The 56045-nt window shown below is 59.1% G+C and carries 56 protein-coding genes and 1 tRNA gene (2 of these 57 only partly in view); 26 read left to right on the plus strand and 31 right to left on the minus strand.

Annotation, left to right across the window (positions count from 1 at the left end; translation table 11 throughout):
- Both ruvX and WDB86_RS05515 read left to right on the plus strand, forming a co-directional pair.
- Positions 1 to 315, plus strand: partial view of a Holliday junction resolvase RuvX gene (ruvX, locus tag WDB86_RS05510; RefSeq protein ID WP_339109439.1) — the 3' portion only. It extends 162 nt beyond the left edge of the window; 315 of the gene's 477 nt are visible here — the last part of the coding sequence; the start codon falls outside the window, past its left edge; the stop codon is at positions 313 to 315.
- On the plus strand, positions 315 to 512 hold the full coding sequence (locus tag WDB86_RS05515; protein WP_406736837.1) for a DUF1289 domain-containing protein: 198 nt from the start codon (positions 315 to 317) through the stop codon (positions 510 to 512). Before ruvX ends, WDB86_RS05515 begins: the two co-directional genes overlap by 1 nt.
- Before the next feature lie 21 nt (positions 513 to 533).
- On the opposite strand, the gene WDB86_RS05520 is transcribed toward WDB86_RS05515, so the two are convergent.
- Both WDB86_RS05520 and WDB86_RS05525 read right to left on the minus strand, forming a co-directional pair.
- Positions 534 to 1625, minus strand: coding sequence for an ABC transporter ATP-binding protein (locus WDB86_RS05520; RefSeq protein WP_406720521.1), 1092 nt, complete (start codon positions 1623 to 1625; stop codon positions 534 to 536).
- 124 nt (positions 1626 to 1749) lie between these two features.
- Positions 1750 to 2532, minus strand: a complete 783-nt coding sequence (locus WDB86_RS05525) for an SDR family oxidoreductase (protein ID WP_406736838.1) — start codon at positions 2530 to 2532, stop codon at positions 1750 to 1752.
- 148 nt (positions 2533 to 2680) lie between these two features.
- On the opposite strand from WDB86_RS05525, the gene WDB86_RS05530 reads away from it, so the two are divergent.
- On the plus strand, positions 2681 to 3673 hold the full coding sequence (locus tag WDB86_RS05530) for a Hint domain-containing protein (protein WP_406736839.1): 993 nt from the start codon (positions 2681 to 2683) through the stop codon (positions 3671 to 3673).
- Positions 3674 to 3682: 9 nt separating this feature from the next.
- Here WDB86_RS05530 and WDB86_RS05535 read toward each other — a convergent pair whose 3' ends face one another.
- Together WDB86_RS05535 and WDB86_RS05540 are read right to left on the minus strand one after the other, a co-directional pair.
- Entirely contained in the window at positions 3683 to 3994 is a 312-nt protein-coding gene (locus tag WDB86_RS05535; protein WP_406736840.1) for a Rho termination factor, read from the minus strand.
- Positions 3995 to 4047: 53 nt separating this feature from the next.
- Entirely contained in the window at positions 4048 to 4650 is a 603-nt protein-coding gene (locus WDB86_RS05540; RefSeq protein WP_406736841.1) for a hypothetical protein, read from the minus strand.
- Positions 4651 to 4799: 149 nt separating this feature from the next.
- On the opposite strand from WDB86_RS05540, the gene WDB86_RS05545 reads away from it, so the two are divergent.
- From WDB86_RS05545 to WDB86_RS05555, 3 genes are all read left to right on the plus strand, one after another.
- Positions 4800 to 6395 (plus strand): peptide chain release factor 3, encoded by a 1596-nt coding sequence (locus WDB86_RS05545; protein ID WP_339109432.1) that lies wholly within the window; start codon positions 4800 to 4802, stop codon positions 6393 to 6395.
- Complete coding sequence (locus WDB86_RS05550; protein ID WP_406736842.1) at positions 6392 to 6874, plus strand: DUF6869 domain-containing protein; 483 nt, start codon at positions 6392 to 6394, stop codon at positions 6872 to 6874. Before WDB86_RS05545 ends, WDB86_RS05550 begins: the two co-directional genes overlap by 4 nt.
- Positions 6875 to 7010: 136 nt before the next feature.
- Positions 7011 to 7538 carry a VPLPA-CTERM sorting domain-containing protein gene (locus WDB86_RS05555; protein ID WP_339109430.1) on the plus strand — a complete coding sequence of 176 codons (528 nt, stop codon included), beginning with the start codon at positions 7011 to 7013 and terminating at the stop codon, positions 7536 to 7538.
- Positions 7539 to 7634: 96 nt separating this feature from the next.
- Here WDB86_RS05555 and WDB86_RS05560 read toward each other — a convergent pair whose 3' ends face one another.
- The 3 genes from WDB86_RS05560 to WDB86_RS05570 form a co-directional block, all read right to left on the minus strand.
- Positions 7635 to 8057 carry an OsmC family protein gene (locus WDB86_RS05560; protein WP_406720518.1) on the minus strand — a complete coding sequence of 141 codons (423 nt, stop codon included), beginning with the start codon at positions 8055 to 8057 and terminating at the stop codon, positions 7635 to 7637.
- A gap of 75 nt (positions 8058 to 8132) precedes the next feature.
- Complete coding sequence (locus WDB86_RS05565; protein WP_406736843.1) at positions 8133 to 9410, minus strand: glycerate kinase; 1278 nt, start codon at positions 9408 to 9410, stop codon at positions 8133 to 8135.
- Between the two features lie 51 nt (positions 9411 to 9461).
- Positions 9462 to 11054, minus strand: coding sequence for a bifunctional metallophosphatase/5'-nucleotidase (locus tag WDB86_RS05570; RefSeq protein WP_406736844.1), 1593 nt, complete (start codon positions 11052 to 11054; stop codon positions 9462 to 9464).
- A 148-nt stretch (positions 11055 to 11202) separates the two neighbouring features.
- Between WDB86_RS05570 and WDB86_RS05575 the strand changes: the two genes are divergently transcribed.
- From WDB86_RS05575 to WDB86_RS05600, 6 genes are all read left to right on the plus strand, one after another.
- Entirely contained in the window at positions 11203 to 11538 is a 336-nt protein-coding gene (locus WDB86_RS05575; protein ID WP_406736845.1) for a DUF952 domain-containing protein, read from the plus strand.
- Positions 11538 to 12596, plus strand: coding sequence for a quinone-dependent dihydroorotate dehydrogenase (locus WDB86_RS05580; RefSeq protein WP_339109425.1), 1059 nt, complete (start codon positions 11538 to 11540; stop codon positions 12594 to 12596). The genes WDB86_RS05575 and WDB86_RS05580 overlap by 1 nt, the downstream gene beginning before the upstream one ends.
- Positions 12587 to 12922 carry an arsenate reductase (glutaredoxin) gene (arsC, locus tag WDB86_RS05585; RefSeq protein WP_406736846.1) on the plus strand — a complete coding sequence of 112 codons (336 nt, stop codon included), beginning with the start codon at positions 12587 to 12589 and terminating at the stop codon, positions 12920 to 12922. Before WDB86_RS05580 ends, arsC begins: the two co-directional genes overlap by 10 nt.
- A 140-nt stretch (positions 12923 to 13062) precedes the next feature.
- Positions 13063 to 14100, plus strand: a complete 1038-nt coding sequence (locus tag WDB86_RS05590) for a YeiH family protein (RefSeq protein WP_406736847.1) — start codon at positions 13063 to 13065, stop codon at positions 14098 to 14100.
- Positions 14101 to 14121: 21 nt separating this feature from the next.
- Positions 14122 to 14991 (plus strand): LysR substrate-binding domain-containing protein, encoded by an 870-nt coding sequence (locus WDB86_RS05595; RefSeq protein WP_406736848.1) that lies wholly within the window; start codon positions 14122 to 14124, stop codon positions 14989 to 14991.
- A 127-nt stretch (positions 14992 to 15118) separates the two neighbouring features.
- A complete protein-coding gene (locus WDB86_RS05600) occupies positions 15119 to 16729 on the plus strand; it encodes a glucan biosynthesis protein D (RefSeq protein ID WP_339109421.1) in 1611 nt (536 codons plus the stop codon).
- 111 nt (positions 16730 to 16840) lie between these two features.
- Here WDB86_RS05600 and WDB86_RS05605 read toward each other — a convergent pair whose 3' ends face one another.
- From WDB86_RS05605 to WDB86_RS05615, 3 genes are all read right to left on the minus strand, one after another.
- Positions 16841 to 17278, minus strand: coding sequence for a GyrI-like domain-containing protein (locus WDB86_RS05605; protein ID WP_339109420.1), 438 nt, complete (start codon positions 17276 to 17278; stop codon positions 16841 to 16843).
- A 71-nt stretch (positions 17279 to 17349) separates the two neighbouring features.
- Complete coding sequence (locus WDB86_RS05610) at positions 17350 to 17739, minus strand: VOC family protein (protein ID WP_406736849.1); 390 nt, start codon at positions 17737 to 17739, stop codon at positions 17350 to 17352.
- Complete coding sequence (locus WDB86_RS05615) at positions 17736 to 18713, minus strand: DUF808 domain-containing protein (RefSeq protein WP_406720511.1); 978 nt, start codon at positions 18711 to 18713, stop codon at positions 17736 to 17738. Before WDB86_RS05615 ends, WDB86_RS05610 begins: the two co-directional genes overlap by 4 nt.
- A gap of 228 nt (positions 18714 to 18941) precedes the next feature.
- Between WDB86_RS05615 and cobS the strand changes: the two genes are divergently transcribed.
- Both cobS and WDB86_RS05625 read left to right on the plus strand, forming a co-directional pair.
- Positions 18942 to 19913, plus strand: a complete 972-nt coding sequence (gene cobS, locus WDB86_RS05620; RefSeq protein WP_406736850.1) for a cobaltochelatase subunit CobS — start codon at positions 18942 to 18944, stop codon at positions 19911 to 19913.
- A gap of 91 nt (positions 19914 to 20004) precedes the next feature.
- Positions 20005 to 20292: a hypothetical protein gene (locus WDB86_RS05625; protein WP_406720509.1), complete on the plus strand. Its 288-nt coding sequence runs from the start codon at positions 20005 to 20007 to the stop codon at positions 20290 to 20292.
- 129 nt (positions 20293 to 20421) lie between these two features.
- Here the strand turns inward: WDB86_RS05625 and WDB86_RS05630 are convergent, their stop codons facing one another.
- Positions 20422 to 21000, minus strand: a complete 579-nt coding sequence (locus WDB86_RS05630; protein WP_406720508.1) for an NADPH-dependent FMN reductase — start codon at positions 20998 to 21000, stop codon at positions 20422 to 20424.
- 204 nt (positions 21001 to 21204) lie between these two features.
- On the opposite strand from WDB86_RS05630, the gene cobT reads away from it, so the two are divergent.
- The 3 genes from cobT to WDB86_RS05645 all read left to right on the plus strand — a co-directional run bounded on the left by cobT (position 21205) and on the right by WDB86_RS05645 (position 27239).
- The gene (cobT, locus tag WDB86_RS05635) at positions 21205 to 23079 is read left to right on the plus strand and encodes a cobaltochelatase subunit CobT (RefSeq protein WP_339109414.1); all 1875 of its coding nucleotides are present in this window, start codon (positions 21205 to 21207) and stop codon (positions 23077 to 23079) included.
- Entirely contained in the window at positions 23079 to 24878 is a 1800-nt protein-coding gene (locus WDB86_RS05640) for an aminopeptidase P family protein (RefSeq protein ID WP_406736851.1), read from the plus strand. Before cobT ends, WDB86_RS05640 begins: the two co-directional genes overlap by 1 nt.
- Before the next feature lie 594 nt (positions 24879 to 25472).
- Positions 25473 to 27239, plus strand: a complete 1767-nt coding sequence (locus tag WDB86_RS05645) for a retron Ec67 family RNA-directed DNA polymerase/endonuclease (RefSeq protein WP_406736852.1) — start codon at positions 25473 to 25475, stop codon at positions 27237 to 27239.
- Positions 27240 to 27260: 21 nt separating this feature from the next.
- Here WDB86_RS05645 and WDB86_RS05650 read toward each other — a convergent pair whose 3' ends face one another.
- Positions 27261 to 28448 carry an HNH endonuclease gene (locus WDB86_RS05650; protein WP_406736853.1) on the minus strand — a complete coding sequence of 396 codons (1188 nt, stop codon included), beginning with the start codon at positions 28446 to 28448 and terminating at the stop codon, positions 27261 to 27263.
- Positions 28449 to 29466: 1018 nt separating this feature from the next.
- On the minus strand, positions 29467 to 30141 hold the full coding sequence (locus WDB86_RS05655; RefSeq protein WP_406736854.1) for a recombinase family protein: 675 nt from the start codon (positions 30139 to 30141) through the stop codon (positions 29467 to 29469).
- A 296-nt stretch (positions 30142 to 30437) separates the two neighbouring features.
- Between WDB86_RS05655 and WDB86_RS05660 the strand changes: the two genes are divergently transcribed.
- A complete protein-coding gene (locus WDB86_RS05660) occupies positions 30438 to 31277 on the plus strand; it encodes a hypothetical protein (protein WP_406736855.1) in 840 nt (279 codons plus the stop codon).
- A gap of 1043 nt (positions 31278 to 32320) precedes the next feature.
- Here the strand turns inward: WDB86_RS05660 and WDB86_RS05665 are convergent.
- The 6 genes from WDB86_RS05665 to WDB86_RS05690 form a co-directional block, all read right to left on the minus strand.
- Positions 32321 to 35326 (minus strand): hypothetical protein, encoded by a 3006-nt coding sequence (locus tag WDB86_RS05665; protein WP_406736856.1) that lies wholly within the window; start codon positions 35324 to 35326, stop codon positions 32321 to 32323.
- A gap of 1324 nt (positions 35327 to 36650) precedes the next feature.
- Positions 36651 to 36893, minus strand: a complete 243-nt coding sequence (locus tag WDB86_RS05670) for a hypothetical protein (RefSeq protein WP_406736857.1) — start codon at positions 36891 to 36893, stop codon at positions 36651 to 36653.
- Positions 36890 to 37354, minus strand: coding sequence for a hypothetical protein (locus WDB86_RS05675; RefSeq protein WP_406736858.1), 465 nt, complete (start codon positions 37352 to 37354; stop codon positions 36890 to 36892). The genes WDB86_RS05670 and WDB86_RS05675 overlap by 4 nt, the downstream gene beginning before the upstream one ends.
- 246 nt (positions 37355 to 37600) lie before the next feature.
- Positions 37601 to 38119, minus strand: a complete 519-nt coding sequence (locus tag WDB86_RS05680; RefSeq protein ID WP_406736859.1) for a hypothetical protein — start codon at positions 38117 to 38119, stop codon at positions 37601 to 37603.
- Positions 38120 to 38267: 148 nt separating this feature from the next.
- Entirely contained in the window at positions 38268 to 39839 is a 1572-nt protein-coding gene (locus WDB86_RS05685) for a hypothetical protein (RefSeq protein ID WP_406736860.1), read from the minus strand.
- A 186-nt stretch (positions 39840 to 40025) separates the two neighbouring features.
- Positions 40026 to 40112, minus strand: a tRNA-Leu gene (locus tag WDB86_RS05690).
- A 96-nt stretch (positions 40113 to 40208) separates the two neighbouring features.
- Here WDB86_RS05690 and lipB point away from each other — a divergent pair.
- The 3 genes from lipB (at position 40209) to WDB86_RS05705 (ending at position 43148) form a co-directional block, all read left to right on the plus strand.
- Complete coding sequence (gene lipB, locus WDB86_RS05695) at positions 40209 to 40958, plus strand: lipoyl(octanoyl) transferase LipB (protein WP_406737022.1); 750 nt, start codon at positions 40209 to 40211, stop codon at positions 40956 to 40958.
- A gap of 118 nt (positions 40959 to 41076) precedes the next feature.
- A complete protein-coding gene (locus tag WDB86_RS05700; RefSeq protein WP_406736861.1) occupies positions 41077 to 41487 on the plus strand; it encodes a c-type cytochrome in 411 nt (136 codons plus the stop codon).
- A gap of 122 nt (positions 41488 to 41609) precedes the next feature.
- Positions 41610 to 43148, plus strand: coding sequence for a cbb3-type cytochrome c oxidase subunit I (locus WDB86_RS05705; protein WP_406736862.1), 1539 nt, complete (start codon positions 41610 to 41612; stop codon positions 43146 to 43148).
- Here the strand turns inward: WDB86_RS05705 and WDB86_RS05710 are convergent.
- The 3 genes from WDB86_RS05710 to WDB86_RS05720 form a co-directional block, all read right to left on the minus strand.
- A complete protein-coding gene (locus WDB86_RS05710) occupies positions 43145 to 43558 on the minus strand; it encodes a hypothetical protein (protein ID WP_406720505.1) in 414 nt (137 codons plus the stop codon). The genes WDB86_RS05705 and WDB86_RS05710 overlap by 4 nt on opposite strands.
- A gap of 117 nt (positions 43559 to 43675) precedes the next feature.
- Positions 43676 to 43855 (minus strand): DUF3008 family protein, encoded by a 180-nt coding sequence (locus tag WDB86_RS05715; RefSeq protein WP_339109408.1) that lies wholly within the window; start codon positions 43853 to 43855, stop codon positions 43676 to 43678.
- Between the two features lie 160 nt (positions 43856 to 44015).
- Entirely contained in the window at positions 44016 to 44477 is a 462-nt protein-coding gene (locus WDB86_RS05720) for a GatB/YqeY domain-containing protein (RefSeq protein WP_339109407.1), read from the minus strand.
- A gap of 167 nt (positions 44478 to 44644) precedes the next feature.
- Here WDB86_RS05720 and carA point away from each other — a divergent pair, with 167 nt between their 5' ends.
- Complete coding sequence (gene carA, locus WDB86_RS05725; RefSeq protein WP_339109406.1) at positions 44645 to 45796, plus strand: glutamine-hydrolyzing carbamoyl-phosphate synthase small subunit; 1152 nt, start codon at positions 44645 to 44647, stop codon at positions 45794 to 45796.
- Between the two features lie 130 nt (positions 45797 to 45926).
- A complete protein-coding gene (locus WDB86_RS05730; RefSeq protein WP_406736863.1) occupies positions 45927 to 47921 on the plus strand; it encodes a glycosyltransferase family 2 protein in 1995 nt (664 codons plus the stop codon).
- On the opposite strand, the gene WDB86_RS05735 is transcribed toward WDB86_RS05730, so the two are convergent.
- On the minus strand, positions 47922 to 48560 hold the full coding sequence (locus WDB86_RS05735; protein ID WP_339109404.1) for a GntR family transcriptional regulator: 639 nt from the start codon (positions 48558 to 48560) through the stop codon (positions 47922 to 47924).
- Positions 48561 to 48683: 123 nt separating this feature from the next.
- On the opposite strand from WDB86_RS05735, the gene WDB86_RS05740 reads away from it, so the two are divergent.
- Positions 48684 to 49355 carry a pyrimidine 5'-nucleotidase gene (locus WDB86_RS05740; RefSeq protein ID WP_406736864.1) on the plus strand — a complete coding sequence of 224 codons (672 nt, stop codon included), beginning with the start codon at positions 48684 to 48686 and terminating at the stop codon, positions 49353 to 49355.
- A 63-nt stretch (positions 49356 to 49418) separates the two neighbouring features.
- A complete protein-coding gene (locus tag WDB86_RS05745; protein WP_406736865.1) occupies positions 49419 to 50624 on the plus strand; it encodes a UbiH/UbiF family hydroxylase in 1206 nt (401 codons plus the stop codon).
- On the opposite strand, the gene ureG is transcribed toward WDB86_RS05745, so the two are convergent.
- From ureG to WDB86_RS05760, 3 genes are read right to left on the minus strand one after another with little or no spacing between them, the layout of a single operon-like run.
- Positions 50625 to 51248 carry an urease accessory protein UreG gene (gene ureG, locus WDB86_RS05750; RefSeq protein WP_339109402.1) on the minus strand — a complete coding sequence of 208 codons (624 nt, stop codon included), beginning with the start codon at positions 51246 to 51248 and terminating at the stop codon, positions 50625 to 50627.
- A gap of 31 nt (positions 51249 to 51279) precedes the next feature.
- A complete protein-coding gene (locus WDB86_RS05755) occupies positions 51280 to 51915 on the minus strand; it encodes an urease accessory protein UreF (RefSeq protein ID WP_406737023.1) in 636 nt (211 codons plus the stop codon).
- A gap of 4 nt (positions 51916 to 51919) precedes the next feature.
- The gene (locus tag WDB86_RS05760; protein ID WP_406736866.1) at positions 51920 to 52471 is read right to left on the minus strand and encodes an urease accessory protein UreE; all 552 of its coding nucleotides are present in this window, start codon (positions 52469 to 52471) and stop codon (positions 51920 to 51922) included.
- 76 nt (positions 52472 to 52547) lie between these two features.
- Between WDB86_RS05760 and WDB86_RS05765 the strand changes: the two genes are divergently transcribed.
- Entirely contained in the window at positions 52548 to 52898 is a 351-nt protein-coding gene (locus WDB86_RS05765) for a hypothetical protein (protein ID WP_406736867.1), read from the plus strand.
- A gap of 19 nt (positions 52899 to 52917) precedes the next feature.
- Here WDB86_RS05765 and ureC read toward each other — a convergent pair whose 3' ends face one another.
- The 5 genes in view from ureC to WDB86_RS05790 are tightly spaced (at most 17 nt apart) and all read right to left on the minus strand, a layout consistent with a single transcriptional unit that may run on beyond the window.
- Entirely contained in the window at positions 52918 to 54624 is a 1707-nt protein-coding gene (ureC, locus tag WDB86_RS05770; RefSeq protein ID WP_406736868.1) for an urease subunit alpha, read from the minus strand.
- Positions 54625 to 54636: 12 nt separating this feature from the next.
- Positions 54637 to 54999, minus strand: a complete 363-nt coding sequence (locus WDB86_RS05775) for a lysozyme inhibitor LprI family protein (protein ID WP_406736869.1) — start codon at positions 54997 to 54999, stop codon at positions 54637 to 54639.
- Positions 54996 to 55307, minus strand: coding sequence for an antifreeze protein (locus WDB86_RS05780; protein ID WP_406736870.1), 312 nt, complete (start codon positions 55305 to 55307; stop codon positions 54996 to 54998). The genes WDB86_RS05775 and WDB86_RS05780 overlap by 4 nt, the downstream gene beginning before the upstream one ends.
- Positions 55308 to 55324: 17 nt before the next feature.
- Positions 55325 to 55630, minus strand: coding sequence for an urease subunit beta (locus WDB86_RS05785; protein ID WP_406736871.1), 306 nt, complete (start codon positions 55628 to 55630; stop codon positions 55325 to 55327).
- 4 nt (positions 55631 to 55634) lie between these two features.
- On the minus strand, positions 55635 to 56045 hold the 3' portion of the coding sequence (locus tag WDB86_RS05790; RefSeq protein WP_406736872.1) for a HupE/UreJ family protein. 150 nt of this gene lie beyond the right edge of the window; only the last 411 of its 561 coding nucleotides appear in the window; the start codon falls outside the window, past its right edge; the stop codon is at positions 55635 to 55637.

Consider the following 56045-nt stretch of genomic DNA (forward strand, 5'->3'; position numbering starts at 1 on the left):
GATGCCGAGGCTCTTTTCCGGATTGTGGCCGAACGCGAAACCTGCGCGATCATCCTCGGCCTGCCGATGAACATGGATGGTTCGGAGGGGCCGCGCGCCCAATCGACCCGCGCTTTTGCCCGCAATATCGCGCGGATGCAGGACCTCCCCATCGGCTTCTGGGACGAACGCCTGTCCACCGTCGCTGCAGAACGCGCCATGCTGGAGGCCGACCTGTCGCGCGCAAAACGCGCCGAGCGGATCGACAATGTGGCCGCGAGCTTCATTCTGCAGGGGGCGCTGGACCGTCTGGCCAATCTGACCCGCAGCACCTGATGGCCCGCATCAAAAGCCCCTGCCGCAATATCTGCACCTTCGATCCGGCCAGCCAGACCTGCCTCGACTGTCTGCGCTCACTCGACGAGATCGCGCGCTGGGGAACGATGTCGCATATGGAACGGCAGAAGATCCTCAAGGACCTGCCACGGCGGCGCAAGGCCGCGCCCCCCACCCCCGACGCCGCCGAGGCATAGACGCCTGCGGACAACCGGACCTCAGGTGACCGGAAACACAAAGCAACGGTCGCGCCGGATCATCAGCCACATCGGCGTGCCCGCTTTCGGCAGGAACACATTGGGCACCGTCGCCTTCAATACCGAACCGTCATATTCCATCCGGAATTCCACAAGGCTCTCGCGTCCCATGAAGCGGGCGCGTTCGACAAGGGCGCGTGCGGCGGTGCCATCTTGCGGCGTTGGCAAAGGCCCCTGCCCTGCACGGTCGAAATCGATTTTCAGATGCTGCGGGCGGATCACGATATCCACCTCGGAGCCATCCGCGCGTCCCGGCGCCAGAAATTCCCCGAAGGGCGTGCGGGTCAGCGCGCCTTCGACACGTGCACGGATCACATTGATATCCGAGAAGAAACTGGCTGCCGCGCGATCCACAGGCGCGTTATACAGATTATAGGGCGCGCCCCCCTGAACAATACGCCCACCGCGCATCAGCAGGATCTCGTCGGCCATCCGCATGGCCTCTTGGGGTTCGTGTGTCACCAGCAGAACGGCGGTACCTTCCTCTTTCAGAAGCGCCAGCGTCTCGTCGCGGATATCGTCGCGCAGACGCTCATCCAGCCCCGAAAAAGGCTCGTCCATCAACAGGATACGCGGGCGCGGCGCCAATGCGCGGGCCAGAGCCACGCGCTGCTGTTCGCCGCCCGACAACTGGTGGGGAAAATCGTCGATATGATGGGCCAGATGCACACGGTCCAGCAATTCCTCGACCCGCTGGCGCTTGACCCGTGACGGCCCCGAAAGACCGAAGGCGACATTCTCTGCCACAGAAAGATGCGGGAAAAGCGCGAAATCCTGAAACATGAGGCCAATCGCGCGGCGCTCTGGCGGCACGCGGAACACGGTGTCGCAGATCAGGGTGCCATCCACCAGAATCCGGCCACGATCCTGCATCTCGACGCCCGCGATCATCCGCAATGTCGTGGACTTCCCGCAGCCAGACGGGCCAAGCAGACAGGTCACCTGCCCCGCGCGGATACTGAAGGACACATCCTCCACCGCCATACGCCCCTCGAAGCTGCGAAACAGCCCCTGAACTTCTAGGCGCGGCGGGATCTGGGCGGTGGGGCTCATGGCGGTCCTGTTCTCGGCGGGGCGGATGGAAAACGACTGCGCCGTCCTTAGAGAAAAACAGGCGTTTTGCCAATCATCACCTGCGGCGAAAAGGGCGCAATACGCGCCCCTTCCGTCTTGGGGATTACACCGAGATATTCGCGGCCCCGCCATCCAGCATGATATTCTGCCCGACGATGAACCCCGCATGCTGCGAACACAGGAAGGCGCACATGGCCCCGAATTCGGTCGTTGTGCCATAGCGGCCCGCAGGAATGGTCTTGGCACGGCGGGCTTTGGCTTCCTCCATGCTGATGCCTTCCGCCTTGACCACATTGCTGTCCAAAGACACGGCGCGATCTGTCGCATGGATGCCGGGCAGCATGTTGTTGATGGTCACACCGCTGCCTGCAACCTGCCGCGACGTGCCCGCCACAAAGCCCGTCAGCCCCGAACGGGCCGCGTTCGACAGGCCAAGCTGGGCAATCGGCGCACGGACGGATTGCGAGGTGATATTGACGACACGCCCCCAGCCGCGTTCCATCATCGCGGGCAGCACCGCCTGCATCATCGCAATCGGCGCCAGCATATTGGCATCAAGCGCCTTGATGAAATCATCGCGATTCCAGTCAGACCACAGCCCCGGAGGTGGCCCGCCCGCATTATTGACAAGAATGTCGATCCCCTCGCCTGCCGCCGCCATCACCTTGGCGCGGCCCTCCTCGGTGGTGATATCTGCGGCCACCGGCGTGACGCTGACACCGTAGGTCTTGGCGATCTCCTGTGCGGCCGCGTCCAGAACATCCGCCGAGCGCGCATTGAGGATCAGATCGACCCCTGCCTCGGCCAGTGCCTCGGCGCAGCCACGCCCCAGACCTTTAGATCCGGCACAAACAATGGCCCGTTTTCCGCGAATACCCAAATCCATGCGACCCTCCTAAATTTCAATCATCCCAACAGCTATCACTCTGCTCTTGGGTCGCAAGCCTAAGATTGACACAGTCATGCCTTTCTTAAGCCATCGTCAGGAAATATAGGTTAATACCAGATATTCACGCCACGATAGTCCTGTCCTCATGAGCCTAGCAACCTTGCAAACCACGCAGACTGTCCATGTTTTCGATGCCAACCTGTTCTGGGTCACCGCCGGTGCCAATCAGGGCGACGGGTTGGATCTGGCCGCCTTCTGCGTGCCCGGCGATGTCTATCAACTTGATCGCGACGCCCGCCCGCTGCGGCTGTTGTTCGAGGTCGACGGGGACAGTCAGCGCATCGCGGAAGGGTCGGATATCGGGCAGAGCGGCCAACCGATCGAGGTGGTCTCGCGCCATGTGCTGATGGCCCCCGAAGGCGATAGCGTGGATATGCTGTTGCTGCGCAATAGTGCGGATGACACGCTGTTTGTGCTGCCGATGTCCCCGATCGCCGCGCGGGTCGATTATACCTTACTCGAAGCGCATGAAGACCCCGGATCGGCACGACTGACCGACCTGATCTGCGTGGCCTTTACCACCGGCACCATGATCACCATTGCAGGCGGTGCGCAGCGTCCTATCGAAACCCTGCAACCGGGCGACCGTATCCTGACCCGCGATAACGGCCCGCAGCCGTTGCGCCTGATCACGAAATCCACCATGCGCGCCTTCGGCAGCTTCGCGCCGGTGGTGATTTCCAGTGGCACATTGGGCAATGAGGGCGACCTTGTGGTCAGCCCGCATCACCGGCTGTTCCTGTATCGGCGCGGCCCCGCCCGCATCGGCCATACGGCAGAGTTGCTGGTGCAGGCCAAGCATCTGGTTGATGACGAACATGTCTGGCGCCGCGAGGGCGGATATGTCGATTATTACGCGCTGATTTTCGACCGTCACGAAATCATCTATGCCGAGGGCATCCCCATCGAAAGCCTGATGGTGACGGAGGCAAGCCTGTCGCAAATGCCCGAACAGCTGACCGCCGAAATCCGTGCCCGCATGCCGGATCTGGCACATAAGCCGCATTTCGGCACCGAGGCAGGCCGCGAGATGCTGGAGCGTATCGGGCGCGACACGCTGTTCAGCAAGCGCCGCTGAGAGACGGGATCAATGGCGCCGGAGCGCCTTGATCAGCTGTGGCTTTGTCATGCCGGACCGCCCGTCGATCCCAATCTCCTGCGCATGACGATAGAGCGCGTGCTTGGTCCATTCCTCGTAACGGGGGGCCTTGCCGCCCTTTTCGGAGGGATGCAGATGGGGATTGGCATGGGCATTGGAAATGCGCGCCGCCTTCTCCTTCGACATCCCCTTGCTACGCAGGGTGTCGTAAAGGTCCGCGTCTTTCAAAGCGGGATTGTTCTGGCTGGCGGTTTTCCCGGGGGTCTGCCGATGCGGGGTCCGGTGACCGGACTGGGCCATGATGATGTCCTCCGTTTGCGGCAAAACATCATGACCCGCCCTCCGGTTCCGTCTTAGCGTTCGCCGATCACCGCCAGATAGTAATCGCTCTGAACCCCGTTTTCGGTTGCGGTCATCGTGTCGGGCGAGGCCGCCAGACCGATGCCATCGTAATCATCCCCGACAAAGGTCCCCGTCGCCTGACCGTCCACCACCACGGTCTTGCCACCTCCCGTCACATTGCCCGAGACATCCGCGTCAATCTGCGCCGTTCCGGCCAGATCCGTGATGGTGCCGTTGGTGATATCCAGACGACCGCTGGCAGAAGACAGCTTGGTGGCACCATCCGCTGCCTCGGCATATCCGAACTGCTCCACATGTCCGCTCAGACTGTCATCACCGAAATCCGCCGTCAGCGTCGCTTTGCCGATGAACCCGTTTTCTTCCGCGTCATTCACCAGAACACCATAGCCGTTATAGGTCGCGCGGCCCGAGCTCGGCAGATTGTCGTAATCGGTCAGACCTTCGGTCTGCTCGAGCGTATCAAGGCGCTCAGCGGCCGCCGCTGCATTCAGCGCCATTGCCTGAGTGCCCGACGCGCCGGATCCGCCACCGCTGCCGCCACCGCAGCCGGCCACAAGGACAATCACACAAATCAATGCAAAACCACTCTTCACAGCAGAATCTCCAATAACGATCACGGGCACGTTACCGAAAATATGCAAGAGGTCAAAGACCTTTCGAACTCTGCGCTGCGAGGCGTTCCGGCAGGAAGGGACACGCTTCATAATTGCCATGTCGCACGGGCCATTGTATGAGGCGATCCATGAGCAACCGTCCCGAACTCCCGCCTGAAATCGCCCGCCGCCGGACCTTCGCGATCATTTCGCACCCCGACGCTGGCAAGACCACACTCACCGAAAAGTTCCTGCTTTTCGGCGGCGCCATCCAGATGGCCGGACAGGTCCGCGCCAAGGGCGAGGCACGCCGGACGCGCTCGGACTTCATGCAGATGGAAAAAGACCGCGGGATCTCGGTCTCGGCATCGGCAATGTCCTTCGATTACAAGACCTTCCGCTATAATCTGGTCGATACGCCCGGCCACTCGGATTTCTCGGAAGACACCTACCGGACGCTGACAGCGGTGGATGCGGCGATCATGGTGATCGACGGGGCGAAGGGGGTGGAAAGCCAGACCCAGAAGCTCTTCGAGGTCTGCCGGTTGCGCGACCTGCCCATTCTGACCTTCTGTAACAAGATGGACCGCGAATCCCGCGATGTCTTCGAGATCATCGACGAGATTCAGGAAAACCTTGCCATCGACGTCTCACCGGCTTCGTGGCCCATTGGCATCGGGCGCGATTTCCTTGGCGCCTATGACATGCTCAACGACCGGCTGGAACTGATGGACCGTGCCGACCGCAACAAGGTGGCGGAATCGATCAAGCTGGAGGGGCTTGATGACCCCAAACTTGAAGAGCATATTCCCGAAGACCTGCTGGCCAAGCTGCGCGAAGAGGTCGAGATGGCCCGCGAGCTTCTGCCCGCCTTCGACCGTCAGTCCTTCCTTGAGGGCCATATGACCCCCATCTGGTTCGGCTCGGCGATCAATAGCTTTGGGGTGAAGGAGCTGATGGACGGGATCGGCAATTACGGCCCCGAGCCGCAGCCCGCCAATGCCGCCGAACGCCAGATCGCGCCCGACGAAAAGAAAGTGCAGGGCTTTGTTTTCAAGGTGCAGGCCAATATGGACCCCAAGCACCGCGACCGCGTGGCCTTCGTGCGCCTGATTTCGGGCCATTTCGAACGCGGTATGAAGCTGATGCATGTGCGCTCGAAAAAGCCGATGGCGATCTCCAGCCCCGTGCTGTTCCTTGCCGCCGACCGGGAACTGGCGGACGAGGCATGGGGCGGCGATATCATCGGTATCCCGAACCACGGCCAGTTGCGCATTGGGGATGCGCTGACCGAAGGCGAGATGCTGCATATCACCGGCATCCCGTCCTTCGCGCCGGAACTGCTGCAGGCGGTCCGCGCGACCGACCCGATGAAGGGCAAGCACCTTGAAAAGGCGCTGATGCAATTCGCCGAGGAAGGGGCTGCGAAAGTCTTCAAACCGATGATCGGCTCGGGCTTTATCGTGGGCGTTGTGGGCGCGCTGCAATTCGAGGTTCTGGCCAGCCGAATCGAACTGGAATACGGTATTCCGGTGCGATTCGAGCCGTCGCAATTCACTTCGGCCCGCTGGGTTCTGGGCAATGGCGACGCGAAAGAAAAGCTGATCAATGCCAACAAGCAACATATGGCGACAGATAATGACGGCGATCCCGTCTTCCTGACGCGCTTGCAATGGGACATCGACCGCGTGGTGCGCGACTATCCCGAGGTTACACTCTCGGCCACCAAGGAACTGATGCAGTGACCGGCCCGACCGTCCTGCCGCCGGACCTTCTGAGCCGGTTTCAGGACGATCCGGACTGCCCCGCAGGCCCCGTGACACTCGACGATCTGGCGGCGCACTGGCTGCGCGCGCCGCTGGATGGCCCCGTGACATGGGCGCAGGCCTGCGCCTATGTCATCACCGAAGTGCCTGATTGGGCATGGGAATTCATCACCTGCGCTTTGCCTCGCCTGTCCAGCCCGATGGAGGCGGTTCTCTTGGCCGCGGGCCCCGTGGAAGATCTCGTCAACAGCTCCGGTCTGATCATGATCGACCGGATCGAGGCCTTGGCCGAGAGCTCTGCACGGTTCCGATTCGTGCTGACCGGCATCGAATTCCCCCAGACCACCGACCCCGCATTGACCCCTGTTTACGAGCGGATCGCGCAGGCACGCGCAACGGCCATGCGGCGCGGCATTACAACCGGCGGCCCCCTTCCCCCATCAGACAACCCTGCTTAAAGTAAGCATAGCTATCAAAAAAATTTACAATTAGGGCTTGTAAAGTTAACTCTTTTCACGTCATGTTGACCAAGGGTAACCGCTCGCGGCCACTCCCTTCTGACATTTCGACTCCCCTTTTTGACGGAACCCACAAATGTTTAATATCAAAAACAAAATCGCGGCAGCGGCAGTTATGCTCACCGTCGCTGCAGGTTCGGCTTCTGCGACCACGCTCACCGTGGACGGGGGCTGGACGAGCTTCGAATTCGGCGAGACCGGCTCGAGCTTTAGTGATAGCTACGACTTCACCCTGAGCAGCTCTTCCTGGCTGCTGGTGACTGACGCTTACCAACCTGGGGATGTGTTCACGGTCACCCTGAACAATCTCTTCTCCATGATCACCAGCTCTGTCGATACCGAAGGTGCGTGGGAAGGCGATTACGACACCGCATGGCTGTCGGAAGACTTCTCCTCGCTGGGCGTCCTGCTGAATGCAGGCAGCTATTCGGTGACCGGTCTGGCATCGCTCTCGCCCTACGGGACCGGTGCGGGTGCTATCGGCCTGTTCAGCCAGCTTCCGGCAGATTTCGATGTTCCGGCAGTTCCGCTTCCGGCAACCGGCCTGCTGCTGGCCGGCGCCTTCGCGGGTGCCGCAGCCCTGCGCCGTCGCAAAAAAGCCTGATAGGCCAATCGGAAACGCCCGCCAGTATCCGGCGGGCGTTTTCATTTTCTCAAGGCCTCTCTCAAGGCCTCTTGCCCTGCGAAGAGCACGTGCAGCTTAGTTGACCGTCAGATCCAACGAGATCTCGCAATCCAGAAGTTTCGAGATCGGACAATTCGCCTTTGCCGTTTCCGCCGCCTTGCGGATCGTCTCGGCCTCGCCGGATGCCGTCACCGTGCAACTGAGCGCGGAAGAGGTCACGCTAAAGCCGTCCCCGTCTTTCTCCATCGAGATTTTTGCCGTCGTATCAATGACCGCATCGGTAATACCGGCCCCCGTCAACTGCCCCGACAAAGCCATCGAGAAACAGGCCGCATGGGCCGCGCCGATCAGCTCTTCGGGATTGGTGCCGGGCTTGTCTTCGAAGCGGGTATTGAAGCCATAGGGCTGGCCATCAAGCGCCTTCGACTGGGTCGAGACGGTGCCCTTCCCCTCTTTGATGCTGCCGTCCCAATGGGCAGAGCCGCGTTTGACGATCATAGCTTTCTCCTTGCGTTATCCGGTATCGGTTTCCCGACCAACGCGGCGCTGCGCAAGCTGTTCCAAATTTTCCAACTAAAGGATCAGGATGGCGCGGAAATCATTGACATTGGTCAATGTCGGACCGGGCACCACCTGCTGCCCCAAACGCGCGAAGAAACCGTGACTGTCATGCTGCTCCAGCGCCTCGGAGGCGGACAGACCCAGACGATGCGCCAGCCCCGCAGTTTCCGGCCCGATCCATGCGCCCGCAACCTCGTCCGAGCCATCCACCCCATCCGTATCGCAAGCCAGCGCCCAGATGCGCGGTGCCCCCGCGAGGGTCTGGCAGGCGGCCAGCACATATTCCGCATTCGGCCCTCCTTTGGCCTCCGCCGCCGCCCCACGTTGCGTCACGGTGCATTCGCCCCCCGATAGCAGCAACAAAGGGCACGAGCGCGCCTCTTTGGCCGCGATCTCCAAGGCAAGGCGCGCATGCGCAGCCGCCAGCTCACGGGCCTCTCCTTCCAGCGCCTCGCCCAGAATGCGTACCTCCATCCCCTGCTGGCGTGCCAGATCGGCGGCGGCCTTTAGCGATTGTGCAGGGGCGGCAATCACCTCGGTCCGCGCCCGCGACAGACGGGGATCTTGCGGCGGCACAACCCCCGTCGTCCCGTGCAGGACCGCAAGCACCGAGGCCGGAAGCTCCAGCCCGAACCGCTGCGCAATGGACAGCGCCTCTTCGGCACGGGTGGCATCGCCCACGGTCGGGCCAGAGGCGATAAAGGCCGGATCATCGCCGGGCACATCCGAAATCAGCAAAGCCCGAAGCTGCGCCGGATAGGCCGCCGCCGCCAGTTGCCCGCCCTTGACCGCGCTCAGATGTTTGCGCAGCACATTCATCCGGTCAATGCTCGCCCCCGATGCCAGCAACATGGCATTGACCGCCTGTTTCTCGGCCAAGGTGATGTCTCCTGCAGGCGCACACAAAAGCGCCGAGCCACCACCGGAGATCAGCGCGATCACCGTGTCCTGCGCCCCCAGCCCCGCAAGCAGCTCCAGCATCCGGCGCGTGGCCGTGACCCCCGCCTGATCGGGTACGGGATGGGCGGCCTCGACGATCTCGATCCCTTTGGTCGGGCGCCCGTAGCCATAGCGGGTGATCACCAGCCCCTCACATGGCCCCCAGACCGATTCTACCGCCTCCGCCATACGGGCAGAGGCTTTTCCCGCCCCGACAACCACCACCCGCCCCTCGGGCTTCGGGCCCAAGGCGCGCGGAATACAGATCATCGGATCGGCAGCCGCCACCGCCGTTTTGAAAAGGCGAACCAGAAAGGCGGCAGGATCGGGCAGAATAGGCTCTCGGGACAAGGGGGACCTCCGGTCTGGACTGGGGGCCGCAGACAGCCCCCAAGCAAGCACTTATTTCACAACAGTTATACGGCTATCGGTGTAAGGCGTAACAGGTGTTCGCGCGGTCATATACTCGGCCAGCACATCCGCCAGATCGGGCCCGTAATCATAGGCATTCTCGGCACCGGTCTGGAACATGGCATAGCCGTCGCCGCCCGCCCGCAGATAGTTGTTGGTCACCACGCCATAGCGCGCCTGCGGATCAAGCGGGACCCATGCCCCGTTCTGCGAGACCATCACATCGGAAATCCGCGCACCAACTGCTGCGCCGGGGGTCACCCGATAGGTCAGCCCCGCAACCTGCGCAAACCGGCCCGCCCCCTCTTCCATCTGGCTGGCCCCGTTTTCCAGTGCCGCCAGAATCACCGCCCCCTGTGTCTCGAAGGTCGAGAGCGTATTCTGGAACGGCAGGACCGTCAGCACATCGCCCATCGTCACATCCCCTGCAGGCAACGAGGCCCGCAGCCCGCCCCCGTTGGTCAGGGCAATATCGACGCCCTGATCCCTGACCCGCGCCAGCATGGCATCGGCCAGCAGGTCGCCCATCGGACACTCCTCGAAACGACAGATCTCGCGCGCGCCATCGATCGCTCCGTGCGCCTGCGCCACCACCTTGTTACGGATCTCGTCAAGGGGTTTGGCAAGCTCGGCAATACGGACTTTGGCCGCCCCGTCTTCGGGCACCGAAGCATCCAGCAAAATCGGCTGCCCCTTGGCGGACAGCACAGTGCCCGCATCGTCAAAGGTCACCTCCAGATCACCCAGATATTTGCTATAGGCGAAGGCCTGCACGATCGCGGTCTTGCCGATCATCGTGGGATACGGCCCCTTGGCCCCCGCCATATTGCCCAATAGCGTATGGCTATGCCCCCCCACGATCACATCCACATCCGGCACGGCTTGCGCGATCTTCCGGTCGACCTCATAGCCCGAATGCGACAGCACGATGATCTTGTTGACGCCGCTGGCCTGCAATTTGGCCAGTTCGGCCTTCACGACCGGCACCGGATCAAGGAAGGTGATCGTCGGACCGGGGCTCGACAGTTCGGCATTGTCTTGCGGCGTCAGGCCGATAATGCCGATTTTCTCCCCTCCGACCTCCAGCACCGTCGAGCGCCTGACCACCCCCGACAGCTCCGGCGACCGCGACAGGTCGGCATTGGCCATCAGCACCGGAAAATCGAGCCTGTCGATAAAGGCGCGCAATGTCTCGGGCCCGTCATCGAATTCGTGATTGCCCACCGTCATCGCCTGATACCCCAACAGGGTCATGAACTCAGCCGCCGCCCGCCCTTTGTAATAGGTGTAAAACAGCGAGCCCTGAAACTGGTCACCGGCATCCAGCAGGATCGAATGCGCCGCCTTGGCGCGGGCCTGCCGGACCGCCGTGACCAGCCGCGCCGAGCCACCAAAACACTGCCCCTCGGCATCCTCCTCCGCAGAGCAGGTCGCGTCATATTTGTTGATCGGTTCGAAGCGCGCATGGAAATCATTGGTATGCAGCACATTCAGCGTAAACTCGGCACGCGCCATATCCGCCGCAAAAAGCCCCGCCACCAGCGCAAGCCCTGCCAAGGGGGCGTTTGAAATTCGGGTTGTCATGAAATTCCTCCGCTCAGATGCGTCCCAGTGATCCAGAATTTGACCAGTCTGTCAAAACTCTGTGTGACAGCCCCTGCCCGCAAGACGGATTCTTTCGGTTTTTCCGAAAGAGATTGATTATTTCCGCGTCATTGGGCATGTGAACGCCATGCTGATTTACAAGATCTTTCGCCCCGCCGAATGGCAGGCGCTTCAGGCGCAGGGCACCACATCGGGCGCGCCGGTCGATCTGGCCGACGGGTTTATCCATTTTTCCACGGCAGAGCAGATGCGCGAAACCGCGGCAAAGCACTTCGCCGGTGCCGGTGATCTGGTGCTGGCCAGCGTTGACGCCGATGCGTTGGGTGCGGCGCTCAGATGGGAGGTCTCGCGCGGCGGGGCGCTCTTCCCGCATCTCTACCGCGCGCTGGCCCTGAACGAGGTCCACGCCACCCATCCGCTTCCCCAAGGCCCCGAGGGCCATATCTTTCCGGAGACCCTGTGATGCCCCTGATCGAGTCCCTTGGCCTGCGCGCCCTGCATTACTTCAATCCGGAACGCGCACATGGTCTGTCGATCCGCGCTCTGGCTGCTGGTCTGGTGCCGATGAAAGGCGTCTGGACAAGCCCGCGCATCGCCACCGAAATCGCCGGTCTTGCCCTGCCCAATCCGGTCGGACTGGCGGCAGGGTTCGACAAGAATGCCGAAGCGGTCGCCCCGCTGATGCGGGCGGGGTTCGGCTTTCTGGAAGTCGGGGCCGCCACGCCGCGCGCCCAGCCCGGAAACCCCAAACCGCGCCTGTTCCGCCTGACCGAGGACCGTGCCGTCATCAACCGCTTCGGCTTCAATAACGAAGGCATGGAACCCATCGCCCACCGCCTTGCGGGACGGCCTGCCGGCATTCCGGTGGGGCTAAATCTGGGGGCCAATAAGGACAGCGTGGATCGCGCGGCGGATTTTGCCAAGGTGCTGGCCCATGCCGGACCGTGGCTTGATTTTGCCACCGTCAATGTCTCGTCGCCCAATACGGAAAAGCTGCGCGACCTACAGGGCCCCGAGGCCTTGGGCGCGCTTCTGGCGGATGTGATCCGCACCCGTAACACATTGGCCCGCCCGATCCCGATCTTCCTCAAGATCGCGCCCGATCTGACCGATGACGAAATTATCGACATCGCGCAGGTGGCCCGCCACAGCGGTATCGACGCGATCATCGCCACCAACACAACCCTGTCGCGCGACGGGCTGCACAGTGCCCATGCCGCGGAAAAAGGCGGCATGTCCGGCGCGCCGCTTTTCGAGAAATCGACGCGGGTTCTGGCCAAACTCTCCCGCGCGACCGAAGGCCAGCTGCCATTGATCGGCGTGGGCGGCATTTCCTCCGGTGCGCAGGCCTATCAGAAGATTCTCGCAGGGGCCTCGGCGGTGCAGCTCTATTCGGCGCTCGTCTATCACGGGTTGTCGCTGGCCGACCGCATCGCCCATGAACTGGACGCGCTTCTTGCGGAAAACGGCTATGCCCATATTTCCGATGCCGTTGGCAAAGGGCGCGATCAATGGCTTTGATCTTGTGGCACAATCCGCGCTGCTCGAAATCACGTGAAACATTGGCCCTGTTACAGGCGCGGGGGATCACCCCCGAGCTGCGGCTCTATCTGAACGACCCGCCCAGTCGGGCGGAACTAGAGACGCTTGTGGACAAGCTCGACCAGCCCGCCCGCGCCCTGATCCGCTGGAAAGAGGCCAAGGACAGCCTCGATGCAACAGCCAGCGCCGAGGAAATCCTCGACCATCTGGCCCGGACTCCGAAGCTGATCGAGCGACCGATCCTGATCCATGACACCGCCGCCCGTATCGGGCGCCCGCCCGAACAGGTGCTGGAGATCCTCTGACGCACCGGTTGCCCTGACAGCCCTTTCGGACCTGCGGGTGCCTATCGTTCGACCTGATCGAATGAAACGTCCAATACGTTCAGTTGGACTTACAAAGGCCCTGCCACCATCTTCGGGACACCGGATCAAAAAGGTGTCCCATGATAGCTCCCGCCCCCCGAACGCATATTCCCGCCCTTCTGCGCCGCCGCGTCTTGACCCTTCGCACGGCGCTCCCCGGCCTTGCGCTTTGTGCCGCCCTTGCGGCACTGGCCTTTGCCGCCCATCACCTTGCGGGGATTTCGGCGCTCTCGCCGCTTATTCTGGCCATCCTGCTGGGCATGGCGCTGAATACCATGCACCCTCTGCCGCCCTGTTTCGCCCCGGGGATCGCCTTCAGCCTGCGCTATGTCCTGCGGGGCGGCATCGTGCTTTTGGGCCTGCAACTGACATTCGGGCAGGTGCTCTCGGTCGGAGTGAGCGGTCTGGCCCTCATCCTCGTGACCCTGCTGGCAACCTTCGCCTTCACCCGCTGGCTGGGGCGGCGCATGGGGCTTCCGGCGGGGCTGACCGATCTGATCGCGGCAGGCAGCTCCATCTGCGGGGCCTCCGCCGTGATCGCCGCCAATACCGTGACGCGCGCCCGTGACGAGGATGTCGCCTATGCGATTGCCTGTGTGACGATCTTCGGCTCGGCCTCGATGGCGCTGATGCCGCTAGCGGCACCGCTGCTGTCGCTGGGGCCAAAAGCCTATGGCCTCTGGACGGGGGCCTCTATCCACGAAGTCGCGCAGGTGGTGGCTGCCGCGTTCCAGCAAGGAGATCAGGCGGGACATTTCGGCACCATCGCCAAACTCACCCGCGTGATGATGCTGGCCCCGATGGTGCTGCTTCTGGGCCTGTCCTCCCGCAACCGCCCGAAAAAGGGCGAAAGCCTTGGCCGCGCGCCCCTGCCGTGGTTTGTCTTCGGCTTCATCGCGATGGTCGGTCTTGCATCGACAGGGCTGGTGCCCGCCCCTATGCGCGATACCAGCACGACCCTGACCCAGATCCTGCTGAGCGTGGCTCTGGCGGCTATGGGCCTGTCCACCGACCTGCGCAAGCTTGTCGCGGCGGGCCTGCGCCCCGCTATTCTGGGGGCGGCGGCTTGGGTCTTCATCTCCGGCCTCAGCCTGCTATTGGTATGTCTGACGCAGTAACTCCGCGCAAAGGCGGCCCTGATGACCCTAGACCAGCTTCGTATCTTTCTGGCGGTGGCCGAGCGCGAACATGTCACCCGTGCCGCCGAAGCCCTGCATCTGACGCCCAGTGCGACAAGCGCCGCGATCTCGGCGCTCGAACAGCGCCACGGTGTCCGGCTGTTCGACCGGATCGGACGCCGGATCGTCCTGAGCGATGCGGGGCGCAGCTTCCGCACCGAGGCGCGCAAGCTGCTGGCGCAGGCCGAGCAGGCGGAACGGATGCTGGAAGATCTCGCCGGTCTGACCCGCGGACATCTGCGCATCGCGGCCAGTCAGACTGTCGCCAATTACTGGCTGCCTCCCGTTCTGGCGCGCTACCGGCAAAGCTATCCCGGCATCGAGTTGCAGCTGCGGATCGGCAATTCCGAAGAGGCCGCGCAAAAGGTGCATGAGCTGGAGGCCGATCTGGCGGTGATCGAGGACCGCTGCCATGATGACCTTCTGGAGGTCCACCCGCTGGCCAGCGACCATATGAAACTGGTGCGCGCGGCCGGACTGGCTAGCCTGCCATTCGATCCAGCGACACAAAGCTGGGTGCTGCGCGAACCGGGGTCGGGAACCCGCGCGATCTTCGACCACTGGCTTGCCGCACAGGGACTGGCCGCAGGCGACCTGCCCCCTGTGCTGGAACTGCCCTCCAACGAAGCCGTGCGCGCGGCGGTCGAGGCCGGTGCAGGGGCTAGCATCCTTTCCGAACTGGTGGTCGCCCATTCGCTTGAAAGCGGACGGCTGAGCGTGCTGGAAGCGACCCTGCCGCAGCGCCCCTTCTCGCTGCTGCGCCACCGCGAACGTCCCTTTACCCGTGCCGAAGCCGCCTTTCTGGCGCTTGCCAAAGCCGCAGGGGGCTAAAAATCCGCTTACTCGACATAAAAACTCGAGTTTTTCAGCATCTTCCTGCCCATTCACGGGATCTTCTGTTGCGCTTTGCCACAATCCCCGCACTTATCTGGAATTAGCACGATATCCGGAGCATTTGATGACAGATTCTCACCCCTCCCGCCGTCAGGTCCTTGCCTCCGCCCTCGGAACCGGCGCCTTCTTCCTGCTGCCGCAAATGGCGCGCGCCCAAGCCGACGAGATCGCGCATGGCATGCCTTTGGGCCAAGCGGAGCCGTTCTCGTTCGATATGCTGCGCGACATGGCCCGCACGCTGGCCAACGGCCCCTATAATGCGATGAAAGTCGCCGATCCCGAGATCATCCAGCAGATCGATTACGACGCCCACGGCGCGATCAAATTCCGCAAGGATCACGCGCTTTGGGGCAATGGCGACGACTACCCCGTGCATTTCTTCTTTCCGGGCCGGTATTTCCCCGATCCGGTGCATATCTACGCCGTGAATGGCGGGATGGCGCGCGAAGTGCCGTTCTCGAAAAACTATTTCGATATTCCCGCCGACAGCCCCGCCCAGAACCTGCATGGGACCGAAGGCTTTGCAGGGTTTTCGGTGCAGGACCGCAAACATAATGCCGACTGGATGGCCTTTCTGGGGGCGTCTTACTGGCGGACTGCGGGCTATTCGGGCCAGTTCGGGCTGTCGGTGCGCGGGCTGGCGCTGGATACGGCTGTGGCCGAAGGGCCGGAGGAATTTCCGCGCTTCACCCGCTTCTGGCTGGAAGAACCCGAAGATGGCAGCTTTGTCACCTATGCGCTTCTGGAAAGCCCGCGCGCGACCGGTGCCTATAAGATCGTTTCGCGTCTGGGCGGCGGCGTGGTGCAGGATGTCTCGGCAGATATCTTCCTGCGCGGCGATGTGAACCGGCTTGGCATCGCGCCGCTGACCTCGATGTACTGGTTTGGCAAGCATGACCGGCAGGTATCCCCCGACTGGCGCCCCGAGGTCCATGACAGCGACGGGCTGGAGATCCATACCGGCACCGGCGAAAAGATCTGGCGTCCGCTGAACAATCCGCCACGGGTGATGGCGAACAGCTTCCACTCGCCCAATGTCAAAGGCTTCGGCCTTGCGCAGCGCGAGCGTGACTTCAAGCAATATCAAGATGATGGCGTTTTCTATGAAAAACGCGCCACCGCCTGGATCGAGCCGAAAGAGGGCTGGGGCGAAGGGGCCGTGACCCTGATCGAGATCCCCACCGATGACGAAACGATGGACAATATCGTGGCCTTCTGGACCCCCTCCGACCCGTCCGCGACAGGCTCGGAATTCAGCGTGAACTATCGGCTGAGCTGGGTGAAGGATGTGCCGGTGCCGCGCCAGAAAGCGCAGTTTACCGCGATCCGTATCGGCACGGGCGGCATTCCGGGGCAGGACCGTCCGGCCAACACCGTGAAGATCGTTTGCGATCTCGACAGCACCGGCCTTCAGGGGCTGAGCCGTGCGGACGGCCTGGAGCCGGTTGTTACCGCCTCGGTGGGCACGACCTCTCTTACAAGCGCCTTCCCCGTTGTCGGGGCCGATTACTGGCGCGCGATCTTCGATCTGGATTTTTCGGCCGTGGCCACGGACAATAACGATCCGATCGATATCCGCATGTATCTGGACCATAAAGGCGATGCGATGAGCGAAACGCTGATTTTGCAGCTTTTCCCCTCGCAGCTGCGCGAGCTACTGGCCAGCCACGGCTAAGCACCGGACACCAAGGGAGGCCATTGGCCTCCCTTTTTTCGCTTTCCCATGCGCCAAAGCTGCCCGCTGGTTCTTTCCCTTGCGGGCTTGCCTCAGAGCCGAGCGCAGAGCCTAGGCGCTTAGGCCAAGATAGACGGTTATCTTCGTCGGGTCCTGCGTATCATAGAGATCGAAATCCGCCTGAAACGCGCGCGGGATGTCCTTTTGCCAGATGGATTGCCATTGCGCGATCAGGCTTTGGGGCTGCGGCCCTTGGGTGGGCAGAACCTCATATTTCTGCGCAGGCACCTGCGCGCTATGAAAGCCCTCGGGAATGGCTGTGCCCTGCGGCACGCGGTAGCCGAGGGTCACCCGATAGGGGTCGAGAAACCCTCCGCTATAGTCATGATAGACGCTGTAAAGCTCGGCAGAGGCCGCCTCTCCCAAAGCGCCCCTGACATCTTGTGACTGAAACCGCGCCCAAAGCGCGCCAATCTTCACGGGGTCTGTGTTCTGGACAATCTCCGAAAGGCCGATGACCTCGAAGGCCTCTGATGTCTGGATGGTCATATATTCCTCATTGAAATTCTTGGGCGAAATACCGCAAGGAACACATGACCGGTCAGGATTGGCAAGGAGAATTACGTCTCGTAAAGCTCTAGCGGCAGGCCATCGGGGTCTTGGAAAAAGGTGAAACGGGCGTTGGTCAGCGCATCCACGCGAATCGGCTCGACCTCCACCCCATGATGCGCAAGCCTCGCGCACCATGCATCGATATCGCCCACCGCGAAGGCCAGATGCCGCAGCCCCTGCGCCTCGGGACGGGTCGGGCGCTTGGGGGCATTCGGGAAGGTGAAGAGTTCGATCTGCACCCCTTCCGCCATCTCCAGATCCAGTTTCCAGCTGTCGCGCGCCGCGCGATAGGTTTCCGCGATCACCTTCAGCCCGAGCACCTCTGTGTAAAAGTGCTTGGAGCTTTGGTAATCCGATGCGATGATCGCCACATGATGCGGGCGCAGCGCCTGTGTCATGCCGCCTCTTTCTTGGCAAACATCCCGAGGACCGGCGAGATCACGAATGTCACGACAGGAATCAGCACGAAGCCGAACAGTACCCCGAAGATTCCGTCACAGAAGGCGGTAACCGCCCAGCCAAGCGCGGGCTTCCATGCCTCGCCCACCTTCGCCGCGACCGCTTCGGACTGATGGTGGATCCAGTCATAGGGCGCCCCGAAGCCGAGTTCGGCCAGACCATGCAGGATGATATTGCCCCCCACCCAGATCATCGCAGCGGTGCCCACGATCATCAGGATCTTCATGAAAAGCGGCATGAAATGCACGATCGCGCGGCCAAAGGCGCGTGTGGCCGCAAGCCTGGCATTTTCCGCCAGCCACAGCCCCACATCATCGGCCTTCACGATAATCGCGACACCCCCATAGACCACCGCCGTGATCCCGATACCGACAATCGCCAGCGTCAGGGCCTCGATCCATAGCGCATCCCCTTCCGGCAAGGCGGAAAGCGCGATGGTCATGATCTCTGCCGAGAGGATGAAATCGGTTTTTACCGCACCTCTGACCTTTTTCTCCTCAAGCAGGGCCGCGTTCTCTTTGGCCTTGGGGGCCGCGTCTTCTGCCGGATGGGCGGCGGCGGGGTGCAGCACATGCCACACTTTCTCGGCCCCTTCGAAACACAGATAGGCCCCGCCCAGCATCAGAAGCGGCGTAATGGCCCAAGGCGCGAAGCTGGACAGCAGCAGCGCCAATGGCAGCAGGAAGACCAGCTTGTTGCGGATCGACCCCAGCGCGATCTTGCCCACAATGGGCAATTCACGGGCAGCGGCAAAACCATGCACATATTTGGGCGTGACCGCCGCATCATCAATCACCGCCCCCGCCGCTTTGGCCCCGGCCTTGGCTGCCTGCCCTGCCACATCATCGACCGAAGCCGCCGCGATCTTGGCGATTCCCGCCACATCATCCAAAAGCGCCAGAAGGCCGCTCATACCAATCTCCGTTCACAATTTTCGCATGTTTGCGCACGCGCGTGCGGGATATGCGTCCTGCAGGCTACTTGCTCCGTCTTGCAGGCGCAACGCACCATCCCCCGATTGCGGTTCCCCAAATGGCCGCTTGCCCTTGCAGCGCCCCGCGATATGCTCCACAACTCGGTCAGACACGCCCTGCGTCCGATTTCGATGACGGCTGCGGCGACCAAGAGAAAGGTGCCCGAAATGCTCGATATGAATGCAAAACCCACCGAAGAGATCGATGTCCGCGAGGTCTTCGGCATTGACAGTGATATGAAGGTCAAGGGATTTGCCGAGCGCACCGAACGCGTGCCGGAAATCGACCCGACCTACAAGTTCGACCGCGACACCACGCTGGCGATTCTGGCGGGGTTTGCCTATAACCGCCGCGTGATGATCCAGGGCTATCACGGCACCGGCAAATCCACCCATATCGAACAGATCGCCGCGCGCCTGAACTGGCCCTGTGTGCGGGTGAACCTCGACAGCCATGTCAGCCGGATCGACCTGATCGGGAAGGACGCGATCAAGCTGGTGGATGGCAAGCAGGTCACCGTCTTCCATGAAGGCATCCTGCCGTGGTCGCTGCGCAATCCCACCGCGATCATCTTCGACGAATATGACGCAGGCCGCGCCGATGTGATGTTCGTGATCCAGCGTGTGCTGGAAGCTGAGGGCAAGCTGACCCTTCTGGACCAGAACGAGGTGATCACCCCGAACCCCTATTTCCGCCTGTTTGCGACCGCGAACACCGTGGGTCTGGGCGATACCACCGGCCTCTATCACGGCACCCAGCAGATCAACCAGGGCCAGATGGACCGCTGGTCGCTGGTGGCCACGCTGAACTATCTCAGCCATGATGCCGAAGCCGCCATCGTGCTGGCGAAGAACCCCAACTACAATAACGAGGCCGGTCGCAAGGTCATCAGCCAGATGGTGCATGTGGCCGATCTGACGCGCACGGCCTTCATGAACGGCGATCTGTCCACCGTCATGAGCCCGCGGACCGTCATCGCATGGGCGCAAAATGCACGCATCTTCAACGATGTGGGCTATGCCTTCCGCCTGACCTTCCTCAACAAATGTGACGAGCTTGAACGTCAGACCGTGGCCGAGTTCTACCAGCGCCTGTTTGACGAGGAACTGCCCGAAAGCGCGGCCTCCATCGCGATCTGATCACGCGAGCCAGTCGAATAAAGTGAAGGCCGGGACGCGTTCCCGGCCTTTTCTTTACGATTTGGAAAGCAAAAACGGCGAGGCTGTGCCTATGATGCTAAGCCCCTCTCGCCTTGCCCTTCTTTTCTGCACAACCGGCCTTCTGATGGCCTGCGAGCCAAACTATTCGGCGCGCGATGCCTTGCTGGAATGCCGCACGCTCTATGCCGAGGCAGACCGGTTGACGGATGCCAATCTGGCCTCCGAAGCCCTGATGGGCTATCGTGGGCCGCATGTGCCCTCGATGACGGCCATATTGGTGCCGCAAAAAGCCCAAAAGCCGCGCAAGGTCGAGGATTGCGATGACATCCTCATCCTTGACCGGCGCCTGCCGGAGTAAGGCCGCCGACCGAAGTAGGGCCGCCCCCATAAAAACGGGCCCCCGAAAAACCGGAGGCCCCTTCCGGCCTACACAATAAAAGCGACAGACCTGCCGCCGCAAATTATGGCTCTGGAAAGCGCGCGAAGCTTACGCCTTGAGCGCGGGCTTTGTCAGATTGCCCCAGAACTCCATATCGCCCAGCAGCTCGTCCAGCGTGGGATCGATATGTTCGGGGAAGGCTTTCGGGTCGCGCTCGGTCATATTGGCAAAGAAATCCGCGCCCGCGATATGCACCGCCCCGCGCACCGGCACCATGCCGAAATTGATGGCGATCACCCGCAGATGCTCGGCGGCGCGCATCGCCCCCGAGGGACCATAGCCCACAATCCCCAGCGGTTTGCGACGCCAGCCGGTATAAGCGTAATCGAACGCATTTTTCAGCACACCGGGGATCGAGTGGTTATATTCCGGCGTCACCACGATAAACCCGTCATAGCTTTTCAGCAGATCATTCCATTTGCCCTTGGCCCCTTCGGAGGGTTCGGCATAGGCGGGCGCCATCGCCTCTTCGAAATGCGGCAGGACATGATCGCGCAGATCGATCACATCGAATTTGAAAGCCGAACGGCTGGCGGTTTTGTCCATGAACCATTCCGTCACCACATCGGCAAAGCGGCCTTCGCGCGTGGTGCCGACGATAACGCCAATTTTAAGCGGTTCTGTCATGGGGGTCTCCTTCGCTTCTGCACAGGGCAACCGGTCTGCTGCCCGTTTGGCCTCAAGGTACAGTGCAGAAATGTGACGACAACCCCCAGTTTGGTGCAAAGCTGCACGAAGCGTCTGCACAGCCCGCCTTGGCCCGTCTGGCGGGACAGCCGAACACGCGGATCCCCTCTTGCGAAGGCACGGGCGTGGTGCTTTATCTTGGGCATGAGCAAGCCCATCGATAACCCCGCCGATCCGTTTAAAAAAGCCCTCGCCGAGGCGACCAAAACTATGGCCGACCGGCCGGAGTTGACGGTCAGCTATACGGTCGATCCGTCCGGCTCGACAGGCGATACGATGCGCCTGCCGCAGGTCTCGCGGCGGATGACGCGCGACGAGGTTCTACTGGCACGCGGCACCGCCGACCAGCTGGCGCTGCGTCTGCGCCACCATGATGCGGGCACCCACGGGCGGTATCGTCCCGCAGGCGATATGGCCGCCGCGCTTTATGAAGAAATGGAATATGCCCGTTGCGAGGCTCTGGGCGCGCGCGACATGCCGGGCACGCTGTCGAATATCGATGTGAAGATCGCCCATGAGGCCGCACGCAAGGGCTATGCCCAGATCCGCAATCAGGCCGAGGCCCCCCTGCCGGTGGCGGCGGGCTATATGATCCGCGAAATGGCCACGGGCCGCAAACTGCCCGAAGGGGCAGAGCATGTGCTCGACCTGTGGCGCCCGTTCATGGAACAGCAGGGCATCAATCTCGAGCGTCTGCAGGATGTGCTCTCCGACCAGACGGCATTCGCCAAATTCTCGCGGCAGTTGATCTCCGATCTGGGCTATGGCGACCAGCTGGGCGATGACCCCGATGACGAGATGGGCGATGACGGGGAGGATGCCGAAGAGGCCGCCCCCGAGAATGATCGCGGCGAGATGGAAGAGCAGGAGCAACAGGAGCAGGAAGAGGCCGATGCCTCTCCCGAGCGCGCGCAGGAGCAGACGCAGGACCAGCAGCAGGCCGCCACCTCGACCGAGGAACTGGCTGACCCTGCCGATGGCGACGAGGTCGAGATGCCCGACCCCGAGGCCGCGATGGAGCCGCCTCCGCCGCCTGCCGCCTCGGATGCGGACCCCAATTACACCGTCTTCCGCACGGAATTCGACGAAGAGATCATGGCCGAAGAGCTGGCCGAAGTGGCCGAGCTCGAACGCCTGCGCGCCTATCTCGACCAGCAGCTTGAGCCGCTGAAAGGCGCCGTATCGCGGCTGGCCAACAAGCTGCAGCGCCGCCTGCAGGCGCAGCAGAACCGGTCGTGGGAATTCGACCGCGAGGAAGGCATGCTGGATGCGGGCCGCTTGGCGCGGGTTGTGGCCAACCCCACCACGCCACTGTCCTTCAAGATCGAACATGACACCGAATTCCGCGATACGGTGGTGACGCTGCTTCTGGACAACTCGGGGTCGATGCGCGGGCGTCCGATCTCGATTGCGGCGATCTGTGCCGATGTTCTGGCGCGCACGCTGGAGCGCTGCAATGTGAAGGTCGAGATTCTGGGCTTTACCACCCGTGCGTGGAAAGGCGGCCAAAGCCGTGAGGAATGGCTCAATGCGGGGCGTCCGCAGCAACCGGGCCGTCTGAACGACCTGCGCCATATCATCTACAAACGCGCCGATACGCCGTGGCGGCGCGCGCGGCCCAATCTGGGTCTGATGATGAAAGAGGGCCTGCTGAAGGAAAACATCGACGGCGAGGCGCTGGAATGGGCGCACCGCCGGATCACCAAACGCTCGGAAGCGCGCAAGATCCTGATGGTGATTTCCGATGGCGCGCCTGTGGATGATTCCACTTTGTCGGTGAACCCCGCGAATTTCCTCGACAAGCACCTGCATGATGTGATCGCCATGATCGAGAAACGCCGTGCGGTGGAATTGCTGGCCATCGGGATCGGCCATGATGTGACCAAATATTACAACCGCGCTGTGAAGATCTCGGATGCCGAGGAACTGGCAGGCGCCATGACCGAACAACTGGCGGGCCTCTTTGATGCCGACCCGCGCAAACGCGCCCGTGTGCTGGGCATGCGGAGAGCCGGCTGATGTTTCAGGATTTCTCGGTCAAGACGAACCCCGAAACCGGCGCGCCCCGTCTGGCCGCCCTGCGCGAGGTTCTGGCCAAGCGCGGGCTGGCGGGCTTTATCGTGCCGCGCGCCGATATCCATCAGGGCGAATATGTGGCTGACCGCGATGCTCGGCTGGGCTGGCTGACGGGGTTTACCGGCTCGGCGGGCTTTTGTGTGGTGCTGCCGGAAGTGGCGGGGGTGTTCATCGACGGGCGCTACCGCGTGCAGGTGCGTTCCGAGGTGGATCTGGCAGCCTATACGCCGGTCAACTGGCCGCAGACGCAGGCGGGCCCCTGGATTGCCGAACATCTGACCGAGGGGCGGATCGGCTTTGACCCTTGGCTGCACACCCATAGCGAGATCGAGGCGATCCGAGCCGCGCTGGCCAAGACCGCTGTCACACTGGTGCCCTGCGACAACCCGATCGACGAAATCTGGACGGACCGCCCTGCCCCGCCGCTTGCCCCCGCCCGTCTGCATCCGCCGGAACTTGCCGGCGAGGCTTCGGCGTCGAAACGCGCCCGACTGGCGGCCGCACTGGCCGGAGATAGTGCCGCCGTGCTGACCCAGCCGGATTCCATCTGCTGGCTTCTGAATATCCGTGGCGATGACATTGCCCGCAACCCGCTGGTACAAAGCCTCGCCATTCTGCATGCCGATGGTTCGGTCGATCTTTTTGCCGAGGGCGCGAAGTTTTCGCCCGATCTTCTGACGGCTTTGGGGCCGGATGTGACCCTGTGCCCGCCCGATAGTTTTGGCGCAGGGCTCTGCGCGCTTTCGGGCTCGGTTCTGGTGGATCCGGCAAGCGCACCCTATGCGGTGGGTCCGATCCTGTCGGAAGCAAGCGCCACGCCGCATTATGCGACCGACCCCTGTGTGCTGCCCAAAGCGCGCAAGAATGCCGCCGAAGTGGCGGGCATGAAAGAGGCCCATCACCGCGATGCCTGCGCAATGGCCGAGTTTCTGGCCTGGCTGGATGCCGAGGCTCCGAAGGGCGGGCTGACCGAGATTTCGGTGGTGACCGCGCTTGAGGGCTTTCGTCGCGCGACCAATGCGCTGACCGAGATCAGCTTTGACACGATCTGCGGCGCGGGTCCTGACGGGGCGATTGTGCATTACCGCGTCACCGAAAAGACCGACCGTCCCGTGAATGCGGGCGAATTGCTTTTGGTGGATTCGGGCGGGCAATATGTGGATGGCACCACCGATATTACCCGCACCATCGCGATTGGCCCCGTGCCCGAAGAGGCCCGCGCGCCCTATACCCGCGTGCTACAGGGGATGATCGCGCTGTCGATGGCGCAATGGCCCAAGGGCGTGGCTGGCAGCCATCTGGACGCGCTGGCGCGGATGCCGCTATGGCAGGCCGGTCAGGATTACGACCATGGCACGGGGCATGGCGTGGGGGCGGCGCTTTGTGTCCATGAGGGGCCGGTGCGGATTTCGCGCGCCTCGACCCTGCCGATTGAAGAGGGCATGATCCTGTCGAACGAGCCGGGCTATTACCGTGACGGCGCCTTCGGTATCCGTATCGAGAATCTGGTGCTGGCGCTTGCGGCAGACAAAGGCCCCGAGGCCGATCCCCAGCGCGAGATGCTGCATTTCGAGACGCTGACATGGGTGCCCATCGACACCCGTCCGGTGCTGGTTGAACTGCTCAGCCAAGCCGAACGCGACTGGCTGAACCATTACCACGCGACCTGTCTGGCCGAGATCGGGCCGCATGTCTCTGCCCCCACGGCTGAGTGGATGGAACAGGCCTGCGCGCCAATCTAGCCTGACACAGCGCGGCCCAAGGGCCGCGTTTTTCATGCCGCATAGGGTTAGAAACTCTGGAAACTCGAAAGCCCGAAAAACTCCAAGACCCCAAATGCAAAAAGCCCCGCTAGGGGCTTTGCTCTCCATCCGGAGAATGGTGCGGTCGAGAAGACTCGATTCTCCGAAATTTAATTCATCTACCTGTTTTCAATAGCTTAAATAGAAGAGTCACACAGAGAAAAGTGTCGTCATGTGTGACGTTTTTTCCGTATTTGCTTTCGTAATTTGGCGATTCGAAAATTAAGCGGGGGCTGGACCGAGGCGAAAATCAGAGCGGCCTCAAATGAACACGCCAGACATTAGTCTTCGAGCGCATCCGGCAACACATGAATCAGTTATGGTTGTAGTTGAGTGAGGTTTTTCGGGTCTGATGAGACAGCTAAATATTGTATTTCTCACCAAATGCCCTTAACCAGAAAGGCGATCCGCAAGTAGATCCTTCCATCATGAATTGTGATGGCTATATAGTATGTTAGTCGGCTTTCTCTCGAGGCCATCCTTACAGAACGGTAATTACCGTTAACTTCAAAGAGTGCTTGCGGATCATTTTTTATGGGAAAAATCTATAAATACGGGCTGAAAGAACTTTCGGCGTGCGACAGCCTTTCCGACATTGCAGCACTGCTTGAAGTTAAGCCTCAATTCTTGTCGAAGATCATTTACAAGATGGACGACGAAAGCAAATATTCCAAATTCGAAATTCCAAAGAAAAATGGCGGGGTCCGCGAAATCTGCGCACCGACCAGTAGCCTGGAGTTCATGCAATCTCGTCTCAGTAGACTTCTGTATCAATGTTATTTTGATATCTATGGAGCCCCTCAGACGCCCTTCCGTGTGCTCTCACACGGCTTTCAACGAGATCGCGGGCTGTCAATATTTACGAACGCCGCGAGGCATACATCGAAAAGGTATGTGTTAAACATTGATCTGGAGAACTTCTTCCCGAGTTTAAATTTCGGCAGAGTTCGCGGCTTTTTTTTAAAAAATAGGAATTTCCAGCTAGGAGATAAAGCTGCAACTGCGGTGGCACAGCTCGCATGCTTTGAAAATTCTTTACCTCAAGGAGCGCCATCATCCCCGATTATTTCGGAGTTTCTCACACAACCATTAGATATAGCGCTTCAATCTCTAGCGAGAAAATATCGCTGCACCTACTCACGCTACGCTGACGACATCACGTTTTCTACTAATCTACGCCAATTTCCGAGCAAGCTCGCATTCCAATTTCCGGTTCCAGAGATTTGGGTGGCTTCCCCGCATCTTGAGAATAATATCTCAAGGTATGGCTTCCAGATAAATAAGAAAAAAACACGTATGCAAAGCGGTAGCCAATGGAAATCTGTAACTAATCTTACGGTTAACGAGCATGTAAACATTAAAAAGGAATACTACAAAGGCGCTCGTTATTGTGCTCATGCAATGATGACCAAAGGCGAAGCGATAGCGAAAAACAAACTAAACTTAGGCTATGATAAACTTAGCTCTGATCAAATCTGGGGGAAGCTTCGCCACATTTGCCATATCAAAGGTATGTCAGAAGCAGCATTACCACTTAGGCAATACACGAAGATTAACCCAGCCCCGCATTACCTTCGGCTTGCAGGGGATTACTTCCATTATCACCGCATCCACCTCTCCCCTAAGCCGCTTATAATATGTGAAGGGAAGACCGATTACACATACCTCAAAGAAGCCATCCATTGGCATACTAAGGATAAACGGATTGCGGAAAATTTCATTAACCTTCTAATACCACCCACACGTTCAGGAAAAATTTCCAAGGAAAACCGTTGGAAAGTAGATTTCGTGAAACATTCTGCCACTAGCGACCATTTATTGGACCTTAGCGGTGGTGGTGGAAATCTTGTGAAATTCTGCACGCGGCACCTAGAACGAGTTCCGCGCTTCCATTCACTCAACTCGCCTAAATCTAGGCCAGTTTTAGTCATTGTTGATAATGACAGTCAGAGCAGAGGTATGTGGTCTTTTGTCAGCAAAACAACAAACACGAAAACCGTTGATGGATCAGAGCCTTATTATCAGCTTTCAGAGGACCTCTACGTTATCCCTATCCCAAAACCAGCTGGGAAAACGGGTAACATTTATATTGAGCACCTCTTTCCCGACAGTTGGCTCAATTACGAACTGAACGGACGAAAGCTGAAGCTGGACCAAGCGAAAAACGAAAAACTCAAATCAACCGAATATGGCAAAGGAGAGTTTTCTGAAAAAGTTATTCGAGCCAATCGAGGAAAGGTAGATTGTTCTGCGTTCAAGCCCCTTCTAGACACCATTTGCGATATCATAGAAGGGAAATAGCCAGAGGTAGGCGCCAGCGCATCAGCTCCCGTAGTGCTGCGCGAGTGCTAAAACACTTGGTCTATCGGAAACTCGCTTAGGAAGCTGTATTTCAAGATCATTATAATTCCAGTAGGGAGTCGAAGCTAAACTCGGAGACACTTCAACGCGATAAGTCTCAGGATTAATTTTTATGAGATATAAATCGAACAGCGTGTGCAAATCGGCGCGAAGTAGCAAACCGTTCGAAATCTCATTCGTATCGTCGCCCAGGTATGGTGTGATATGCGCAGCTTCTAAAACGGCTTCTACTGGAATCCGACTTATAGCACAGGCTCCGTTATAAGCCTTAAGTAACGCCTGTCTAAATTTTCTCTGTCCCCTTCGCTCCGCAATTGCCCTTAGAACTTTACTTCGTGCGTCTACTATATCGCTCGGATTAAAGACCACATCCGTAGAATGAGTTTCGAGTTCAGCCTGCATCTCGGTCAATTCTACATCCCAAGAATTAGGTAGACACCGCAACACGACCGGCAAAAAGAGGTTCACAACGCGACTAAACTCGGCCTCAAGGTCTAAAGAAATTAGCTCATCATTTTGATAGAGTTTACAAACAGATCCGCCACCGGCATCTGTTCCAGAGGTTTTGACACTGTGTATGAACTGTTCAAATGAGGACCATTCATCATAGCCCTGCTCGCCACGAGACAAACGAGCCTTACTGTTAAAATGCCAACCGCCTTCGTCTTGCAGTTCATCAGAGAGAGCCACGGTTAAAGGGTCAACGAGACTGGGCAGCTTCTGATTGATCGACGGAACAATCGTTCTATTTCGAGCCTTCACCAACGGATCGTGATAGTCGTTTTCGTTAATGCTAATTGCAAAGCCAATTTCGAGCCCACGGTCCGAAGCAATAATATAGATTTGCGGCATTCTACCGAATGCTTCCGAACCTGCTCCGCAGATCGCGACCCACACGTCTACTGGTCTATGACCACGCGAACCATATTGCCGCGAATAGTTCATAGATTTTATTTCTACGACGTTTGGGTTCTGAAGCGAATTTTGAGCTGCATGAGCCGCGCTCATCAGCTCATCGTAAATCAACGAATATTTCGCTTTATCTTCATCTGGTATGATACCAGCATTATTTTTACTTCCAAATGCATTGGTAGGCGCGTTCTTCCAACGCTCAAACACCTGCATAGCAGAGGGGTCAGCTTCAATCATTTAAGTCTATCACTCGGTTTTGCTTGAGAACGACTGCTTTCTGGCGGAAAGCGAAGTTCATTCACATCGATTTTGGCATTAGTAGCCTCGATTAAATCAATTTCAGCACGGTCACAAAGAAGTAGCATGTATGAAAATATATCAGCGAGCTCACCGGTGAGTGCTTCGCGCTCAGCCCCAGTGATTTCGTCTTCAGTTTTCCGCTACTGAAAAATCTCTAAGAGCTCCGCCGCTTCAACAGAAATCGAGATAGCGAGATCTTTGGGAGTGTGAAATTGCGCCCAATCTCGCGCATCTCTAAAATCACGCAATCGCTCAATCAATTCTTCCAACAATCAATGCCCCCGATATACTCGCCTTCGAGCTCTACGAAAGTGAGCATATTTAAAGAACAAACTGACCACCATGGCCGAGACCTAATTTTTTAGGGCGTGTCATTAAGCTAAGTTACAGAACTGCAACTAAAAGGAAATTCGCGTTATTTGCGCACAGCCACTGTAACTTCTAGAAGGCCCTCCTCCCCCCTCTCTCCTGGGTCCCTCCCCGCAAGTTTGTTCGATGAAACGACTGAACTTACTAAAAGAGACAAGCTGGTAGGTTAGTGACGGAAGAAATACAAACACGCTGTTCAACGTGCCATGAAATGCCGCGTTTGCGCAAAGCGTGAAAAAATCTTGCTGAACCATTTGTGCTATCTCTACGAGAATTCTGTAAGAATACCACAAGGCCTCGCGCACGGAGCTTATCTCACCCGCCACAGACTTCAGCCAACGCTGCATTAGAAGGATGGATGTGAACCGAGTTGCTAAACATGACATAGTGAAGTTTACATACTTAACTGAAGCAGCTGCTGCGGCCGTTTTATACCCCCACCCCTACCCCCCTAATGGGTCCCTTAGGCTTATTTTCATTGCATAAACAACGTTTTCTGCGGGTTGTAGAATGGCGCAAAGATCTCCTTTCCGCTAACACAGCGAAACGTTCAGACTAGCCGACACCCCGCTATGTCGTATTGCCGTCAGGCGGCGAGCCGCGCCCGCAGGTTAGCCACGCTCGAAGGATGCCAGCTCTTGCCGCGTGCCGTCTTGATGCCACGGCGGTTCAGCTCTTTGGCGATGCCCGCAAGCGTCGTGATACCGTTCGCCTGCACCTCTGCCAGCGTCTCAGCGAGGTCCTGTGCGCGTGCGTCGGCGTTAGCCGATGCTGCCTGCCGGGAAGCCACGTTGCCCTTCCCTGCGCGTCTCAGGGCCTCTGCGCCGTTGGGGTTCCCAAGCTGCTGACCTCTTGCTTTAGCGGCGGCGAGAGCTGCTTTGGTGCGCTCACGGATCGCGCGGGCTTCGTCCTGTGCCACGAGAGCGAGGATACCGACCGTCAGGGGCGTGGCAGACGGGTTATCGCACGCCACGAAGTCAACGCCAGAGTCCTGTAAATTAAGGAGAAAAGCGGCGTTTCGGCTGAGGCGGTCGAGCTTGGCGATCACAAGCTTAGAGCCGGTGAGCTTTGCCAGTTTCAGCGCCGCTTGGAGCTGCGGACGATCAGCCTTTCGCCCGGACTCCACTTCCGTGAACGCCCCGACGATCTGGGCCGCGTTAGCGGCTGCAAAGTTCCCGATGGCTGCTTGCTGAGCTTCGAGGCCAAGGCCCGATTGACCTTGAGAGCGGGTGCTGACTCGGCAGTAGGTCACAATCTTCATAGCAGGGCCTCCTTTTCCAAACTAGCGTAACGTCCGTTAGGCCGGTTTGTAAAGGTGTCAGGCATGATTGTCGATTCAAAACAATGACTTGAGTCGAAAACGGACTGTTTCTTAACGCGGTGAGGCGGGATTGCCGAAGTGAGAACAAAATGAGAACATATGGTCGAGGTTGCCACGTCGAACGCGCGGGGCGACTACGAAGGACTTTTAGCGCTTTTTGGTAAAGTAAGAAATGACTCGGACAAAAAGAGAACGCACGCTATATATCGTGTATGTTGCGGAATATGGAGTTAGATATGGGGACCCATGAACAGTTCTCCCTTGAAAGCTTGATTATCTCGAAGCCGGATTTGCAGCCCGGACTGAAAGAGAGTATCGCTAAGGGAGAGAAGCCATCTCACTACCTCAACAGATACCATGCAGAGCACAAGGTGCGTTGCGCTTTCTGCGACAGTCACATGCCTCATAACAAGGGCTTCACGGTCCAGATGGAGGACGGGCGCATTGCCCTGTGCGGTAAGAACTGCGCGGAAGAGTTTTTCGGGAAAGAGGTCGCAGACAACCACGAACAAGAGCTGGAAAAGCAGATCAGGCGTGCGACCAAGCGCAAGATCATCAAGAGGACGTTGGACGGAATTCCTAACGCCTTGGGCCTCATCTCCGAAGAGCTGGTCGAGATGGAGCGACAAGCCGCAGCCGCGTCACACGCGCTCTTCGGGGAATTCCGTTACAGTGGCATACAGTCGGAGCTGACAGAGCAAGGACGGTATGAGCTGAAAGAGTTGAAACGACGCTGGGTCGAACGCGAAGACCGTTACGGGGTGACGCAGCGGGTGCCGATAGATGAATCCAAAGTCGTCTTGACCGTTGAGGGCGCGGCGATCCTGCGTGGCGGTGACGCTCTACCTCTTCTCAGGTTCCAGAGGGCGCGTAAGCAGCTTTCACAATTGCTTGCCGTCGACACCTCGAAAGAACTGAGTGACATCGTCATAGACCGGATGACAGAAGCTAGAAGCCAAGTCATTCGGGACGTCAGGGATGCCTGCCGGTTCCTAGACTTGTGTGCCCAATTCTACACGAAGGAGAACGTGAAGAAACTATCGAAACTCGCCCAAAAAGTTAAGTCGAGCGCTTAAGAGGTGGAGTTGTACAAGCGCCAAAAGGGCTTCAACTTGATAATCACCCCCGAAGGAAACAGACAGAAACAGACGTTGCCTGTGCCCGACTTCGCGAAGCGCCCCAGTGTCAATGCGCTTCTTGCCTCTCTCAAGGATGAAGCGAATGGCTAGACAGGTCCGCCTTGGTCAGAACGTTACCGTGGTTCAATACGGCCCCCGCGTCATGATGATCGAAGTGATGAAGAGTGGTGTAGTGTGCCTACAGGTCGAGCGAGGCGAACAGGGGACTATCCAGCGTCTCAGCTCTTTCCCATATGACTAAGGTTAGTTGTTCGCTCGCGACTGACGGGCGATCCATGCTGAGGCCTCTGCCTGCGTGGAGAACGGGGCGCGGTCGTGTGACCGATGCTGCTTCCCCGCGATGATCTCGACAACTTCGTATAGAGTGACGTCCCCGCGCTCAGGGTGCGATATGGTAAGAGGGACTATTTCGTATTCCATCGGGAATTCCTTTCTTTCGCTCAAGGCTACACGGAAACTGTGCAGTGGCAAGCCCGCTAACGCGGGCCATCTCCCTTGCGGAGGGAGGGGTCAGAAAACGGTAACCCCCTTACCGAAGACTTACCGAAATTATCCTTTATTTTCAATAAGGTAATGACACCCCCTAGGGTAAGGGGTTGTAACAGTAATTATAGAAAATCACAGCGTAGCGTGACCTACCCTTCCGCCCTCTCTCGCTCTAACGAGTAACGCGCATTTCTATAGCCCGGAGCGGAAAAAGCTCTTACCCACCCCCTTCCCTTACCTCCTTGGAAATAAAGGGAAATTTCGGTAACCCAGTGGTAACCCCCTTACCGCCCTTACCTCATTGAAAACAAAGGGAAAACCGACGAAGACCCCCTAACGGGGGCCTGCATCCTGTCATTTCGGGCTGTTTCAGCGGGTCTGTTATGACGAACCCCGGCGTTTCCGCAGTCTGAAAGGTTGCGAGGTTATGACGAACCCCGGCATTTCCACGTCCACCACAGACCCGAAACGCACCGGGGGCGTCATACAAAGGCCTACCGCTCGATCAGGTCCAGCCGTTCCAGTTCGTAAAGGGTGCCCTTGTTATCGTTCCCCGCCCTCTGGAAGACATAGCGCCCCTGACGCTTCTTGTCGTCGTGCCGATCCTCGCGCCACTCCCTGACCGCCCCAGCCATCGCGCCGACACGCGCTGCGAGGTTCGTCTTGGCAGCGTCGGGGTAGAAGACCTTCCCGTCATCGACCTTCATATAGCCGGAATGCGCAAGGGCAATGCCACAGTCCATGAGGGTGTCACGGATGGAAACCACACGGTAGCCCTTGAACGGTGCGTCTACCATGTTCCCGGAGTCATCCTTGGTCTTCTGGGGCGGCTTCTCATCGCCCCAGACACGGAACAGGGTGCCCGGAACGCTCTCGGCGCGAGGTGCAAGGTGCGCTTCGATCAGAGCATCCATCAGCATGTCTTCGGGGGCGTCGACCCGTCCGACTTCCTGCATCTGTTCCCGGTTGCCAAGGAAGCCCATCACCCCGGCGGCGTCGAGGATGCCCCCGATGATACGGCTATGGGCTTCAAAGCCACCCAGAGGCTTTCCGTTCCACATCGGGCATCCCTTGGCCTTCCAGTTCTGGACAAGGACCAAGAAGGCGTGAAGGTAACGGCCCGCGTTAGCGGGGATGTGTTCGTCGAGGTTATACTTGAAGCCGTCCCGGTCGCCGGGGCTTTCCATCTTGGGGTCGAGGTTGATCAAGAGCATCCGGGATGCGAGTTCGGAAGAGAGCTGAGTCCGGTTCCCGGTGAAGAGCCACGCGGCGTCCATCTTCACGTCGACCAGTTCGGACACACCCAGCCGCCGCCCAGTATACCCCGGCCACGCGGACATTGCCGCCGCCAATTCCCCGAAGTCCACCTTGCCGCTGTCCGGCAGGTTGTCAAAGAAGATAAACGGTGCCCCGCTGTCCGCTGATGCCACCAAGGTCTTCTGAACCTCGGACTTGCTGTCAGGCAGACTCTGGGGCCTGCCCATCTTGTTGAGCATGGCCATCTGCGACACGTTCGACAGCAGCTTAGTTGCCCCGGTGCGGGGCTTGTCCTTCCGGGCAAGGTGCCCCGGCGTCGGTCCATTGATGAAGGCGCGACACAAGGGCGTCAGTCCGGCAGACAGGGCGTGACAGAACGAAGGCACGTTCTCGCCGCCCGTCACGGCCTCGATTACTGCGTCCCGCGTGGTCAGGCCGTCGAAGGGGAAGTCTGCCAGCACGTCGAGCAGCTCACCCACCGCCTGCGTCACCTCCTTGTCGCTGGGGACTTCGGGCACGGGAGGCACCTCCACCCCCTCACGGGGGCGATAAAGCAAGCCGCTCGCGGCGTGGTATCCGGGCTCGGTAATCAGCGACATGTCCGAGCCGAAGACCGGGGACTCGATGATGCGATGAAGGGCGGGGTAGCCGTTCCGGTCACGGTGGAAGACATTATTCACTTCGTCCATGGGCGCGGGCTTGGACTCGTCCTCCTTGATGAAGTCGAACCGGCGTTCCAGATGATACTTGAACCTGTCCTTCCTGATCTCCTTCATTCGGGCGTTGCCGTCTTCGTCGTGCTGGACGTCAACAAGAAGGCCGTTGTGGTGGAAGATGACGGGGGCGTCGGTGGCCTTGGTCATTAGACGGTAGATGTTTTCGCAGCGATCACGGAAGGGAGTCGTGAGGACGACGCTTTCAATTCCCAACTTGCGGCGCTCTGCCCGGTCTGCTTCGCGATCATCCTCCGCGCGGTTGTCGTCCTCCTCCTTCCACATCTTGTTGAACGTCGAAAGGTCGAAGACACGGTTTGCCTTATCCGTGACAAGGGCGCGAATCTGGCCCTTCAAGGAATCCGCTTCGGTGTCCGGCAACGCCTTGCGAATGATCGCCCGAGTCTTCTTGGTGGCCTTCAAGTCCCCAGCGACAATAGCGCGGGCCTCAGTTACCAGCGGGTGTTCGTCGAGTTCGATCAGTTCTTCTTCATCCTCGCCTTCGATCAGGTAAACCGAGTCACCGAACAACAAATCTTCGTCGAACCAGCCCTGCCGCAGCATCTCTTCAAGGAATTCGAGCTTATGCCGCCCCTGACATGAGTCATGGTGACAGAAGATGGTCCAATATCCGTGCTGTGCGTCAAGAGCATTGACTGCCATCGTCGCAGTGCCCCCCTCCTGCGTATGCTCACTCTCGAACGGGCACTCGATATGGACGTGCCCCTGCGCTTCGCCACCGCTGACGCGGATACGATCCGAGCAGTAATCCTCAAGCAGGTCTGCAAGCTGGAACCGCTTACCGGCCTTGTAATGCCAGTCATTCAGGCTCTTACCAGACGGCGTCACACACTGCGGAACGGCACCCTCTTCAAAAGCACCGCCAGCGATCTCGAAGGCATTCATATCCCCAGTGATGCGCGTCTTTGTATAGGTGCTTTTCTTCATCGGCTTCACGTCTTTGAAGTCGAGAGGATCCCCGCGCACAATCGCGCAATACCAGTCATCTGCATTCTTAGGGTGACGTGCTGTAAAGAACAGACGCGACGGGTCGGTGCAGCTCGTATCGAAGTGGATCCCAAACATATTCTGAGCAAGACCTGTGATGGCGTCTTCCCAGCAGTCAAGTGCATCCGCGTGGGTCCCTGCCAGATCAACGATCTTCACCGGCTCTTTCAGCGGGAAGATGAGACGGAACTTGTCTAGAGGAGGCGTATCAAGATCGATGACAACGCCATCCTTTACCTGCTTTTTAATATGCAGGATCTCGATGCCTTGGATAAAGCTTTCTTCGTAGCGGTTCTTATCGAAGTCACGAAGGTAGCGCTGAACCTGCGTAAGGTTCAATTCATCCGGCCCGATCTTGAGCTTGCGGAGAACGTCATCATATTTGAGCTGCAGACCACGCTTACCATGGCTGTGCGATGTATAGATCAGCGCAAATAGGCCCTTCTCTTCCACCATCGCGATCACGTCATCAAGCGCAGCGCCTGCGTCGATATCAATCCCCATTGCATACATGGTCTCCATAGCTTTCGCTTTACGCGTTTTGCCGATGGATTCGCCGAGGACGATAGAGCTACCTGACTTTTCCTTACTCTCTCGTCACTCTCCTGACCCTCAAGAATCCCAACATCGTCAAAATTGTGAGATCCACCTTGGAATGCGACCGTTTCATCAGAATGGTCAGGGTTAATGTCATATGTCATTTTGTTTAGCTCCTTAAGCTTCTATCTGAGTTGCAGGCATGGGTATCCATTCCCGCAAGACGAGTTCATTCTTCTCATGTGTTTGAGTTACGTCGATTTTCGTCAGAACGCGGTATGCGCTCTAAGCGCGTTTTACGTTCAACATACGTGTTAGATCGGCACTTTCTGGATCAGTGATAAGCCACTTTCACAGATGCCGGTGGTGCTGTTAATCGCAGCACTTCGCGAGCAAGACTTGTCATGGTCGCTTTCGTAAATTCACTAACAGGCTGAAGCGCTACGTCCGAAAGTAGCGAAGTGATTTGAATAAGGTGCTCTTCACAATTGTTGCTCATGTTTGATCCCTCCTTTCTGTTCCAAACAATTTCCACATGATTGAAATTAAGTCAAGCGTTTGATTTTTAATGATTTTTTTTCAGCTTGAAGCCGAAATCCGGCACTTAAAAGCACAATCTTTGTCGGCTTGAAGACGAAGGTTTAGCTTCAAGCGCATATTGTTTCATAGAACTTCAGCTTGAAGCTGGAGGAGGGCCGATCAAGTTTTTAGTGGGCGATATCTACTGCGCGAATCAAAGCAGAGATTTTGCTCTCCAAATTTAATAACTCTTCCTTCTGCAGCCTTTGAACGTGTCCAAGTCGTCTCTTCCTGGGCAGATGTGCTGGCGATATACAAACGCGGTTACCAGCCATCCCTTTTTTAGAGCCCCAACGCATTCGTTGGATCTAGAAGTTCGCGAGCGGCTACGAAGTCTTCGATATTTAGCGGCAGGCACTCCTTCGCATACCCAGGAGAACGCCCTCGATGCCACGCTCCCGACCCATCGCTTGCGGGCTGAAATTGAGCTAGACGAAGCGCAATGCGACATGCACGAGCACTAATTTTTGTTTCAATTTTAGATACTTGCTCAGCCGACACGGTGTAATTGCCACTATTCGAATGGCAACGGTCAGAGAACAATGCAGCGTATTCGCGCAGCAGAGAGCGCTCGATATATTCGAGTGAGAGGGTCATGAAGGCAAACCTAGGTTTCTGGAGTTTTATGTTTGATAAGTGGTCCACGAGGACGCCGATGGACCAGACGAGAGCTGCGTTCTGAGCAGCTACTTTTGCGTAGGCGCGAAGCTAACGCCTAACGCGGTCAGTTTTAATCGTTGAGCATAGTTGTGCGATCACAAGCTGCTCTTGCCCTTCTTGCGGCTGGCGAGAGTTCGATCTTTCGTTTGATAAATCGATTTTGAATGGCCAGTAGGTCAGTGGGCGAAACTTCTTCTTTGGTTGGAAGAAAATAAGTTACTCCGGTGACCCTATCGCGGCCAAAGAACTGCGCCCAGCCAGCGGGGCCTCCAGGGCTGTTAGAAATATGGCGAATAATTTCGGAGACGCTCATACCATATCCCATTTTCTTGCTAGATTGATACGTGCCTGAGGATCGCCGATTTCACGCAAAATACGTAGGCGTTGCGCGTGAGTATCCGGATCAACCTTTTCGACCAGAGGCAATTCTGCCTTCTTGTTTTTTTCAATCTCGCGACCAAGCTCCATGCGTTGATAGCGGCTCCAACCACTCAGGTCTTCGGCACCACTTTCTAGCTTGTCTCGAATATCGCGAGTGTAGACGCGTTTGCCGATCAACGGATTCTTTCGTGCCTCCTCACAACATGCGTCGAGATTGAAACCCGCCTCAGGTGTGATCGAGGCAAGCTTCAAAGAACGATTTTCTTGAAGCTCATCGGCAGTGATTTGGACACCCATAGCCGCAAATTCTTGGATGACTGTGTCGGCGAGAGCAGCAAAACGGTTTGCCACTTCAGGGTCATCATCCATAATTCGTTGGAAGTTTGTTTTCATGTTTTACTTTCTGGGGGTGTGTATTCACCGCCCGATTGACGCTCTTCAGCCGAGAGAGCATATCTTTGGTAGTTGCCGCCTCGCGATTGAAGACGGCAATTCAGCAATAAAAACGGCTGGGAATTTGAGCGCGTTAGCTGTTGACTACCGAACGGAAGTCCTCTCGGATCTACAAGCTGACGCTAGGAAGCGTTCGGCGATCAATTAGTCCGCCGAGCGCAATGTTTTGAGAGACACCACATTCGATCAAGCGGCAGCTAAAAACTCCACTTCACGAGGTGTAGAGGAATGCATCACGGCAAAAGTCGGTGCAAACAGCGAGAACTCAGGCAAGCTTGAATTGTCGCCTGTGATTAGGAAGGGCAGCACATACTGCGATAGAACCAACAGGGTCCGCAGACGCTCAGTATCCGAAACCAATAGTCCGGTATCGATTTTGCATGCGAGCGCGTTGAAAAACGAAATGCGCACCATCTTCAGGCGCTTTAGCATCATTGGGTGCTGCTCCATCCAGGAACATACACCTTCTGCGGCGGGGAGCATATCGTCCCCGCCGACCCACAGGCCCGCATCATGCTGCGCCAGTCCCAGAAGCGTGCTAGATTGACTAGCGTTTAGGCGCGGCAAAATATGGGCGATATTGTAACGATGAGCACGCGCACCAGGCTCAGATACTTTCGGCACATCCGAAGTCCATCGCAAAACGGTCGTATGCGTTTTTCCCGAAGCCCTAGCAACGTCATCGGTCGATACAGTCAGAGTCATGAGTTTCCGTTTTATTTTTCCCTTGACAAATATATATCATAATAATTTTGAATTGTCACGAATCACGACAAAACGGGTCACAAATTTTCTAAATACATAGAAAAGCCCGCTAAACGCGGGCTCATTTTTTCCATTAGATATCTGAAACTCAGTCTGCCATTGGATCCACTTTGGCGAGACTATCAAACAAGTATCGCATCGCCGCCCCGTTACCATATCCACCTTCCACTACATCAGGGTTCGCACGGCCCGTCAGGTATCTTCGGTGAGAATCCGGAATACCTACATTATCAGCAGCATCTTGAAGCCGGTGCCGGAAGCTATGAAATGAAACATTCTCACCGGTAATCTTGAGAGTTTCTTCTCTCAACCGATTAAAACGCTTTCCATAATTCGAGCTAACACGCCCTCGAGCGTCTGGTGTGAGCTCTACATAACCTTTTGCGTATCGAGCCCACTCCACGAATGCACCTGCTTGCCAATCAGAAACAATGCTTCGGCGACGCTCAATGTGCTCACGCAGCCCGATCTCCAAAAGCCTTGGATGGACCGGCACCCACCGAACCGTGGCGCGGCTTTTTGCTCGTTGATTTTCACCCTCATCGGTAATCTGCATTGAGAAGACGCCATCTCGCATTTCAAAGTCACAAAGACGAATCTGAGCGACCTCTTGCAATCTCATGCCGTGGTGGGCCGCGATCCATGGACCCCAATAATCAACGGTTTCTCGACCATATTTAGGGTCATCTGACTGGCTCACATAATCCAGTAACTGCCGAACTTCAGCCGCAGTGAACGGCCTTCTGGCATCGATCCTCTGAGCACTAAACTTTTGCTTCACTTTAGCTAGTTTTACGTTCTTCCAAGGATCATCGGAACGATAGCCTTGCTCGACAGCAAAAGCGAGAAGACGCCGAAGCATCGAGTGATATTTGGCGAGCGTCGCATCTCCAAGCGTTTCTCTGCGATTGCTCTTAGCCCATTTCACCGCCTCATCCAGCGATAGATCACGAACAAAGCGGCCATCATCTAGCTTACCCGATGTAATTTTGGGGAGCCCTTTTACGGCCTTCAAAAAATCGCGCAGATGAGCTGCTGTAAGATCTTTGACTGCTATTTCGCCATGCATCTCTGTAAATCGGCGCACGAAATAACGAGCTGAATCTGCGGTTTGAGGATCAACCGCTGGAGCCCATTCCTCGACCAGATCACGCAAACTGAACACGTCACCGATGAGTGCAACATTCTGCCCCAATTGCCGCAGAGCCCGACCTTCAGCATTCACCTGTGCACGAAGCTCATTGGACCCAGCGCAGTGTTCCGCCTTAGCGATTGCTAACTCTTCTGCCGAGGAGAGACCACCTACTTCGAGCTTATAGGGCGCTCCATTAGCATAGGTTTCAACATCAATATCCCCCGCGTCAGCGGGAACGCCAGCCTGCCGAAAGGCTAAAGCGATCTTACCTCGCTCAAACGAAGCTAAGAGCCCATCCACTCCACCAGAGCGATCAAGAAGCGCTCGTTGATCTTTTGTAAGGTTTCGTTTGAGCGCCTCTATGCCCTCTGCAGCTTTGGCTTTATCTATTTGCGCATCCATAATCGCGCGAATGGCACGAACCTCCCGCTTCGCTTGCGCGGGGTCAGAGGTCTTTAGGCTACGCTGATAAATGTCTTTACCGTCCCACTCCTTACGGATGCGAGAGTCCACGCGAATTTTCACATGATACTTCCCCCGTAACTGGATCGTATCGGGAACTTTTGGAAGGGCCACGGCGTCACCTAAACGTCAAACGTCACACAACGCAGCGTGACGTTCTGTGTGACGATTTGCAACAGGAGAACTATACGAATGTTGTTGATTATCACCAACATTATGACTCTGAAGGACAAATTTCCTTCAGAGAAATGGTGCGGTCGAGAAGACTCGAACTTCCACGGGAGTTACCCCACAGCGACCTCAACGCTGCGCGTCTACCAATTCCGCCACGACCGCACTGTCTCTGGCTTGGTGAGGGCTATCTAGCGGCTGTCTGCGAGCTTGAAAAGAGGAAAAATGCGTTTGCCGGATTTTTTCTTTGATCCCTGCGCGATGGGCCTTTTGCGCAAGGCGTTCTGCCCTTGCATCCAAGGCCCGAAAGCGCGACATCAGGGGGAAAAATCGGAGGATGCCATGGTCGAATGGATTCACGCAGATCAGCCCGTTCCCTATGAAGAGGCGCTTGCCTTCATGGAAGCGCGGGTCGCCGCGATTCATGCCGGTGAGGCAGAGGAAGCGATCTGGCTTCTTGAGCACCCGCCCCTTTATACGGCAGGCACGTCCGCGCAGCGGAAAGATCTGGTGGACCCCGACCGCTTTCCGGTTTTCGAGGCAGGACGTGGCGGGCAATATACCTATCACGGGCCGGGCCAACGCATCGCCTATGTCATGCTGGACCTTAACAAACGCGGGCGCGACGTGCGCGGCTTTGTCAAGAAGCTGGAAGACTGGGTGATCTCGGCGCTGGCGGATTTCAACGTCAAGGGCGAGATTCGCGAAGGCCGGGTCGGCGTCTGGGTCGAGCGCCCCGACCGCCCGCGCGGCATCGACGGCGCGCTGGCCGAGGACAAGATCGCCGCCATCGGGGTCAAGCTGCGCAAATGGGTCAGCTTTCACGGCATCTCGATCAATGTCGAACCCGATCTGGAACATTTCACCGGAATCGTGCCCTGCGGGATCAAGGATCACGGGGTGACCAGCCTTGTCGATCTGGGGCTGCCGGTGGAAATGGGCGATCTGGACGCCGCGCTCATGGCCCATTTCAACGAGATTTTCGACGAAAGTCCTGTGGAGCAGGACTAAAATCCCGTAACAGCCTTTTTACAGGCATGATACAGTCGCCCCAAGCGCATTTGGGCCTGCGGGAGGCAGGTCCGGATCGGTTCGGGAAAGAACCACCTGTTCGAACGAGGAAATAGCGATGAAGATTAGCCTGTTTGCCACACTCACCGCAGTCACCCTTGCCGCCCCTGCTTTCGCGCAGGATGCCGCCAAAGGCGAAAAAGAGTTCCGTGCCTGCAAAGCCTGCCACGCCATCGTGGCCCCCGACGGCACAGCCATCGTCAAGGGGGGCAAGGTCGGCCCCAACCTCTATGGCGTGATCGGACGTCAGGTGGGCAGCCTTGAAGGGTTCAAATACAAGGATTCGATCAAGGCCGTCGGCGCGACCGGCGCTGTCTGGACCAAGGAAGAGCTCGAAGTCTATATCACCGACCCCAATGCCTGGCTCGAAGAGAAAACCGGCGACAAGGCCGCGCGTTCGGGCATGACCTTCAAAGCCAAGAAAGGTCAGGGCGATATTGCCGCCTATCTGGAATCCGTGGCCAAATAAGCCCGCCACAGAGATGTCAGCCGATGAACATGCCCGCCAGCCTTTGGCGGGCATTTCCTTTGGCAGGGATTGATTGTATGCGGGGCGCGATCCGGCCCCGCACGGCCCAGAGGAGAGACGCCATGCCCCGACCCGATGCCAGCAGCCTGCCCGCGACAGATGGCCAGAAGGGCACGCAGACCGGCGGATCAAGCGACCACAAGACGATCGGTCTGCTCTATCTGGTGACTGCGGCTCTTGTCGGGCTGATTTCGGTGGTGGTGACCGTTTATATGCGGCTCGAGCTAATGGAACCGGGCGTGCAATATCTGTGCGCCGAGGGCGCGCGGCTCTGGCCGACGCAGGCCCCCTGTTCCGCCAATAGCGCGCTTTGGGATGTGCTGACCGCCTCGCATGGGGTGCTGATGATGTTCTTTGTCGCCATCCCGGGCCTTTTTGCCGGTTTCGGCTCCTATCTCTTGCCGCTGCATCTGCGCGCACCCGAACTGGCGTTTCCGCGCCTGAACCGCAGCGCCTACCAGCTATATGTTCTGGCCTGCATCATGGGCATCGGCGCGCTGTTTTCGGCCCATACCGTGCCGGTGGCCATTGCGGCGCTATTCGTGATGGGGATCTCGACGATCCTGACCGCGATCAACATGATTACCAGCTTTCTCAATATGCGCGGCCCCGGCGTGACGCTGCATGACGCATCGCCTTTTGCATGGTCGATCCTTGTGACAGCCGCCCTCGTGCTGTGCACGCTGCCCGTGCTGGCCGGAGCGATAACCATGATGCTCGACCCGAGCTACCGGCATGCGATCCACGAGGATGACCCCGAATTCTACCGGCAGATCCTGTGGTTCTTCAGCCATCCCGAGATCTACATCATCATTCTACCGGGCTTCGGGATTATCTCGCAGATCATCTCCACCTTCTCGGGGCGCCCGCTTTACGCCCAGAAAGTCACGATTTATGCGATGCTGGCCATCGGCCTGCTCGGTTTTGCCACATGGGCGCATTACATGTTCACCCGTGGGCTGATGGCAGGCGAGGATAGCGGCTTCACACTGGCCGCCACCATTGTCGGCCTACCAACACTGGTCATCCTGTTTTCATGGATCATGACACTGGCGCAGGCGCGCCCGCATTGGCGGACCCCGCTTCTCTGGGCGCTTGGCTTCATCTTCCTCTTTATCATGGGCGGGTTGAGCGGGCTGCTGATCAGCGGCGCTCCGGTCGATATCAACCATGCGGGCACCTATTTCGTGGTCGCGCATTCGCATTACGTCATGAGCCTCGGGGCGATTTTCGCCCTTTTCGGCGGCCTCTATTTCTGGATCGGAAAAATGTCGGGCCGCAACTATCCGGAATGGGCCGGACAACTGCATTTCTGGCTGATGTTTCTGGGAACGAACCTGACATTCTTCCCGCAGCAAATCCTGGGCCAAGAGGGTATGCCCCGCCGCATTCTGGATTATCCGGACCAGTTCGCCCTGCTCAACCAGCTCTCGTCGATCGGAGCGTTCCTGTCGTTCTTTTCCTTCTTGCTGTTCCTGGGCATCATCCTGTGGACGGTTCTGGCAGGGCGGCGCGTCCCTGCTGCCATGCAGGAGGGCATGACCGCCGAATGGACGCTCCCCTCTCCGCCGCCGCCGCATAACTTCGAACGGCCGGTTTAAGAGCTGCTCCGGTTCGGGCCGACCGGCAGACATCTATATTGGCGTTCCACTTCCAATGCCGCCGAACGTGCCCAGCGGTCTGATGTGCCGTTCACGGTTGCCTCCAATGTCGCCGCATCCGATACGCCAGAATCCAGAACCGAAACCAGTGTTTTGGCGAATGTCGGCCCGTAAGAAGCCATCTTGTGCTCATAGGCCAGATGCGCCTTCTGCCCGCGCGATCTTGTATCGGCCTCGGTTGCGCCGCGCGCACAGGCATAGGTGAACGCACCGCCCGATTGGCTGGCAAAAGACAGGAACTCGCGCTCCGGCATCGCCTGTTTGACCTGCCCGAGCGACGTGTTACAGCCCGAAACGATCAGCCCCGCCAGACAGAGAATTCCGGTTTTCAGATGTCCAAAGCCGGTCATAGCACCCCATATCTCGTAATGAACAAAGACATGGATGTGGGCAGCGCGCGCGCCGAAGGCAAATCACGGCTTCGAAAGTCACCTTTCGCTTTGTGGATTTCCGCCCATTACGACGCTCTAGATATCGGACATCCCTCGCACCGAGACGGATTGCGCCATCTCTTCCAGCTCGCCCAATGTCAGTTGGTCATACATATCGCGTGAAATACCGCGCAGGTCATGAACCTGACGCTGACCACGCCGTGCGGCCAAAGCAGCCGATGCCGCGCGCGCATGCGAAACAGAGAGCTTTTCCATTCTTCACCCCTTTTGGATTCCGATTAAAGAATGCCAATGAAAGGATTAAAGATGCGTTCCCGCTCAACCGCAAGGATAGGCCATTTCTTGCCGGACACAGGTCGCCAGCGCATAAAAAATGGCGGCCAGGCCGCCATCTTTCGCTATGCCCTGTCACGTCTCAGATCGAAAGGCGATCTTTGACACGCGGACCGACAGAGGCGAAATCCATCTGGCCGGTATATTTTTCTTTCAGAACCGCCATCACACGGCCCATGTCGCGGATCGACTGCGCATCAATCGCGGCAATCGCGGCATCGATCGCCGCCTTGACCTCGTCATCGGTCAACTGGCGCGGCAGGAACGTTTCCAATATCTTGATCTCGGACAGTTCCTGCTCGGCCAGTTCCAGCCGCCCGCCCTCTTCATAGGCCCGCGCGCTTTCATGGCGTTGCTTCACCATCTTGCCGAGAATCTGCATGACATCGCTATCGTTGATCTCATGTTCTTCATTGCTGCCCCGCATCGCAATTTCACGATCCTTGATGGCCGCATTCACCAGACGGAGCGTCGAAAGCCGCCCCTGATCCTTCTCGCGCATGGCCTCTTTCAAGGCTGCGTTGATTTTTGCGCGCATATCCACGGTGAAACCCCTCGTTAATGGAAGAGCATAGGATACTCCGTCTCCGGCCAAGGTACAACATCACTAAACCTCTGTATTTGTTGGAAATAATGTTTTCAATATCGGGCCTTGACCATTGCCGCCTACCCTCGTAGGTTCCGGCAGATTTTGCCCCGGGGAGTCGCGCCATGCCTGCAAGCCACCAGTCATCCGAAAAACCCACCGCGCTGATCGCGCTGGCGGACGGACAATTGTTCTACGGGAAAGGCTTCGGTGCCACCGGCGAGACCGTCGCGGAACTGGTGTTCAACACCGCCATGACCGGTTATCAAGAAATCATGACCGACCCTTCTTACGCCGGTCAGGTCGTTACCTTCACCTTCCCGCATGTCGGCAATGTGGGGGTGAACCCCGAAGATGACGAAACCCAAGATCCGGTTGCTGCCGGTATGGTCGTCAAATGGGACCCCACCGAGCCGTCAAGCTGGCGCGCCACCTCGAACCTTGTCGAATGGCTCGAAAAGCGCAACCGCATCGGCGTGGGCGGCATCGATACCCGCCGCCTGACCCGTGCGATTCGCCAGCTGGGCGCCCCGAATGTGGCGATTGCCCATAACCCGAACGGTGAATTCGACATTGAAGCGCTGATCAAAAAGGCCCGCGAGTGGTCCGGTCTGGTCGGTCTGGATCTGGCCAAGGATGTGACTTGTGCACAATCCTATCGCTGGAACGAAATGCGTTGGGCATGGCCCGACGGCTACAAGCCGCGCAGCGAAGAAGGCAAGAAAGTGGTTGCCATCGATTTCGGCGCCAAGCGCAATATCCTGCGCTGCCTCGCCTCGGCCGGGGCCGATGTAACTGTGCTTCCGGCGACGGCGACGGCGGAAGACGTTCTGGCGCTCAACCCCGATGGTGTCTTCCTGTCGAACGGACCGGGCGACCCTGCTGCGACCGGCAAATATGCCGTGCCGATGATTCAGGAAATCCTGAAAAAGGATCTGCCGGTATTCGGAATTTGCCTTGGTCACCAGATGCTTGCACTTGCTTTGGGTGCCAAGACCATCAAGATGAACCACGGCCATCACGGCGCGAACCACCCCGTGAAAGACCTGACCACCAACAAGGTCGAGATCACCTCGATGAACCACGGTTTCGCTGTGGACAGCCAGACGCTGCCTGCCGGCGTGAAGGAAACCCATGTGTCGCTGTTCGACGGGTCGAATTGCGGGATTGCAATGGAAGACCGTCCGGTCTTCTCCGTGCAATACCACCCCGAAGCCAGCCCGGGTCCGATGGACAGCTACTATCTGTTCGACCGCTTCATCGCCGCGATGAAATAATTCCCACAGAGTTATCCACAGCTTCTGGGGCGCCTTCTGGAAACAGAAAGCGCCCTTTTTATTTGTAGTTAACGATTGATTCAACTTTTGGGCGAAATCTTGTCACCAGTTTTAGCCTGGGGGCGAAATCATGGAGACGACCTTGCACGGCCAGAAGGCCGTCACTTCGGACAACCTGTCCGATCTCAGACTGTTGCGACCGGCCCAGAAGCGCCGCGTACCGCCGCCAAGGCGGGCACGGGTGGGCCGCGCGCCGCTGGGGCAGATCCTTGTCGATCTGGGCTATCTCAGCCCGGGCGACCTGCTGAAAGCCGTCTCGCTACGGGGGCGCGAGGATGCACGGCTTGGCGATATCCTGATCGCGCATGGCTGGATCACGGAGACCCAGCTGATGCACGCGCTTGCCCAGCAATGGGGCGCCAGCCCGATTGATCTGACGCGCGAATCACCAGATCCGCGCCTGATTGACGCGCTCGGGGCGGAATTCTGCTGCACCAAAGTCATCGCGCCGATACGGCGCGTCGGCGGGGTGACGCTTTTGGCCTGCGCCCATCCCGACCTCTTTGCCAGCATCCAGAAAGATCTGCCCAAGGAATACGACCCCTATCGCATGGCCATCGCGACCGAACGCACCATTACCGACAGTCTTCTGGCCCGCCGCAAGACACAGATGATTCGTCGGGCGGAATCGCGCGTTGCCTCCGAGATGAGCTGTCGCGAGCGCGATGAACGACGTGCGGCAACCTGGCTGTTCGGCGTGTTGTTTGCGGGCGCATTGGGGCTGACATTGATGCCTCTGGCTGTCTTCGCGCTGCTCTCGGGCTGGGCCATCCTGACCTTGGTTCTGACTTCCGCCCTGAAGCTCTGGGCAGGCATCACGCAGGCACGGAGCGCGCGCTACATGCCCCAGACCACGCCTGCTCCTGCCGCCCGCCTCCCGGTGATTTCCATCATGGTCCCGATGTTCCGCGAGCCCGATATTGCCGCGCGACTGGTGGCGCGCATGTCGCGGCTGCATTATCCGCGCGAGCTGCTCGATATGCTGCTTGTCGTCGAGGAAGACGATCATGTGACCCGCGATGCACTGGCCAAGGCCGATCTGCCGCGCTGGATGCGGGTTCTGCCCGTGCCCGACGGACCCATCCGCACAAAACCCCGCGCGCTCAATTATGCGCTGAATTTCTGCCGTGGCAGCATCATCGGTGTCTATGATGCCGAAGATGCGCCCCATCCCGACCAGCTGCACATGATTGCGCGCCGCTTTGCCAAAGCGCCGCCGGAAGTCGTCTGCCTGCAGGGCATTCTCGATTATTACAACCCGCGCACGAACTGGCTGTCACGCTGTTTTACCATCGAATATGCGACATGGTTCCGCATGGTCCTGCCCGGTATTGCCAAGCTTGGCTTTGTGGTCCCCTTGGGCGGCACAACCCTGTTTTTCCGGCGCAAGGTGCTGGAAGAGCTTGGCTGCTGGGATGCGCATAACGTGACCGAGGATGCCGATCTCGGGGTGCGTCTGGCCCGCAAGGGATATCGCACCGAACTGGTGCCGACCGTCACGCAGGAAGAAGCGAATTGCCGCATGGTGCCGTGGGTCAAACAACGTTCGCGCTGGCTGAAGGGCTATGCGATCACCTGGGCGGTGCATATGCGCTCGCCCCGCAAGCTGATGGAAGATCTCGGGCCACGCAGGTTCTGGGCGTTTCAGGTGATGTTCTTCGGCTCGCTTTCGCAATACGTGCTGGCCCCGCTGCTATGGAGCTTCTGGCTGATGGTCTTCGGCTTGCCCCATCCCGTCCAGAGCCTGCTTTCGGACACCCAGATCACCCTGCTTGTGGCCGTTTTCGTCACCGCAGAGATTCTCAATATCTGTCTTGCGGCGTGGGCGGTCCGCGGCGAAAGCCACCGGTTTCTGATCCCTTGGGTGCCCAGCATGCATCTGTATTTTCCGCTGGGAGCGATTGCAGGATGGAAAGCGATCTATGAACTGGTCCAGAAGCCCTTCTACTGGGACAAGACCACGCATGGGATCTTCGACCTGCACATCACCCTGCCCGCCAGCCAGACGGAACAGGTGCCGATTGCCGCCCCGCCACGGCCCCAACGGGCGCCCTGGATCAGTTGATCACTGCGGCTGCCCGCCATGAGCACGCGCATCGCTTTTGAGGCGGGTCACGAAGGCCTCCGAGATATGTGCGCGCAACGCGGCCCCTGCCTCGTCCTCGTCACCTGCCGCAATCGCATCGACAATCCGCTGGTGTTCGGCAAGCGCGATCTCGCCACGGCCCTCCGCCGCAAGCGAGGTCGTCGCCAGCAGCGCCATCGACCGATGCACAAGATCCAGCTGTTGCACCAGATAGCGGTTATGCGAGGCCAGATGGATCTGCCGGTGGAACCGCTTATTGGCGCGGCTGAGCGCGATCGGATCTCCGAGTTTCTGATGGTCTTCCTCGATCATCGCCTGCATCACGCGCACTTCCTCGGGGGCCGCATGCCGCGCCGCCAGCCGTGCCGCCAACGCCTCGAGTTCGGCACGCACAGTATAGAGTTCCGCCAACTGGTTATGATCGAGCGACGCGACAATCAGCGAGCGTCCGTCACGCGCCAGCATGGATTGCGTCTCGAGGCGTTGCAGCGCCTCACGCACCGGCGTGCGCGACACCCCCAGCCTCTCGGCCAGTTCGGATTCAACAAGACGGTCACCGGGTTTATAGGTTCCGGCATCAATCGCTTCGAGGATCAGCGTATAGGCGTCTTTTTGCATGGTCCCTCTCGCCTGTCAGGCTCGCATTTTGCATCGGACGACCCTAGGAGCCAGCGCCGGATATGACAAGCGGAAGAAGTGCGACATTTACACCATTCCCCCGAACGCGCTATGGACCATAGTATGAGTACCCCGAACCGCCCCCCGCTTTCCGGCTTCGACCATGTGTCGGACTGGGTCTTCGACCTTGATAATACGCTCTATCCGCCCGAGGTGGCGCTGTTTTCACAGATCGAGGTAAAGATGGCAGATTACGTGATGCGCGAGCTGAAGGTGGATGCGACCCGCGCCCATCATCTGCGCAGCCACTACTGGAAGCTCTATGGCACGACTTTGGCGGGGCTGATGCATGAACATCAGATCGACCCGCTGCCCTTCCTGCATGAGGTGCATGATATCTCTTTTGACGCGCTCACGCCCGACCCCATGCTGGCGCAGGGCATCCGCGCGCTGCCGGGGCGCAAGATCGTCTATACCAATGGCTCGGCCCCCTATGCCGAACAGGTGCTGGCGGCGCGCGGGCTTTCGGGGCTGTTTGACGGGATCTACGGCATCGAACATGCGGACTTCCACCCCAAGCCCCGTGCCGAAGCCTTTGACATGGTCTTCCGCAAGGCAGGCATCCGCCCGCAGGAAGGCGCGATGTTCGAAGATGATGCCCGCAATCTGGAGGTGCCGCATAAATTGGGGATGCAGACCGTGCATGTCGCGCCCATGGCCCTTGAGGCAGATCATATCGGCCATCATACCAATGACCTAAGCGGCTTTCTGGCGCAGCTGATCAAGGCCGGATGATCTGGCCTTCACCGCCAGCCGCGCTATGATAGGGTCAAGACACAGCAAGGAAAGACCGCCGCCATGAGCATAGATCCGATCCAGACCGATATCCTGATTTCGGGCGGTGGCGTGGCGGGGCTGACGGCAGCGGCAGCCTTCGGCACGGCCGGTTTCAAGGTGATCTGCGTGGACCCGATGCCCCCCGTCACTGATGCGCAGGCCGAAGGGGCCGATATGCGCACCACGGCCTTCCTGCAGCCTTCGGTGAAGATCCTTGAGGCGGCGGGGCTGTGGCAGCGGCTGGCGCCCTTTGCTGCGGCGCTGCAGATCATGCGGATCGTCGATGCGGGCGGCGAAAAGCCCGAGGCGCGGCTGACCCGTGATTTTGACGCCTCCGACATTTCGGATCAGCCCTTCGGCTGGAACCTTCCCAACTGGCTGTTGCGGCGCGAGATGGTTGCCCGTCTGGCCGAGCTGCCCAATGTCGATTTCCGCGCGGGCGTGGCCACCACGGGGCTGGTGACGCGGCGGGCCGAGGCGCGGGTGACGCTGTCGGATGGTGCTCTGGTTCAGGCCAAGCTGGTGATCGGCGCCGACGGGCGCGACAGTTTCATCCGTCAGGCGGCGGGCATCGGGGCCAAGCTGCATCACTACGGCCAGAAGGCGCTGGCCTTTGCTGTCACCCATCCGGTCCCGCATGAGAATGTCTCGACCGAGGTCCACCGCACGGGCGGGCCTTTCACCCTCGTCCCCCTGCCCGACCGCGATGGGGCGCATTGTTCCGCTATCGTCTGGATGGAGCGCGGTGCCGAAGCCGACCGTCTGGCCGCGCTGGACAAAGAGGCCTTTGAAGCCGCCATGCTGGAACGTTCGACCGGCATCCTCGGGCCGCTGACGCTGGCCACCCGCCGCGCGGTATGGCCGATGCGGGTGCAGCATGCACAGGCTTTGAACGGCGAGCGGGTCGCGCTGATTGCCGAGGCCGCCCATGTCATCCCGCCGATTGGCGCGCAGGGACTAAATATGAGCCTTGCCGATATCGGCTGCCTGCTGGAGCTTTCGCGCAAACATGCCGAGGATCTGGGCTCGGCGCAGATGCTGACCGCCTACCACCGCGCCCGCTGGCCCGAGGTCCGTGCGCGGATTGCGGGGATCGATATGCTCAACCGTGTCTCGATGATCGCCCCGCGCCCGCTGCGCGATCTGCGGGCGGGCGCTTTGGGGGCGATCTACGGGCTGAAACCCGTGCGCCAGCTGATGATGCGCGCGGGTTTGGGGATGAGGTGATCAGGCAGGCTCCCGCAGAGCCAGCCCGCCTTCTTCCTCCAGAAAAGCCACGATCTCGGGCACGCCTTTGCCCGCTTTCAGCTGCGCCAGCACATAGGGCCGCGTGCCGCGCGCCTTGGCCGTATCGCTTTGCAGAAGGTCGGTATCCACTCCGACATAAGGCGCAAGATCGGTCTTGTTGACCACCAGCAGATCCGAGCGCGTCACCCCCGGCCCCCGCTTGCGCGGGATGTCCTGCCCTGCCGCCGTGTCGATGACATAGATCGTCAGATCGGCCAGCTCGGGGCTGAAGGTTGCCGCCAGATTATCGCCGCCCGATTCGATCAGCACCAGATCAAGGTCGGGGAAGGCCTTGTTCAGATCGGCAATCGCCGCCAGATTGATCGAGGCATCCTCGCGGATTGCGGTATGCGGGCAGCCGCCAGTCTCGACGCCTCGGATACGGTCGGCAGGCAGCACCTGCGCCCGCATCAGGGCCTCGGCATCCTCGCGGGTGTAGATGTCATTGGTCACCACCGCCATCGAGCACCGCCCCGCCAAGGCGCGGCACAGCTGTTCGGTCAGGGTCGTCTTACCTACGCCAACGGGGCCGCCGATACCGACGCGCAAAGGTCCGTTTGCCATTTCTGTCTCCTTCTTGCGGGGCCGCTTGCCCCTATGTCTTGAAGATGCGCACATCCAGAGTTTCATGCAGCATCGCTCCCAGATCGGCACGAAAGGCCGCCGCTGCGAGGTCATCCAACCCCGCGTGGCTGGCTTTCGCGGCGATCTGCGCAATATCGGGATGCAGCCCCGCCAGCACCCTTTGCCCCTGCGCCTGACCCAAAGGCACAAAGCGCACCGCACAGGACACAAGGTTCGAGGAAAAGCTATGCAGAAACAGAGCAATAATCTCTTCGCGCGGCAGATCCATGCCCCGCGCGGCCTGCGCCACCGCCACCGGCAGCGAGACCTCGGCGGGCTCATCCGTGCCATTCATCTGTGCCTGTGCTTTGGCGAAGGCCGTGCCCTGTTCGAGCGTTTCGCGCAGGCGCTCGGCACTGGCGGAAAGCGCGCGGGCATGGGCATCCAGATCCTCCAGCGCATGGCCCTGAAGCCCGAGGCCTAGAAGAACCGCATCATTCCACCCTGCCCCGTGATGCAGGATATCGCGCAGCCATTGCGACAGCCCCGCCTCATCCGAGACCTCTCCCATAGCTATCGCCTGTTCCAACCCGTGGCTATAGGCGAAGGCTCCGGTCGGGAAGGCCGGAGACATCCATTGCACCAAAGACAGAAGTGCCGCTGCCATCGCCTTACCCGTGCGAATGGTCGTGATGGTGATGATGCCCATGATCATGCCCGTGGTCATGGCTGTGCCCGTGGTCATGATCGTGGTGGGCATGGGTGTGATCTGGCCCGTGGTCATGGCCCATCGTGCGGCCCATGCCATAGGCGCCGCTCTCGGGGGCGAAGGGCGCATCCGCATGGCTGACGGTTGCGCCAAGTTGCTTGAGCATCGCCTCAAGCACATGGTCCTGACGGATCACCAGCCTGTCGGCCTCGATCTGGCAAGGCGTATGGCGGTTGCCGATATGCCATGCCAGCCGCGCCAGATCTCCGGTGATCACCAGCACAGGCTCTTCGGCACAGGTGACCTCGACCCGACGCCCATCGGACAGCACAAACGCCTCGCCGCCGCGCAGATTGGTGACCTCGGGCAGATCCACAAGGAAGCTTTCCCCCGACAGCATGGTCAACCGTTTGCGCCGCAGAAAGCGCCCTTCGTAATCCAGCGCGACCGCGCCATCGGCGGAATGCCACTGTCCAGCGGATTCAACTGCAGATGATACGATTTTTTCGCTCATAATGGCCTCATTGTTAGATATGTCTTTAACATTCTTGCGGAATATTCGCCCCGAGGATGCATAGGAGAAGAGGCATATGTCAGGTCTTACCCCCGCCGATGAACTTGCGCAGATCCGTTCGGAGATCATGCGGCTGCGCCAGCGAGAGGCAGAGTTGCGCGAAGCATGGCTGACCGAAGCCGAGATGCCGCGCATCGGCCAATGGCATAAGGTCGAGCTTGTCACCAGCCGCGAGCGAATTTTCGACCCGCGTCTTCTGCCCGACGACATCCGTAAGAACCCGTCCTATTCGCGCGAAAAGATCACCCGCACCATCCGCCTGCGCCGCAAGACACAGGTCGACGTGCTGGCGCATCTGCCCGAGATCGCCAAGATCGATGGCCCGCCGCCGCGCAAAACGCTGTTCCGCCGGATCAGGGCCAGTTGAGGGCCTGCGCCACATCCTCTCAGAACAGGAAGTAGCGCTGCGCAAGCGGCAGTTCGGTGGCGGGTTCACAGGTCAATAGCTCGCCATTGGCGCGCACCTCATAGGTTTCGGGATGCACCTCGATCTTGGGGCGCGCGGCATTATGGATCATATCCGCCTTGCCGATGCCGCGCGTGCCTTTCACCGCCAGCACCTGTTTTTGCAGCCCCAGCTTGGCCGCGACCCCATCGGCCTCGGCCGCCTGAGAGACAAAGGTCACAGCCGAAGCCCCCAGCGCCCCGCCATAGGCGCCGAACATATTGCGGGTATAGAAGGGCTGCGCGGGGATCGAGCCATTGGGGTCGCCCATCTGCGCCGAAACAATCATGCCCCCCATCAGCACCATCTCGGGCTTGGCGCCAAAGAAGGCAGGGTTCCAGAGCACCAGATCGGCGCGCTTGCCCACCTCGACCGAGCCGATATGCTGCGAGATCCCGTGGCAGATCGCCGGATTGATCGTGTATTTCGCGATGAAGCGTTTGACGCGGGCATTGTCGTTATCGCCGGTTTCCTCGGCCAGACGGCCACGCTGTTTCTTCATCTTATCCGCGGTCTGCCAGCAGCGGATGATGACCTCGCCCACGCGGCCCATCGCCTGACTGTCGGACGAGATGATCGACATAGCACCCATGTCATGCAGGATGTCCTCGGCGGCGATGGTCTCCTTGCGGATACGGCTTTCAGCGAAGGCCACATCTTCGGGCACCTTGTTATCAAGGTGGTGGCAGACCATCAGCATATCCAGATGCTCCTCCACCGTATTGCCGGTATAGGGGCGCGTCGGATTGGTGGAGGACGGGATCACGTTTTCCTCGCCCACCACACGCAGGATATCGGGCGCATGGCCGCCGCCCGCGCCCTCAGTATGGAAGGCGTGGATCGTGCGGCCATTGATCGCGGCCAGAGTATTCTCGACAAAGCCCGATTCATTGAGCGTATCGGTATGGATCATCACCTGCACATCCATGTCATCGGCCACCGACAGGCAGCAATCGATGGCAGCAGGCGTGGTGCCCCAGTCCTCATGCAGCTTCATAGCACAGGCACCGGCATTGACCATTTCGACCAGCGCCTCGGGGCGCGAGGCATTGCCCTTACCCGAAAGCGCGAGGTTCATCGGGAAGGCATCAAAGGACTGCAGCATCCGCGAGATATGCCACGGACCGGGCGTGCAGGTGGTGGCCAGCGTCCCATGCGCGGGGCCGGTGCCGCCGCCCAGCATGGTGGTGATGCCCGAGGCCAGCGCATCCTCGATCTGCTGCGGGCAGATGAAATGGATATGCGCATCCATCCCGCCTGCGGTCAGGATCTTGCCCTCGCCTGCAATCACCTCGGTGCCCGGCCCGATGATGATATCCACGCCCGGCTGGGTATCGGGGTTGCCCGCCTTGCCAATCGCATGGATCCGCCCGTCGCGCAAAGCCACATCGGCCTTATAGATGCCCGAATGATCGACGATCAGCGCATTGGTGATGACGGTATCGACCGCCCCGCCTGCACGGGTGATCTGGCTCTGGCCCATACCATCGCGGATCACCTTACCACCACCGAATTTGACCTCTTCGCCATAGGTGGTCAGGTCGCGTTCGACCTCGATGATCAGATCGGTATCGGCCAGACGCAGACGGTCGCCGGTGGTCGGGCCGAACATATCGGCATAGGTGGCGCGGGAAATCTTGGCGGGCATCTAAGCCTCCACTCACTGGTTTTCGTAGAGGCGGCGCAGATCCTCGCTGCGCCGCTGTGTTAGCTCGGTCTTGCACATAGCCACGACCATGGGCTCTAGGGAGCCACCCTCGAATTCGAGCCCCTGCGCCTTGCAGGCGGCATCACGATAGGCGATCCATGCCCGCTGTGCCTGCAAGAGCGCATCGGCCTGAGCTACGCCCCGCGCCTTGGCACGGTCGCGGGTCGCAGCATATTCCGCGTTCAGAGCGGCATCGGCTTGCGAGAAATCAAGCGCCGCACAGCCCGTCATATCGGCCTGCGTCTGCGGGTCCGCGCAGTCTTGCGCCCAGAGGGGTGCACCCCACAAAAGCGCCACAACCACAGCCGCCCTCATTTGCGCCCCGGTACAGAGGGGCCACGTTTGCCCAGCCGTTTCACATTGGCGCGAGTGCGCCGCGCCACAGGCCGCAGCGCAGCCCGAGCAACCGTCTCCGGCGACTTACCCGAGACTGCCGCCTGCGAGGCTTTGGTCCAGCTTTCCACCGCGGCCTTCTGCTTTTCCGCGACCATCCGCGTCATCTCAGAGGGCGCCATCGACCAGAAACCGGCCATTCCGGCGACACGCATGGCAATCACCATCTGCGCCTCGCCCATCATACGGGCATATTCAAACCATAAACGATAGGCCGTCACTGGCGACATGATATGCTCCCTCGGGGTTACAGCTTCCCCATGACCTTCTGGTTGAAGCCCCAGACCTCGCGGGTGCCGCGATAGGGCACAAGCGTGACCTCGCGCGACTGGCCCGGCTCGAAGCGCACGGCGGTGCCTGCGGCGATATCCAGACGATAGCCCCGCGCGGCCTCGCGGTCGAACTGCAGACCGGGGTTGGTCTCGGCAAAATGATAGTGGCTCCCGACCTGAATGGGCCGGTCTCCGGTATTGGCGACCAGAAGGGTGATCGGGGTCAGCCCTTCGTTCAGCGTGATCTCGCCTGCAGCGGGGAAGATTTCACCGGGGATCATGCGCTTACCCCGCAAAGGCCAAAGCAAGACCCGCCACCGCCGTGGCAACGCCCATACCGCGCAGGGCGAAGCGGTGGATCACACGGCCAAAGACCATGCCCGCAACATGCAGAGCAGCCGTCGCCAGCGTGAAGCCCGCGAAATAGGCCGCCATCCCATGGGCCGGACCTTCCGCCCCATGCGCCCAGCCATGCGCCATGCCGAAAAGCGCCACCATCGGCACCAAAGCCGCCACCGGCAGGCGTGCCGACAGAGCCACCACCGCGCCCAGCACGATGATCGAGGCAAGGATCAGCGGCTCGACCGAGAAGAACGCCACGCCATGTGCGCCCATCGCCGCACCGACCAGCATGGAGCCCACAAAGCCCGCAGGCACCGCCCAAAGCGCGCGGCCACCCAGTTGCACGGCCATCAG

The organism is Thioclava sp. GXIMD4215, assembly GCF_045291555.1.
Taxonomy (GTDB): Bacteria; Pseudomonadota; Alphaproteobacteria; order Rhodobacterales; family Rhodobacteraceae; genus Thioclava; species Thioclava litoralis.

Coding starts and splice junctions, on each gene's coding strand:
- WDB86_RS05515 (WP_406736837.1), top strand. CDS start 315: ATGGCCCGCATCAAAAGCCCCTGCCGCAATATCTGCACCTTCGATCCG.
- WDB86_RS05520 (WP_406720521.1), bottom strand. CDS start 1,625: ATGAGCCCCACCGCCCAGATCCCGCCGCGCCTAGAAGTTCAGGGGCTG.
- WDB86_RS05525 (WP_406736838.1), bottom strand. CDS start 2,532: ATGGATTTGGGTATTCGCGGAAAACGGGCCATTGTTTGTGCCGGATCT.
- WDB86_RS05530 (WP_406736839.1), top strand. CDS start 2,681: ATGAGCCTAGCAACCTTGCAAACCACGCAGACTGTCCATGTTTTCGAT.
- WDB86_RS05535 (WP_406736840.1), bottom strand. CDS start 3,994: ATGGCCCAGTCCGGTCACCGGACCCCGCATCGGCAGACCCCCGGGAAA.
- WDB86_RS05545 (WP_339109432.1), top strand. CDS start 4,800: ATGAGCAACCGTCCCGAACTCCCGCCTGAAATCGCCCGCCGCCGGACC.
- WDB86_RS05555 (WP_339109430.1), top strand. CDS start 7,011: ATGTTTAATATCAAAAACAAAATCGCGGCAGCGGCAGTTATGCTCACC.
- WDB86_RS05560 (WP_406720518.1), bottom strand. CDS start 8,057: ATGATCGTCAAACGCGGCTCTGCCCATTGGGACGGCAGCATCAAAGAG.
- WDB86_RS05570 (WP_406736844.1), bottom strand. CDS start 11,054: ATGACAACCCGAATTTCAAACGCCCCCTTGGCAGGGCTTGCGCTGGTG.
- WDB86_RS05575 (WP_406736845.1), top strand. CDS start 11,203: ATGCTGATTTACAAGATCTTTCGCCCCGCCGAATGGCAGGCGCTTCAG.
- WDB86_RS05580 (WP_339109425.1), top strand. CDS start 11,538: ATGCCCCTGATCGAGTCCCTTGGCCTGCGCGCCCTGCATTACTTCAAT.
- arsC (WP_406736846.1), top strand. CDS start 12,587: ATGGCTTTGATCTTGTGGCACAATCCGCGCTGCTCGAAATCACGTGAA.
- WDB86_RS05590 (WP_406736847.1), top strand. CDS start 13,063: ATGATAGCTCCCGCCCCCCGAACGCATATTCCCGCCCTTCTGCGCCGC.
- WDB86_RS05595 (WP_406736848.1), top strand. CDS start 14,122: ATGACCCTAGACCAGCTTCGTATCTTTCTGGCGGTGGCCGAGCGCGAA.
- WDB86_RS05600 (WP_339109421.1), top strand. CDS start 15,119: ATGACAGATTCTCACCCCTCCCGCCGTCAGGTCCTTGCCTCCGCCCTC.
- WDB86_RS05605 (WP_339109420.1), bottom strand. CDS start 17,278: ATGACCATCCAGACATCAGAGGCCTTCGAGGTCATCGGCCTTTCGGAG.
- WDB86_RS05610 (WP_406736849.1), bottom strand. CDS start 17,739: ATGACACAGGCGCTGCGCCCGCATCATGTGGCGATCATCGCATCGGAT.
- WDB86_RS05615 (WP_406720511.1), bottom strand. CDS start 18,713: ATGAGCGGCCTTCTGGCGCTTTTGGATGATGTGGCGGGAATCGCCAAG.
- cobS (WP_406736850.1), top strand. CDS start 18,942: ATGCTCGATATGAATGCAAAACCCACCGAAGAGATCGATGTCCGCGAG.
- WDB86_RS05625 (WP_406720509.1), top strand. CDS start 20,005: ATGATGCTAAGCCCCTCTCGCCTTGCCCTTCTTTTCTGCACAACCGGC.
- WDB86_RS05630 (WP_406720508.1), bottom strand. CDS start 21,000: ATGACAGAACCGCTTAAAATTGGCGTTATCGTCGGCACCACGCGCGAA.
- cobT (WP_339109414.1), top strand. CDS start 21,205: ATGAGCAAGCCCATCGATAACCCCGCCGATCCGTTTAAAAAAGCCCTC.
- WDB86_RS05640 (WP_406736851.1), top strand. CDS start 23,079: ATGTTTCAGGATTTCTCGGTCAAGACGAACCCCGAAACCGGCGCGCCC.
- WDB86_RS05645 (WP_406736852.1), top strand. CDS start 25,473: ATGGGAAAAATCTATAAATACGGGCTGAAAGAACTTTCGGCGTGCGAC.
- WDB86_RS05650 (WP_406736853.1), bottom strand. CDS start 28,448: ATGATTGAAGCTGACCCCTCTGCTATGCAGGTGTTTGAGCGTTGGAAG.
- WDB86_RS05655 (WP_406736854.1), bottom strand. CDS start 30,141: ATGAAGATTGTGACCTACTGCCGAGTCAGCACCCGCTCTCAAGGTCAA.
- WDB86_RS05660 (WP_406736855.1), top strand. CDS start 30,438: ATGGGGACCCATGAACAGTTCTCCCTTGAAAGCTTGATTATCTCGAAG.
- WDB86_RS05665 (WP_406736856.1), bottom strand. CDS start 35,326: ATGGAGACCATGTATGCAATGGGGATTGATATCGACGCAGGCGCTGCG.
- WDB86_RS05670 (WP_406736857.1), bottom strand. CDS start 36,893: ATGAGCGTCTCCGAAATTATTCGCCATATTTCTAACAGCCCTGGAGGC.
- WDB86_RS05675 (WP_406736858.1), bottom strand. CDS start 37,354: ATGAAAACAAACTTCCAACGAATTATGGATGATGACCCTGAAGTGGCA.
- WDB86_RS05680 (WP_406736859.1), bottom strand. CDS start 38,119: ATGACTCTGACTGTATCGACCGATGACGTTGCTAGGGCTTCGGGAAAA.
- lipB (WP_406737022.1), top strand. CDS start 40,209: ATGGGCCTTTTGCGCAAGGCGTTCTGCCCTTGCATCCAAGGCCCGAAA.
- WDB86_RS05700 (WP_406736861.1), top strand. CDS start 41,077: ATGAAGATTAGCCTGTTTGCCACACTCACCGCAGTCACCCTTGCCGCC.
- WDB86_RS05705 (WP_406736862.1), top strand. CDS start 41,610: ATGCCCCGACCCGATGCCAGCAGCCTGCCCGCGACAGATGGCCAGAAG.
- WDB86_RS05710 (WP_406720505.1), bottom strand. CDS start 43,558: ATGACCGGCTTTGGACATCTGAAAACCGGAATTCTCTGTCTGGCGGGG.
- WDB86_RS05715 (WP_339109408.1), bottom strand. CDS start 43,855: ATGGAAAAGCTCTCTGTTTCGCATGCGCGCGCGGCATCGGCTGCTTTG.
- carA (WP_339109406.1), top strand. CDS start 44,645: ATGCCTGCAAGCCACCAGTCATCCGAAAAACCCACCGCGCTGATCGCG.
- WDB86_RS05730 (WP_406736863.1), top strand. CDS start 45,927: ATGGAGACGACCTTGCACGGCCAGAAGGCCGTCACTTCGGACAACCTG.
- WDB86_RS05735 (WP_339109404.1), bottom strand. CDS start 48,560: ATGCAAAAAGACGCCTATACGCTGATCCTCGAAGCGATTGATGCCGGA.
- WDB86_RS05740 (WP_406736864.1), top strand. CDS start 48,684: ATGAGTACCCCGAACCGCCCCCCGCTTTCCGGCTTCGACCATGTGTCG.
- WDB86_RS05745 (WP_406736865.1), top strand. CDS start 49,419: ATGAGCATAGATCCGATCCAGACCGATATCCTGATTTCGGGCGGTGGC.
- ureG (WP_339109402.1), bottom strand. CDS start 51,248: ATGGCAAACGGACCTTTGCGCGTCGGTATCGGCGGCCCCGTTGGCGTA.
- WDB86_RS05755 (WP_406737023.1), bottom strand. CDS start 51,915: ATGGCAGCGGCACTTCTGTCTTTGGTGCAATGGATGTCTCCGGCCTTC.
- WDB86_RS05760 (WP_406736866.1), bottom strand. CDS start 52,471: ATGAGCGAAAAAATCGTATCATCTGCAGTTGAATCCGCTGGACAGTGG.
- WDB86_RS05765 (WP_406736867.1), top strand. CDS start 52,548: ATGTCAGGTCTTACCCCCGCCGATGAACTTGCGCAGATCCGTTCGGAG.
- ureC (WP_406736868.1), bottom strand. CDS start 54,624: ATGCCCGCCAAGATTTCCCGCGCCACCTATGCCGATATGTTCGGCCCG.
- WDB86_RS05775 (WP_406736869.1), bottom strand. CDS start 54,999: ATGAGGGCGGCTGTGGTTGTGGCGCTTTTGTGGGGTGCACCCCTCTGG.
- WDB86_RS05780 (WP_406736870.1), bottom strand. CDS start 55,307: ATGTCGCCAGTGACGGCCTATCGTTTATGGTTTGAATATGCCCGTATG.
- WDB86_RS05785 (WP_406736871.1), bottom strand. CDS start 55,630: ATGATCCCCGGTGAAATCTTCCCCGCTGCAGGCGAGATCACGCTGAAC.